This is a genomic window from Psychrobacter sp. 1U2 (assembly GCF_051847575.1).
Genome location: NZ_JBPYDC010000001.1, coordinates 230,685 through 284,788 on the forward strand (window position 1 = coordinate 230,685; position 54,104 = coordinate 284,788).

Annotated in this window: 49 protein-coding genes, 1 tRNA gene and 1 pseudogene (1 of these 51 only partly in view); 18 read left to right on the plus strand and 33 right to left on the minus strand. The window is 41.8% G+C overall.

Features of this window, described 5'->3' with window-relative positions; all coding sequences use genetic code 11:
• The 3 genes from guaB to cysS form a co-directional block, all read right to left on the minus strand.
• Positions 1–129, minus strand: the 5' portion of a protein-coding gene (gene guaB, locus ACS8FD_RS00950) for an IMP dehydrogenase (protein WP_439241291.1). The gene continues 1,341 nt to the left of window position 1, outside the view; only the first 129 of its 1,470 coding nucleotides appear in the window; its start codon is at positions 127–129; its stop codon lies beyond the left edge, outside the window.
• Between the two features lie 200 nt (positions 130–329).
• Positions 330–2,372 (minus strand): mechanosensitive ion channel family protein, encoded by a 2,043-nt coding sequence (locus ACS8FD_RS00955; RefSeq protein ID WP_439274015.1) that lies wholly within the window; start codon positions 2,370–2,372, stop codon positions 330–332.
• Positions 2,373–2,538: 166 nt separating this feature from the next.
• The gene (gene cysS, locus ACS8FD_RS00960) at positions 2,539–3,999 is read right to left on the minus strand and encodes a cysteine--tRNA ligase (RefSeq protein ID WP_439274016.1); all 1,461 of its coding nucleotides are present in this window, start codon (positions 3,997–3,999) and stop codon (positions 2,539–2,541) included.
• Positions 4,000–4,170: 171 nt separating this feature from the next.
• Here cysS and ACS8FD_RS00965 point away from each other — a divergent pair, with 171 nt between their 5' ends.
• The gene (locus ACS8FD_RS00965; RefSeq protein ID WP_439274017.1) at positions 4,171–4,800 is read left to right on the plus strand and encodes a cob(I)yrinic acid a,c-diamide adenosyltransferase; all 630 of its coding nucleotides are present in this window, start codon (positions 4,171–4,173) and stop codon (positions 4,798–4,800) included.
• 110 nt (positions 4,801–4,910) lie between these two features.
• Here ACS8FD_RS00965 and ACS8FD_RS00970 read toward each other — a convergent pair whose 3' ends face one another.
• The gene (locus tag ACS8FD_RS00970) at positions 4,911–5,873 is read right to left on the minus strand and encodes a hypothetical protein (RefSeq protein ID WP_439274018.1); all 963 of its coding nucleotides are present in this window, start codon (positions 5,871–5,873) and stop codon (positions 4,911–4,913) included.
• 443 nt (positions 5,874–6,316) lie between these two features.
• Here ACS8FD_RS00970 and ACS8FD_RS00975 point away from each other — a divergent pair, with 443 nt between their 5' ends.
• The 11 genes from ACS8FD_RS00975 (at position 6,317) to ACS8FD_RS01025 (ending at position 19,785) form a co-directional block, all read left to right on the plus strand.
• The gene (locus tag ACS8FD_RS00975) at positions 6,317–7,168 is read left to right on the plus strand and encodes a glycerophosphodiester phosphodiesterase (protein ID WP_439274019.1); all 852 of its coding nucleotides are present in this window, start codon (positions 6,317–6,319) and stop codon (positions 7,166–7,168) included.
• Positions 7,169–7,456: 288 nt separating this feature from the next.
• Positions 7,457–8,854 (plus strand): acyl-CoA desaturase, encoded by a 1,398-nt coding sequence (locus ACS8FD_RS00980; RefSeq protein WP_439274020.1) that lies wholly within the window; start codon positions 7,457–7,459, stop codon positions 8,852–8,854.
• Between the two features lie 218 nt (positions 8,855–9,072).
• Entirely contained in the window at positions 9,073–10,539 is a 1,467-nt protein-coding gene (locus ACS8FD_RS00985) for a protein adenylyltransferase SelO (protein WP_439274021.1), read from the plus strand.
• 385 nt (positions 10,540–10,924) lie between these two features.
• Positions 10,925–13,246: an NADP-dependent malic enzyme gene (locus tag ACS8FD_RS00990; RefSeq protein ID WP_439274022.1), complete on the plus strand. Its 2,322-nt coding sequence runs from the start codon at positions 10,925–10,927 to the stop codon at positions 13,244–13,246.
• A 124-nt stretch (positions 13,247–13,370) separates the two neighbouring features.
• Positions 13,371–14,558, plus strand: a complete 1,188-nt coding sequence (locus tag ACS8FD_RS00995) for a tRNA nucleotidyltransferase (protein ID WP_439274023.1) — start codon at positions 13,371–13,373, stop codon at positions 14,556–14,558.
• Positions 14,545–15,327, plus strand: coding sequence for a pteridine reductase (locus ACS8FD_RS01000; protein ID WP_439274024.1), 783 nt, complete (start codon positions 14,545–14,547; stop codon positions 15,325–15,327). Before ACS8FD_RS00995 ends, ACS8FD_RS01000 begins: the two co-directional genes overlap by 14 nt.
• Before the next feature lie 81 nt (positions 15,328–15,408).
• Positions 15,409–15,485: transfer RNA gene (locus tag ACS8FD_RS01005), tRNA-Ile, on the plus strand.
• Between the two features lie 149 nt (positions 15,486–15,634).
• Positions 15,635–16,822, plus strand: coding sequence for a tyrosine-type recombinase/integrase (locus ACS8FD_RS01010; protein WP_201592891.1), 1,188 nt, complete (start codon positions 15,635–15,637; stop codon positions 16,820–16,822).
• A 32-nt stretch (positions 16,823–16,854) separates the two neighbouring features.
• On the plus strand, positions 16,855–17,784 hold the full coding sequence (locus tag ACS8FD_RS01015) for a hypothetical protein (RefSeq protein WP_201592893.1): 930 nt from the start codon (positions 16,855–16,857) through the stop codon (positions 17,782–17,784).
• Between the two features lie 131 nt (positions 17,785–17,915).
• On the plus strand, positions 17,916–18,203 hold the full coding sequence (locus ACS8FD_RS01020) for a helix-turn-helix transcriptional regulator (RefSeq protein WP_227679641.1): 288 nt from the start codon (positions 17,916–17,918) through the stop codon (positions 18,201–18,203).
• Positions 18,193–19,785 (plus strand): DUF3987 domain-containing protein, encoded by a 1,593-nt coding sequence (locus ACS8FD_RS01025; protein ID WP_201592895.1) that lies wholly within the window; start codon positions 18,193–18,195, stop codon positions 19,783–19,785. The genes ACS8FD_RS01020 and ACS8FD_RS01025 overlap by 11 nt, the downstream gene beginning before the upstream one ends.
• A gap of 782 nt (positions 19,786–20,567) precedes the next feature.
• On the opposite strand, the gene ACS8FD_RS01030 is transcribed toward ACS8FD_RS01025, so the two are convergent.
• The 5 genes from ACS8FD_RS01030 to ACS8FD_RS01050 all read right to left on the minus strand — a co-directional run bounded on the left by ACS8FD_RS01030 (position 20,568) and on the right by ACS8FD_RS01050 (position 27,679).
• Positions 20,568–23,720: a tyrosine-type recombinase/integrase gene (locus tag ACS8FD_RS01030; protein WP_201592897.1), complete on the minus strand. Its 3,153-nt coding sequence runs from the start codon at positions 23,718–23,720 to the stop codon at positions 20,568–20,570.
• Entirely contained in the window at positions 23,713–26,025 is a 2,313-nt protein-coding gene (locus ACS8FD_RS01035; RefSeq protein WP_201592899.1) for a hypothetical protein, read from the minus strand. Before ACS8FD_RS01035 ends, ACS8FD_RS01030 begins: the two co-directional genes overlap by 8 nt.
• Positions 26,012–26,578, minus strand: coding sequence for a hypothetical protein (locus tag ACS8FD_RS01040; protein WP_201592901.1), 567 nt, complete (start codon positions 26,576–26,578; stop codon positions 26,012–26,014). The genes ACS8FD_RS01035 and ACS8FD_RS01040 overlap by 14 nt, the downstream gene beginning before the upstream one ends.
• A gap of 366 nt (positions 26,579–26,944) precedes the next feature.
• The gene (locus ACS8FD_RS01045) at positions 26,945–27,208 is read right to left on the minus strand and encodes a hypothetical protein (protein ID WP_439274025.1); all 264 of its coding nucleotides are present in this window, start codon (positions 27,206–27,208) and stop codon (positions 26,945–26,947) included.
• A 252-nt stretch (positions 27,209–27,460) separates the two neighbouring features.
• Positions 27,461–27,679 (minus strand): helix-turn-helix domain-containing protein, encoded by a 219-nt coding sequence (locus ACS8FD_RS01050; RefSeq protein WP_075101008.1) that lies wholly within the window; start codon positions 27,677–27,679, stop codon positions 27,461–27,463.
• 250 nt (positions 27,680–27,929) lie between these two features.
• Between ACS8FD_RS01050 and ACS8FD_RS01055 the strand changes: the two genes are divergently transcribed.
• A complete protein-coding gene (locus ACS8FD_RS01055) occupies positions 27,930–28,256 on the plus strand; it encodes a hypothetical protein (RefSeq protein ID WP_439274026.1) in 327 nt (108 codons plus the stop codon).
• 48 nt (positions 28,257–28,304) lie between these two features.
• Here ACS8FD_RS01055 and ACS8FD_RS01060 read toward each other — a convergent pair whose 3' ends face one another.
• The 5 genes from ACS8FD_RS01060 to ACS8FD_RS01080 all read right to left on the minus strand — a co-directional run bounded on the left by ACS8FD_RS01060 (position 28,305) and on the right by ACS8FD_RS01080 (position 32,096).
• Positions 28,305–28,934: a hypothetical protein gene (locus tag ACS8FD_RS01060; RefSeq protein WP_439274027.1), complete on the minus strand. Its 630-nt coding sequence runs from the start codon at positions 28,932–28,934 to the stop codon at positions 28,305–28,307.
• A 40-nt stretch (positions 28,935–28,974) separates the two neighbouring features.
• Positions 28,975–30,003 (minus strand): PD-(D/E)XK nuclease family protein, encoded by a 1,029-nt coding sequence (locus tag ACS8FD_RS01065; RefSeq protein ID WP_201539740.1) that lies wholly within the window; start codon positions 30,001–30,003, stop codon positions 28,975–28,977.
• Between the two features lie 67 nt (positions 30,004–30,070).
• The gene (locus ACS8FD_RS01070; RefSeq protein WP_201539741.1) at positions 30,071–31,159 is read right to left on the minus strand and encodes a helix-turn-helix transcriptional regulator; all 1,089 of its coding nucleotides are present in this window, start codon (positions 31,157–31,159) and stop codon (positions 30,071–30,073) included.
• Between the two features lie 67 nt (positions 31,160–31,226).
• Positions 31,227–31,844 carry a PP2C family protein-serine/threonine phosphatase gene (locus ACS8FD_RS01075; protein ID WP_227679697.1) on the minus strand — a complete coding sequence of 206 codons (618 nt, stop codon included), beginning with the start codon at positions 31,842–31,844 and terminating at the stop codon, positions 31,227–31,229.
• A 27-nt stretch (positions 31,845–31,871) separates the two neighbouring features.
• Positions 31,872–32,096 carry a hypothetical protein gene (locus tag ACS8FD_RS01080; RefSeq protein ID WP_227679696.1) on the minus strand — a complete coding sequence of 75 codons (225 nt, stop codon included), beginning with the start codon at positions 32,094–32,096 and terminating at the stop codon, positions 31,872–31,874.
• Positions 32,097–32,552: 456 nt separating this feature from the next.
• Between ACS8FD_RS01080 and ACS8FD_RS01085 the strand changes: the two genes are divergently transcribed.
• Positions 32,553–33,200 (plus strand): 3'-5' exonuclease, encoded by a 648-nt coding sequence (locus ACS8FD_RS01085; protein ID WP_439274028.1) that lies wholly within the window; start codon positions 32,553–32,555, stop codon positions 33,198–33,200.
• A gap of 317 nt (positions 33,201–33,517) precedes the next feature.
• Here the strand turns inward: ACS8FD_RS01085 and ACS8FD_RS01090 are convergent, their stop codons facing one another.
• The 13 genes from ACS8FD_RS01090 to ACS8FD_RS01150 form a co-directional block, all read right to left on the minus strand.
• Positions 33,518–35,002, minus strand: coding sequence for a leucine-rich repeat domain-containing protein (locus tag ACS8FD_RS01090; protein ID WP_201600860.1), 1,485 nt, complete (start codon positions 35,000–35,002; stop codon positions 33,518–33,520).
• Positions 35,003–35,128: 126 nt separating this feature from the next.
• Positions 35,129–35,551 carry an ion channel gene (locus tag ACS8FD_RS01095; RefSeq protein ID WP_201611663.1) on the minus strand — a complete coding sequence of 141 codons (423 nt, stop codon included), beginning with the start codon at positions 35,549–35,551 and terminating at the stop codon, positions 35,129–35,131.
• A 124-nt stretch (positions 35,552–35,675) separates the two neighbouring features.
• Positions 35,676–36,005 (minus strand): DUF6122 family protein, encoded by a 330-nt coding sequence (locus tag ACS8FD_RS01100; RefSeq protein WP_226945081.1) that lies wholly within the window; start codon positions 36,003–36,005, stop codon positions 35,676–35,678.
• A gap of 101 nt (positions 36,006–36,106) precedes the next feature.
• A complete protein-coding gene (locus ACS8FD_RS01105) occupies positions 36,107–37,396 on the minus strand; it encodes an ATP-grasp domain-containing protein (protein ID WP_439274030.1) in 1,290 nt (429 codons plus the stop codon).
• 90 nt (positions 37,397–37,486) lie between these two features.
• Entirely contained in the window at positions 37,487–38,353 is an 867-nt protein-coding gene (gene tatC / locus ACS8FD_RS01110) for a twin-arginine translocase subunit TatC (protein WP_160023470.1), read from the minus strand.
• Positions 38,350–38,736, minus strand: coding sequence for a Sec-independent protein translocase protein TatB (gene tatB, locus ACS8FD_RS01115; RefSeq protein WP_439261622.1), 387 nt, complete (start codon positions 38,734–38,736; stop codon positions 38,350–38,352). Before tatB ends, tatC begins: the two co-directional genes overlap by 4 nt.
• A 55-nt stretch (positions 38,737–38,791) precedes the next feature.
• Positions 38,792–39,076, minus strand: coding sequence for a Sec-independent protein translocase subunit TatA (gene tatA / locus ACS8FD_RS01120; RefSeq protein WP_011959992.1), 285 nt, complete (start codon positions 39,074–39,076; stop codon positions 38,792–38,794).
• A gap of 80 nt (positions 39,077–39,156) precedes the next feature.
• A complete protein-coding gene (locus ACS8FD_RS01125; RefSeq protein WP_439274031.1) occupies positions 39,157–41,766 on the minus strand; it encodes a copper-transporting P-type ATPase in 2,610 nt (869 codons plus the stop codon).
• 138 nt (positions 41,767–41,904) lie between these two features.
• Entirely contained in the window at positions 41,905–42,060 is a 156-nt protein-coding gene (locus ACS8FD_RS01130; RefSeq protein ID WP_156770962.1) for a hypothetical protein, read from the minus strand.
• A 98-nt stretch (positions 42,061–42,158) separates the two neighbouring features.
• Positions 42,159–42,437 (minus strand): DUF5676 family membrane protein, encoded by a 279-nt coding sequence (locus tag ACS8FD_RS01135; protein ID WP_223334650.1) that lies wholly within the window; start codon positions 42,435–42,437, stop codon positions 42,159–42,161.
• Positions 42,438–42,549: 112 nt separating this feature from the next.
• Positions 42,550–43,203 carry a methyltransferase family protein gene (locus ACS8FD_RS01140; protein WP_068037334.1) on the minus strand — a complete coding sequence of 218 codons (654 nt, stop codon included), beginning with the start codon at positions 43,201–43,203 and terminating at the stop codon, positions 42,550–42,552.
• Positions 43,204–43,332: 129 nt separating this feature from the next.
• Positions 43,333–44,676, minus strand: a complete 1,344-nt coding sequence (locus tag ACS8FD_RS01145; RefSeq protein ID WP_240991030.1) for an APC family permease — start codon at positions 44,674–44,676, stop codon at positions 43,333–43,335.
• Positions 44,677–44,821: 145 nt separating this feature from the next.
• Positions 44,822–45,298: a DUF305 domain-containing protein gene (locus tag ACS8FD_RS01150; protein WP_037059145.1), complete on the minus strand. Its 477-nt coding sequence runs from the start codon at positions 45,296–45,298 to the stop codon at positions 44,822–44,824.
• A 101-nt stretch (positions 45,299–45,399) separates the two neighbouring features.
• Here ACS8FD_RS01150 and ACS8FD_RS01155 point away from each other — a divergent pair, with 101 nt between their 5' ends.
• Positions 45,400–45,840, plus strand: coding sequence for a helix-turn-helix domain-containing protein (locus ACS8FD_RS01155; protein WP_439274032.1), 441 nt, complete (start codon positions 45,400–45,402; stop codon positions 45,838–45,840).
• 8 nt (positions 45,841–45,848) lie between these two features.
• A pseudogene (locus tag ACS8FD_RS01160) lies at positions 45,849–46,232 on the plus strand (transposase family protein); the annotation flags it as partial.
• 78 nt (positions 46,233–46,310) lie between these two features.
• On the opposite strand, the gene ACS8FD_RS01165 reads toward ACS8FD_RS01160, so the two are convergent.
• The 6 genes from ACS8FD_RS01165 to ACS8FD_RS01190 form a co-directional block, all read right to left on the minus strand.
• Positions 46,311–47,438, minus strand: coding sequence for a copper resistance protein B (locus ACS8FD_RS01165; RefSeq protein ID WP_058025616.1), 1,128 nt, complete (start codon positions 47,436–47,438; stop codon positions 46,311–46,313).
• A 25-nt stretch (positions 47,439–47,463) separates the two neighbouring features.
• On the minus strand, positions 47,464–49,161 hold the full coding sequence (locus tag ACS8FD_RS01170) for a copper resistance system multicopper oxidase (RefSeq protein WP_439260842.1): 1,698 nt from the start codon (positions 49,159–49,161) through the stop codon (positions 47,464–47,466).
• 67 nt (positions 49,162–49,228) lie between these two features.
• Positions 49,229–49,858, minus strand: coding sequence for a DUF411 domain-containing protein (locus tag ACS8FD_RS01175; RefSeq protein ID WP_025645678.1), 630 nt, complete (start codon positions 49,856–49,858; stop codon positions 49,229–49,231).
• Positions 49,859–49,997: 139 nt separating this feature from the next.
• A complete protein-coding gene (locus ACS8FD_RS01180) occupies positions 49,998–50,594 on the minus strand; it encodes a c-type cytochrome (protein WP_025645677.1) in 597 nt (198 codons plus the stop codon).
• Between the two features lie 61 nt (positions 50,595–50,655).
• Positions 50,656–50,934: a hypothetical protein gene (locus ACS8FD_RS01185; RefSeq protein WP_093068416.1), complete on the minus strand. Its 279-nt coding sequence runs from the start codon at positions 50,932–50,934 to the stop codon at positions 50,656–50,658.
• Between the two features lie 134 nt (positions 50,935–51,068).
• Positions 51,069–51,395: a hypothetical protein gene (locus ACS8FD_RS01190; protein ID WP_439274034.1), complete on the minus strand. Its 327-nt coding sequence runs from the start codon at positions 51,393–51,395 to the stop codon at positions 51,069–51,071.
• A 227-nt stretch (positions 51,396–51,622) separates the two neighbouring features.
• Between ACS8FD_RS01190 and ACS8FD_RS01195 the strand changes: the two genes are divergently transcribed.
• The gene (locus tag ACS8FD_RS01195; RefSeq protein WP_439274035.1) at positions 51,623–52,357 is read left to right on the plus strand and encodes a heavy metal response regulator transcription factor; all 735 of its coding nucleotides are present in this window, start codon (positions 51,623–51,625) and stop codon (positions 52,355–52,357) included.
• Complete coding sequence (locus tag ACS8FD_RS01200; RefSeq protein WP_025645671.1) at positions 52,347–53,900, plus strand: ATP-binding protein; 1,554 nt, start codon at positions 52,347–52,349, stop codon at positions 53,898–53,900. Before ACS8FD_RS01195 ends, ACS8FD_RS01200 begins: the two co-directional genes overlap by 11 nt.
• Positions 53,901–54,104 lie beyond the last annotated feature (204 nt).

The following is a 54,104-nucleotide window of genomic DNA, read 5'->3' on the forward strand; positions in this document are numbered from 1 at the left end:
GGGTAGATTCAAAGTGATGTTTCTGGTTAAGCGCGTAGAGAGATCGGCAGATTTTGGCAGGACTTCAGAATAGGCGGGTAACAATAACACGTCATCAAAAGTTAAGGCTTCATCGACAATACGTAACATACATACCCCTAATAGTGGCTATTTTGATGGGTGGGAGCTAGACTGCAAGATGATAAAGGCGTAAATATAACGCAGCAGCTATCTTGATGTCTTAGTTATCCCTTTAAAATAACGCCATATTATAGCAAATTCAACGCCTTCTCACATCCTATTTTTATCGCTAAGCCTCTTTAATTAGTCTCTTTAATTAGTATCCTTATTTAGTCCTCTTTAAACGTTATGCGTTCGGTTGGTAGATACGATTTTTGTTCCTCGTATAAATAAGCAAGCATAACTTCACGAACTTGACATTCAAGTATCCAAGCATTAAAGGGACTATCAGAAGCGAGCGCGCCGCGCAAGGTGATAGTATCTTCTGTTACCTCAGTGACAAATAACTCAGGTTCCGTTTCTCCATCCCACAGCTCCTGATCTTTGACGACTTCAATGAATTTTTTTCTGATTACCTCAACATCGACGCCATAATCAACATAGAGATAAACCGGTCTTGTCTGGTGGGACTGAGTGTGTGACCAGTTTTCGACAATCTCAGTGACAAAATGGCGCATCGGTATAATCAATCGACGCTCATCCCAAGTTTTGAGCACGGCATAGGTGTAACGCAAATCTTCAATAGTCGTCCAGTCGCCTTCTATCATTACAGTATCTGCGATTCGTACGGGCTGAGTGATAGCCACCTGCATGCCAGCGATAATATTACCTAAAGTAGGCTGGGCTGCCACCCCAATTACTACCCCAGCAATACCCGCCGACGTTAATAAAGTCTTTCCTAAGCCCTCGATATTAGTAAACTCACTGATGCCAATCCAAATACTGCCCAGAATCATGACAAAGATAAAGACACGTCTAAATATCGAGACATAAGTGAGGCGGATGCGGTATTTATCGAGCTGCTCTTCACCTAAACTATCGATTTGCAAGTCTTTATAACGATTCGCAAAAAAATGAATAATTCGAATCCCTAGCCATACCGTACTGATGACTAAAAACACCCAAATGATAGGCCGAGTCGCGGTTGCTACTGCATCAAGATAAGGAAAACCGCCAGAAGCTAAGGTATAGACCAAAGAGAAGCTAATAGTCAAGGTTAAAGGTACGGTCAGTTTACTGGCCATATCCTTAACACTGCGGCGCCCTACGCTCTCGCTTTTTTGCTCATCGCCTTTACTTGCCCCCATATTGATAAGCTTGCCAACGCCTGTACTCAGCAACCATCCCAGACCCATAGTCGCTAGGAAAAATAACAGCAGGGCGCAGTATTCCCAGATAGCGATACCGAAGAGGCGCGCGGTCAGTATTAACGGTAAGTAACGTTCAAACTTAGCAGGCTGATACTGCTCATACAGATTATCTATATTGCCAACAGTATGCGCTGAAAACACCCAAACCGGCTGCTGATCACCAACGCGTACACGCTCTATAGAAATCGGTACACGGCGCTCACGATAATCCATATAGCCCAAGCGGATCGAGCGACGCGGAATGCCGCGCACACTACTGCTGCTGCCTATCGTCGGCTCAATCAAGCCATCGGGACGATCCGGCATATCATTGAAGACATACAGCTCTTTTTTACGCAATAAATAATCTAGACGTTTTGCCAGCTCAACAGCGCGGTTAGGCTGTCGCTCACTATCAATTAGGTTCATATTGAGCGCGTAAGCGGCCAACCCGAATTGCTGTTTCATAATAGCGGATTGAAAAAACTCCATTGTCGCTAATGGACTCGATAAATGCGGTGGTTCAGACAAAGGCGGCAAGCCTTCATTAAGCTTATTAAGAGGATAATAGTTCGCGTTATAGTCGCCTGTAATCTCAGTATCACCTTGCAAATACCCAGCTTGCGGCACCGCTATCTTTTCTGAGGGATCGATGACCTTGCTAACTATTTCGGTAGGATTGATGTCTTCTAAATCGATACTGCTAATCTTATCTTCAGCGTAATCAACGATACTGTCAGGCTGAGTGGTAATCGATATCGGCGAGCTATCCGCCGTATTATCTTGGCTACTTTGACTGTTTTCTGCAGCATAAGTAGGTAGAGTAATAATTGATAGCACTGTCCAAGCTATCAGAGCATAAACTGTCATCATACTATGCGAGCGCATGAATGACATCGATTGCAAAGAGCGCGTAGCACCCCTCGTCTTAGCTACGCTACTGCATAGAGGATTATCGAGCAAAACCATATCGGCAATGTCAGTAACGCCCTTAGGTTTATCATGCTTGTTACTATGAGCCATTGTTTTGCAGCGCTTTGCACGACAGGATGTAAAAACCTGAGACTTAGTCATATTTATCGTTTTCTAGCAGAAGTATGCTGATAAATTAAAGCAGTCCATAAAATAAAGCCAGTATAGAACTGACTTTATTTGTTAGTATGCGTCTATGTTAGTGCTATTTTTAGCATTAAGCGCGGCGCCAAGTCGTGCCAGCGCTACTATCCTCAAGCTCAATGCCCGCCTCTTTTAGCTGCCCTCGAATCTCATCAGCCCGCGCATAGTCTTTGTTGGTTTTGGCGTCGCCACGCTCAATAATAAGCGCATCAATAGCTGCATCATTAAGCCCATACTCCGACTCTTCGCCAATAACCGCTTGCAAAAACTGCTTTGGCGGTTGCTGTAGGATATTTAATGATTTGGCAAGCGCTCGTAGCTGCTGGGCTGACTGCCAAGCCTTGTCCGTATCCTCCGCTTTGGCCGCTTTATTGACTTCGCTTGCTAGACCAAACAAGATACTAATAGCCGCTGAACTATTAAAATCATCGTTCATAGCGGCTATAAAGGCTTGACCTGCCGCGCTTTGATACACTTGATTGATAAGCTCATTATCCATCTCAAGGGTTTGATTTTGTTGTTGCTCAGCGATCCTAAGCGCATTGTACAATCTACTTAGGCTATTATGCGCCTCATCTAAGGCACTATCAGAGAAGTTGACTTGGCTACGGTAGTGGCTCGATAACAAGAAAAACCGCACGGTCTCAGGATGATATCTGTTAGTCACCTCACGTATGGTAAAAAAGTTGCCTAAAGACTTAGACATCTTTTCGCCATCGACATTGATAAAGCCGACATGCATCCAGTTGTTCGCGTACTCGCAGCCTGTCGCCGCCTCCGATTGCGCAATCTCATTTTCATGATGCGGAAACTGCAGATCGTGACCGCCGCCATGGATATCAAAGGTATTACCCAAGCATTTAGTCGACATGGCGGAGCATTCAATATGCCAACCTGGACGCCCTTGTCCCCAAGGAGAAGTCCACTGCGGCTCACCCGCTTTTGCCGCTTTCCATAAGACAAAGTCAAAAGGATTGCGCTTGATATTTTCAACTTCAACTCGAGAACCCGCTTGCATATCCTCCAGCTTTCGCTTAGAGAGCTTGCCATAATCGCTAAAGCTATCGACGGCATAATAGACATCGCCGTTATCGGCAGCATAGGCATAATCGCCTTCGATTAAAGTGGTGATCATTTGCTGCATCTCATCGATGTGATCTGTCGCGCGCGGCTCTGCATCCGGACTCAAGCAGCCAAGCGCGGCAGCATCTTCATGCATCGCTTTGGTAAAGCGCTCAGTCAAAGTACCGATATCCTCATTGTTTTCGATAGCCCGCGCAATAATTTTGTCATCGATATCAGTAATATTGCGCACATAATTGACGTCATACCCTAACTGGGTCAGCCAACGCACTACCATATCAAAAGCCACCATCACCCGCGCGTGTCCGATGTGACAGTAATCATAAACCGTCATGCCGCAGACGTACATTCCTAACTTGCCAGCCACTAAGGGCTGCAAGGACTGCTTGCGGGCCGTCAATGAGTCGTATACAACAAGCTGAGACTGCGCATCGGTAACTGAGGTAGTCATAACAAAATAGCCTTTTGATAAAATAAAGTGATATAAATCTTAACGCATTATCTTAGCGAAAATGGACATAAAATACTACAATGAGCGCTGGGCGCTGTTAAATAAAACCATTAAAGAAACAGACCTTTCAGCGCATCACGCATTTTAGATATAAAAGATAAGGAGTTATAAATGGGCAATCGTTTAAGTAAGATATACACCCGCACTGGCGATGATGGCACGACAGGCATGGCGGATGGTAGCCGCGTCAGCAAAGCCGATATGCTCTTCACGGTGATGGGTGATATCGATGAGCTCAACTCGCATGTTGGCTTAGTACGCGCCCAATTAACGCAAATGAACACGGTTGCTAATAGAGAGCCATCTAAGCATTTATCCCTCATAAATGAGTCAGACTTTGCGCACGCCTTAGTGATTATTCAGCATTTACTCTTCAACATTGGTGGTGAGCTTGCAATGCCAGAGTACGAGGGCGTGAACGAGACTCATATTGACTGGTTGGAGCAGCAGATAGATAGCATGAATACTAGTTTGCCACCGCTCAAAGACTTTATTTTGCCGACAGGATCGGTATTAGTCAGTCAATTGCACATAGCGCGAACCGTGTGCCGCCGCGCTGAGCGTCAGGCCGTGTTATTACAACAGCAGCGCCCGCAAGCTATCCGTAGTACCGCTGTCAGCTTGATCAATCGGTTATCTGATTGGTTATTTGTCGCGGCACGTTTTTGTACCGATCCTGCTCAAGTCTCTGAAGTCTTATGGGATAGTCAGGTTTTACAAAATCTCGATGGCGGTCAATAGCGCTGTTTAATCACGCCTAAAAAAGCGCCAATAGCTTAAATCTATCGGCGCTTTGTTTATTGATTATTGGCTAGGTCATGAACAACTTTTAGACATAGCCAAAATAAAGCTTAGTAAGTCGCACTATCATCTTCAACGATGACCATATCAATACTATTATCTTCAGGAGCTACCTTAGGGAGCGCGGGTTTTACCGGAGTTTTGTCATTAGTGATAGCCGCTGCGGTACTTTCTTCATTACCATTAGCATTGCTGCTTTGATTAATCGTTGGCGGTGCCGGTGGTGTTGGCGGAGTCGCTTGACGAATGGGCTCTACTGGCGTCACTGTTCTGGGCTGACGGATAGTTTGATTCTCTTCTCTGTTTGACGCAGCGGCTCTACGCTCAGTCGCCGCCTCTGCTCGGCGAATCGCTGCTTGCTCATCTAGCATGGTTTTGAGTGACGAGCCTGCCATAACATCAGCAACAATGCGGATCAAAGCAGGTTGGCCTGCGATACGTGCTTGCACTAGACCGTTTTGAGCGCCAATGACATAGCTAAAAGCATCATCTACAAGCATATTATTATTGATACGAATATTTTCGTTAGCCAAACGCGCTTGCAGGCTTGGTTTATTATTGGATGAATCTATTAAGCTTGCTTGGTACAAGTCCTCGCTAGGCAAGGTCATGCTGACGCTCGCCTGACAAGTGGTCATGCCGCTAGCATTGCTTTCTTGTAAAATAGCGGCGTTCTGTACGTCAATCTTGATATTGCCCACTTTAGTATCGAGCATGCTACTGCTAATGGCAACATCTGCATTGTTTGCATAGTTAGCCGCGAGCGTTTGCGTTTGTTGATCTAAAGTATTCTTTAACGCAGTTTTGAGGCGGTCTTGAACCATAGGGTCATCACACCTCATTGCGGGTGCAACATCAGCATCACCGGCGGCTTGCTGCTCAGCAGTGATGTCAGTAGTATCAACGCTGTCCTCATCGTCTGGGCGACTACAGCCAGCAACGGCTAATCCACACACCAAACCAATACCAGCAACCTGCTGCCATTTCATCCACTTATTTTTGACTACGCTCATACTCGTTTAGCTCCTGAGTTACTGACCTTTTTATAGCTGCCTTTGTGACTCTTTATCGTTTGTTACTCTTTATAGCCAATCACCTTATAGCCAATTATCCTTTGTAAATCAAGGGTGAACCATATTCATTATCTATAGCACTGTACAAGAGACGATTTGAAAATGGCTGTTTTAAAGAATAGCTACTTTAGAGAATGGCACTCAATTGAAAATGCAATCATTATACGGGGTTTGCCTAAGATGTTCAGCATCACAATTTCCAGATATACAAATAAAAGCCGCTATTAGCTGTAAAATCAGCGTTAGTTGCAAAAACACAACACAGAATGCCTGAATACGCCGTAGTCAATAATTAACCGTCAAAGTAAACGTTCTATCATAGAAGACAGCTTATGAGAGGTATAATAACCGGCTCTTATCATTCAACAGATTCATGCCTTATTATGATAAATTTCAAAAAAACGCAACTCCTTGGTCATCGCGGCGCCCGCGTGGAAGCACTAGAGAATACTTTATTCGGCTTTCAACACGCCAAGCGTTTGCTAGCAAAGGGCTTAGCAGGCGTCGAGCTCGATGTGCAACTTACCGCCGATGGTCATTTGATCGTTTTTCATGACGACACCCTGCAGCGTTTATGCGGCTTGCAAGCGAGGATTGACCAATTGAGTCTGCGCGAGATTCAACGTCATACCCAATCGGGCCACCACATCATTACGCTCGATATGTTAGCGCAGTCGTTACCGCTTTCGATGTCTGCTCCTTCATTTAAGCCTCAACGTCAAGCGCTTAATAGTCTGTTGGGCATAGATAACACCAGTACCGCTAAGGCTTATGAGGTGACAGAGTTAAAAAGTCAGGCTCATACTTTGAGCCAGTTTACTCATATCGAGCTTGAGATTAAGACTCACGAGCGCACTGATCACGCCAAACTTGTGCAAGCGTTATTGCGCTACTTAGTTAATAGCCCATTGTCGAGCCTGCCGCTTGTATTGACTAGTTTTGATAAAAAGCTGCTCGCCCAATTACAGCGACATCAGCAGCTATCATCGATACCTCGTGGATTATTAGTGCTCGAACCTAGTCTTATCTCATCGGCACCTAATACAGCGCTAAGATTGGGCTGTACACAACTGGGTTTTCATTATGCGTTGTTAAACGAGCAAATCATTGCTAACTGTCACCGCTATCAGTTACCGGTGAGCGCTTGGACTGTCAATGATATCGAGGCGATAAAGCAGCTAATAGAGTGGCAAGTCGATGTGATTATCACCGATATTCCTTCGCAATTATTATGACCCTAGCGTCGAGAGTTCTCGATTGATATTTTGCTAGAAACTATAGACTTTTCTTGAATAATAACAAGCTATATCAGCTCACTAAGCGCCATGCCTTACGTAACATATCTCCGCACAGTTTTACACTTTCGCTTAATTCCTGATAGTTAACATGGCTTTCATTATAAATATCCTATAACTCATACAAGTTATTGTTATTTAGCAATATTTTTCTAGTGTATATCTGTTCACTTTATGGATTATTTAAGGTAATATAGACGCTGAAATTAATACCGTTAGGGATATTACATGATTGCTAAAAAAGTAATAGGTTTACCACTTAAAGGCTTACGTCTTGCTATGAAGTCTAGTGATGCGCTTATACAAACTGCTGGCACTCAAGCGCTACGTGTTAAGACGTGGTTTGATAATAACAAAAGCAATACCGATGCAGCAGCAGATACTCAGTTTGCTGCCACGAGTGGCTACAAGAATGGGAATTCAGCAGTTAATTTTGAAGGTGTCGACCCTCTTGAACTTGAATTTCAAAAGTCGCCTATTAACTTAGTACCTGCGATTTTTCTGATAGCAACGCCTATTGCAGCCGCAGTTATCACCCCTTGGTATCTGCTAACGCATCAAGTCAGCGCACCAGTCTGGGGTGTCTTTGGCGCCTTTATGGTTTGGACAGGTATCAGTATCACTGCAGGCTATCATCGCTTGCTGTCGCATCGCGCCTACAAAGCGCATCCTTTGGTAAAAAACTTCTTACTATTAGGATCAACGCTTGCTGTGCAAGGTTCGGCCTTTGATTGGGTCTCAGGTCACCGCACCCATCATCGTCATGTCGATGATCGTATGGAAGATCCGTATTCAGCGCAGCGTGGGTTTTTCTTTAGCCATATTGGCTGGATGCTACGTAACTACCCTAGTGGCCGCTTTGACTACAAAAACATTCCTGATCTAACCAAAGATAAAGTGCTACAAATTCAGCATAAGTATTATGGTCTTTGGGTCTTAGCGACCAACGTCGCTATGGTTGCCGCTGTAGGTTGGTTGATCGGTGATGTTTGGGGTACGCTAGTGCTAGCAGGCTTACTACGTCTAGTGCTGACTCATCATTTTACTTTCTTTATCAACTCTTTGTGCCATATGTTTGGTACGCGCCCTTATACCGATACTAATAGTGCACGTGATAACGCAATCTTAGCTATCTTTACTTGGGGTGAGGGTTATCACAACTATCATCACTTCTTCCAATACGACTATCGCAATGGCGTGAAGTGGTGGCAGTACGATCCAACAAAATGGTTAATCTTAGGTTTATCTAAGCTTGGTTTGACTAGTGAGCTGCGTAGAGTGGATGACACCACGATTAAACATGCCGAAGTACAAATGCAGTTTAAGCGTGCGCAGCAGCAAATCGACAAAGCAACTTCTGACGGTATCGATATTCCACAAGCGATGCAAAATTTCCAAGATCGTATTAAGTTTGAATATGATGCGTTTAAACAAACCGTTGAAGAATGGCAAGCGCTAAAAGCCAAAGCAGTTGAGATGAAAAAGACGGATTTTGCTGATCGCTTGCATGAGGTTGATGATAAGCTTAAGCACGAATATATCAAAGTTGAGCAAAAAATCTTTGAGCACAATAACAATCTCAAAACCGCATTTCGCTCGATTGGCTTTGATAATAAAGCCGCTTAAGTTTAACTAAGCCAGTTTTTACTCTAGTTTTCGTCAATCAATAAGTTTCTCCTACCCTCTATCTGTGACAGATAGAGGGATTTTTTTGTCTGGAATTTTTCTGTATTTATAGCGTCTGCTGAATATAAATTACTACTAAGCAACAGAGCTTATCATTGCGATATGGTGGCTATGTTATAGTGGCTTTTTAAGAGATTTAATTATAATAGGAAGCCGTTATGCGCTACCAAAATAGCTATGCCAAATTAGACCCGCGTCTGTATCATAAGCAACCGCCAAGCGCTCTGAATAACCCGCGTGCCGGCCACTTCAACTCACAAGTCGCTGAGCAATTAGGCTGGTCAGCTGATAGCGAGCTGATGGAGCATTGGGTCGATATCGTCGGCGGACACTATGTGCCTGAGGGTTTTGAGCCGCTAGCGATGGCTTATGCCGGTCATCAATTTGGACAGTGGGCGGGACAATTGGGCGATGGACGCGGCCTACTGATGGCGCAAGTTTTGGATAATAATGACACTTTACAAGACCTGCATCTTAAGGGTATCGGCCTGACCCCTTACTCGCGAATGGGAGATGGCCGGGCGGTACTACGTAGTACTATCCGTGAGTACTTGTGTGGCCATGCTTTTGCCCAGCTAGGTATCCCCGCCTCCAATGCGCTTGGGTTTGTGGTCTCAGATACGCCCGTGCGCCGCGAAACAATGGAAGCAGGCGCCGCTTTGATGCGAGTAGCAGACAGTCATGTACGCCTCGGTCATGTCGAATGGATAGCGAGCTTTGCACCGGACTTACTCGGCGAGTTTACTGACTATATGATCGATACTTACTATCCAGAGTGCCGCGATACTGAGCAGCCGGTACTGGCATTTTTGAGCAATGTTGTCGAGCGTACAGCGCGTATGATTGCGGACTGGCAGCTGATCGGCTTTGCCCATGGGGTGATGAATACCGATAATTTATCAATTACCGGCAGCACCTTAGACTTTGGACCTTTTGGTTTTATGGAGCGCTTTAATCCGGCTTGGATTAACAACCACTCTGACCACACAGGACGTTACGCTTATCAAAATCAGCCCGCTATTGGCTATTGGAACCTTAACGTCTGGTTACCGCACTTTATGCGTCTTGAGAGCGTAACTCGTGAGACTTTAGCAGACTGCTTAGCGCCTTATGAGACTACCTTTATGCAGCATTATCAACAAGGGCTGTGTCGTAAGTTAGGACTTCCCCACGAGCAAGAGAGTTTACAGCTGGGGTTTGAGTGGATGAGTTTATTAGAAGATAACTTACTCGATTATACCAATAGCTTTCGAGCATTATTAGGCTTGGTTGCCCCTGATAAATACCCTCATGAAAAGCAATTGCTAGCGACTTTAAGCCATGAACTACCTCCAGAAGCGCTAGCAGTTTGGCAAGACTGGCGTCAGCGTTATCTAAACCGTCTTACTAACTTAGCTACCGATGAGGTAATCAATAGTTTGAAAAACAATAATCCAGTGTACGTGCTGCGTAACGAGATGGCACAGCGCGCCATTACTGCCGCCCAGCAAGGCCAGTTCGATGAAGTGGCTAGAGTTTATGACTTACTAAGCCGGCCTTTTGACGTACAAGATATCGCCACCGAGCTTGATACGACTCCCCCTGCCCCTAACGCGCCGCAGTTACCGATCAGCTGCTCTTCTTAGATGGCATGTTGCTTATGGCTTATCCATTTATGATTTGTCAATGCTGATGGATAATTCTAGGCAATTTTATGCTGAATAAATGACTGGTAACGTTATATTAATTTGCACATTTAGTAGCGGTTGACTAGGCAGTGAATTGACATTGATGCTAGAATAGTTATTTTTTTAGCGTATGGTCTTTAGCAGCCTAGCTAAACGCTGTGTGCTTCATAAAAATTTGGCTCTATGTTAGCCTTTATCTTTTATGGATAACGGCCTTCACAATATTAAGGCGCTGATGTTAGCCTTTTTTATGAGTCAGCTCGAAGCACCCTTTTTTATGATACCTCTGGATCTCCTATAGCACCTTTATTCTAACTATTTTATCCTAACTATGGCCATTATTATGAATGACGATACCTCTTTGAATACGGACAGCCCAGCTTCAGAAATAGAACAGTTTGAACAAGCGGCTCTTCATTACCATTCACATCCTCGTCCAGGTAAAATCTCAGTCACTCCTATCAAGCAGCTAGCCAACCAACGCGACTTAGCCCTTGCTTACTCACCGGGAGTTGCCGTACCTTGTCTTGAGATCGAAAAAGATCCAAAACTAGCGGCTAAATATACGGCTCGTAGCAATCTAGTTGGTGTCATCACTAATGGTACAGCAGTACTTGGCTTAGGTGATATCGGTCCTCTAGCCTCAAAGCCGGTTATGGAAGGTAAAGGCGTCCTATTCAAAAAATTCGCCGGTATTGATGTTTTCGATATTGAAATCGCCCAAAACGATCCTGACAAATTTATCGAAGCGGTAGCGTCTCTCGAGCCGACTTTTGGTGGTATCAACCTTGAAGATATCAAAGCACCAGAATGTTTCAAAATCGAGCGCGAACTGCGCGAGCGTATGAACATTCCCGTCTTTCATGATGATCAGCATGGTACTTCTATTATTGTTGCAGCCGCTCTACTTAACGCTCTGATCTTAATCGATAAAAAAATTGAAGAGATTAAGATTGTCTGTTCAGGTGCAGGCGCTGCAGCTATCTCTTGTTTAGATATTATCTGTGCTTTAGGCGTTAATAAAGACAATATCTTTGTCTCTGATTCACGCGGTATCCTGTCTACTAGCCGTAATAATCTTGACGAATCCAAGCAGCGCTATGCCCGCGATACAGAAGCGACGACGATTGAAGAGGTTATGGATGATGCCGATATGTTCTTGGGACTATCGATGCCTGGCATCTTAACTCCTGACATGGTCAAACGTATGGCAAAGGATCCTATCGTCTTTGCTCTTGCTAACCCAACGCCTGAGATTATGCCAGAATTGGCGCATTCCGTACGTCCAGACGTGATTATGGCGACCGGTCGCTCAGACTACCCTAACCAAGTCAATAATGCACTGTGCTTCCCTTATATCTTCCGAGGCGCCTTAGATGTTGGCGCAACCGCCGTTAACGAAGAGATGAAAATCGCTTGTGTTCGAGCTATTGCGGCTATGGCTCATGTTGAAGCCACTCCTGTAGGTAATGTCAAAACCACGGATAAGATGCGCCGTTTCGGTCGCGACTATTTGATCCCAGGTCCACTCGAGCCAAACTTAATCATTGAGATTGCCTCTGCTGTCGCGCAAGCGGCTATGGACTCAGGCGTCGCTAGCCTGCCTATTTTAGATATGAAAGCGTATCGCCAACAGTTATCTGAGTTTGTTTATAACTCCGCGTTTGTAATGAAGCCAATCTTTGCTCGCGCCAAATCAGATCCTAAGCGTATCGTTTACTGTGAAGGCGAAGATAATAACGTTCTATTAGCCGTGCAAGTTGTGGTCGATGAACAGTTGGCTCAGCCTATTTTGGTTGGTCGTCCGGCAGTGATCGAAGCCAATATTGAAAAACTTGGCTTACGTCTACAAAATGGCGTCAACATGACTATCGTCAATCAAGATGATGATCCACGCTATAAAGACTACTGGCAAGGCTACTACGAAAAGAACAAACGTAAAGGCGTTAGCATTGAGCTGGCTCGCCGTGATGTTCGTCGTAAGACCTCACTCATCGGCTCTTTATTGGTCGAAAATGGTGATGCCGAAGGCATGATCTGCGGTACGTTTAGCCATTATCAGCTGCATTTAGAATATGTACAAAACGTCATCGGTAAAAAACAAGGCGTTAGTGATTTTTATGCAATGAACGCGGTATTGATGCAAGATCGTAATATTTTTATTGCGGATACTTACGTCCATGAAGATCCTACTGCTGAACAATTGGCCGAGATGACGGTATTAGCTGCGGAACAGCTCGAGCGCTTCGGTATCACACCAAGAGTTGCTTTGGTTTCGCATTCTAACTTTGGTACCTCAAACCGCGCAAGCGCCGTGAAGATGCGCAAAGTCTATGAGTTACTGACCGAAATGAAGGTCAACTTCGACTTCGATGGTGAAATGCAAGGGGATGCCGCGCTTAATGAGAATATTCGTATAGAGGACTTCCCTTCTACCGAATTTAGAGGAGCGGCCAACCTGCTAATACTGCCAACGCTTGATGCAGCAAATATCGCCTTTAACCTGTTAAAAACCGCAACCAATAGCGCCTCAATTGGTCCTATCTTATTGGGTGCTAGCAAGCCGGTACATATCCTAACGCCATCAGCGACTGCTCGCCGTATTGTCAATATGACTGCGCTTGCCGTCACCGAAGCATTAGATTTAGAAGAAGAACAAAAGTAGTTCTGCAATTTTAGTAAGTACTAGCCCTTATTATCTAGTGATAAGTGCTATGCTATAATAAAATCAGCTAACGTCACGCGTTAGCTGGTTTTTTTTGCTCAAAATTTAGATTTTAGAGGTGATCATGCAAGTGTACTTAGTAGGCGGTGCGGTTCGCGATAGGCTGCTTGGTCGCCCTGTGACTGATAAAGACTTTGTGGTAGTAGGGAGCAGCGTCGAGCAAATGCTAGCGGCAGGTTTTCAACAAGTAGGCGCAGACTTCCCTGTATTCTTGCACCCAACCTCGCACGAAGAGTACGCTCTTGCCCGCACTGAGCGTAAGCAAGGACACGGTTATCAAGGCTTTAGTGTCCATGCCAGTCCTGACGTGACTTTATTCGATGACTTGCAGCGCCGCGACTTAACCATTAACGCTATGGCAATCGAGATGACCAGCTTAACCGATGATACACCTATCACTGGCGAAGTCATCGACTATCATGGCGGTCTAGAAGACATTGAACAAAAAACCTTGCGTCATGTCTCAAACGCTTTTAGCGAAGATCCGCTACGGGTGCTGCGAGTGGCGCGTTTTTACGGGCGTTATCATGACTTAGGGTTTAGTATCAGTAGTGATACCTTGCAATTAATGCGTAAGCTGGCCACTTCTGGCGAGCTTACGCATTTGAGTAGCGAGCGCGTTTGGCAAGAGTCTAGCCGCGCTACTATGCAAACCTCTCCTCATATTTATTGGCAGACGCTATTTGACATTGGTGCGCTTAATGATAATTTTGCAGCAATCGCGCAGGCATGGCAAAACACTACTATCAAAGAAACTGCACAAACGGCATTATACTTTGCCGGTCAAATGCAACTGAACCTCTCGCAGCGCTGGGCGCTACTTATGGCAAGTCTAGATGACTCCTTGTTTCATCTGAAAAATTATAAAGGCACAGCTTCTAAGAACATTAGTAATATAGGTCAGAGCTCTAAAGTGCCTAAAGCACATACCCAATTTGCTAGTCTTTTTGTTCAGCAGGCGCAGCAGCTAAATAATATAGAAGATCTAGACGCGGCACAAAAGCTCGATCTCATTCAAGCTTGTAGCGCGCACAAAGTCCCTGAGAAACTCTCGCAATTATTAGTCACCAGCCAAGTGCTACAGTTGGCCATTCATCACCGACAGATGATGCTAGCGCTGAGTAGTTTTCATGCTATTGATATTACTGATATTACAAGCGGGCTAAAAGGACCAGCTATTGGAGCGGCTCTGCGCGACGCTCGAATTCAGCACCTGCAAACTCAAAATGAGCAAGCTTATGACAGATCATAACACTGCCCCCGTTATACTCGTCACTGGCAGCGCTAAGCGTATTGGTGCGGCTATTGTTAAAGCTGCCCATTGTCAGAACTACCGTGTCATCATTCACTGCCATAATAGCCAGTCTGAGGCTCAAAAACTCAGCGACGAGCTCAATCAGCTACGCCCGCATAGCGCCAAAGTACTACTGGCAGACTTATCAGTGATTAATACTAAAGACCGCTTAGACGCATTTGTCAAAGCTATCATCACCTCATTTGGTCAGCTCGATGTATTAATACACAATGCTTCTCGCTTTTATCCTACCCCTATAAATAGTATTGATAATGAGCAATGGGATGAGCTGTTTTTAACTAATGCTAAAGCGCCTTTGATGCTCAGCCAAGCACTACTGCCCTACTTGCAAGCTCAGCAAGGCTGCATCATTAGCCTACTCGATATTCACGCGCACGATAAACCATTTAAGGGTTATAGTATCTATAACATGGCAAAAGCGGCCCAGCGGATGATGGTACAGTCTCTGGCAGTAGAGCTTGCGCCTGTTGTACGAGTCAATGGTGTGGCACCAGGAGTCAATATTTTACCTGAGACCAATAGCGATCAAGCGCTCGATCCGGGGCTGCAGAATAGTATCGTTGACTCCATACCTCTACAGCGAATCGGTAAACCCGAAGACATCGCTCATAGCGTGCTCTATTTAATACAAGCCAGCTATGTCACCGGACAGATTATCGACGTCGATGGCGGTCGTAGTCTCACTTTAGCAGGTGGAAAGTATTAAAATTTAGTAAATAATCCTGATTCTGCTTATCTTTTACTTGAAAAATTAGAGAAATCAGGTATCATTGTGCGTCTAACGTTAGGGCCCATAGCTCAGTTGGTTAGAGCAGAGGACTCATAATCCTTTGGTCGTAGGTTCAAGTCCTACTGGGCCCACCACATATTAAATCAGGCTTGTTCGCAGCGATGCGGCAGGCCTTTTTTTATGAGGTTTTGTGAGTTTTACGAATATCTTGGTATGTGGCGAACAGTATAGAATATTGGTATATTTGTTGGTATAGATTATACCAACTCGGAGATATACCAACATGCCATTAACTCATACTATTATCAACAAACTAACCCCAAGTGAAAAATGCACCCCTAGCCGCCCTGATAAGCATAGTGATGGCGATGGCCTTCAATTATGGGTAAGACATACAGGGAATAAAGTTTGGATCAGTGCTTACCGCTGGCAAGGTAAACAACAGTCACTCACTTTGGGCAAGTATCCAGTAATAACCTTACAGCAAGCACGCCAGCGCAACCTAGAAATAAAGCAGCTTATTAATGAAGGTATCAACCCAAAAGAGAGAAAAAAGGAGAAGCTTGCCGAACAAGACGGGTCAAAGCTTTTTGATACCATAGCACAAGCGTGGTATGCAGACCGTAAAACCTTTTTAGCGCCAAGTACGTTTAGTCGCAACTATTCAGCCTACATACGCGACGTTAAACCAGTTATCGGCCATAAGCTTATCGACGATATTACATCACCTGATATTTTAACGATTGGTAAAAATGTCGAGCAACGCGGGGCTAATGAAATGGCGCGGCGCATAATGGCTGAAGTTGGACAAATATTTAAGCATGCTATTCGTATAGGTGTGGCTACCTCAAACCCTGCAGCAGATTTATCAGCGGCAATCAAACCGCATAAAACTAAAAACCACAGCCGCATTACCTCAAAAGAGCTGCCAAAACTTTTGCAAGATATCAATAACTACACTGGCCATATAACCGTTAAATTAGGTCTACAGTTTTTATGCTACACATTCGTACGTACTAATGAGCTCAGGTTCATGGAATGGTCAGAAATTGATTGGAACGATAAAATTTGGCGTATCCCATCAGATAAGATGAAGATGGATAGACCACATATAGTCCCACTTGCGCCACAAGTCATAAATATATTAGAGCAAATTAAAGAGCTAAACTTCTCAGAACAGTATGTATTCTATAACCCATCTACTCGCAAACCGTACAGCCAAAACGCCTTCATTAATGCTTTATATCAAATGGGCTATAAATATAAAATGACGGGGCATGGTTTTCGGGGTCTAGCGAGTACTACCTTGCATGAACAAGGCTTTAGGCATGAAGCTATAGAATTACAACTGGCTCATGAACAAGAAAACAAAATTAGTAAAGCATATAACGGTGCTCAGCATTTAGACTATCGCAAAGATATGATGAATGAATGGGCGAGTTTTATTGAAAAAATTAAAACAAACTATTAACTAAACATATCAATCTAACTAAAGGTAGTAAAATGTTTGATAACTCTAGAGAATATTATAATTTAGAAGAAGTTAAAGAAGGCTTATCTGCAATTTTCAGTGAGCCTGTCACCCCTTCTATGCTTTATGATTATATTCGTATAAATAAACTAATTCCTTATGTCCTGTATTCAGGAGTAGTTTACGCAGCTGAACATCGAACTGTATTTTCTGCCAAAAAACCTACTGAAGTTGGTTTAATCAATATGTCAGTTTCTTGTACAGCTATCTTTAAAGCTTCAATTGATAATATAGAGCTATTGTCTCACAGTATTGTACCGAGGATAGGATACAGTAGTCTTCTATATACTTTGGAAGATCTTTTAACATACAAAGATGACAAAATGCAGGAACTCATAGACCTAGAGCCTATTGGTTATCGCTTATTTAGTTTAGATAGTGAAATAAATGAAAACAGTAAGTATGAATTAAAATGTGAACTGAAATTCAAATCACGTGATTTGATTCAATTTGCTAATCAGGTACGTGAAAAATTAGAGTTTCACAATATAATGGTAGAACTGAATGAGAAAAAAGAGATTATAAAGAAACTAGAATCTGAAAATAAATCGTTGAAATTAGACTTAAACAAATATAGCTCAGATAAAAATACTAAACAACTGCATTCAATTGAAAAGAGAAATTTGATAAACAGTTTGTTTAGAGGGGTAGGCATAGCTGTAGCAGATTATATATGGAAAATGGATGATAAAGAAAAAGTTATGAAAAAACGCATGGTTCAAGAAGTTCAATCTATTCTATATAACATACAGAGTCCTATGTTACCTGAAGAGTTTGAGGTATCTAAAAACTCTACGATAGACGGATGGTTAAAAGATATTGTTCCTAGCTATGCTAATCCGAATGGTAGACCTAAAAATGAAGACCAAGAGGAACAACCTACTCTTTACATGAAAAAATAAACCCCTAACTCGTAAATTATTCCCGATAACCCCCCTTATCATAGTGATTTGGGGGTTTTTTGTTTTTAGACAGAACTATATTATTCGATACATACCGCAGCATGTCGCTGTGGTATGTATGGAGAAATAAAATGAACGATAAATACAATGATAATGGCTGCAATTCGTCATTAAAAAATGAAATGATTAGGATGTTACCTACTCAAGGCATGTCGCGAGCAAAAGATATTTTACCTTATCTTCCATTCTCGAGAACCACATTGCATGAATGGAGTCGTGATGGTAGGTTTCCTACCTGTATCAAACTCTCACCTTCCATGGCAGTGTGGCGCAATTCAGATGTTATAGAATGGCTCGAGAGTCATGATAGGCCGCTGATTATCTCTAAACAAGCAGGAGGAGAAACTGATGAAAGTTAAAAATAAAAACGCTCATGTTGGTAGCATGAGCGTTACTGATCACGAAAAAGCTACATGTGACTGTAAATTTAATAGAGATCTTTTGAATGTTAATATTAACATGAAAAGCGCTTCTTTGTTACAACATAACATTAATATGTTGGAAATTGATAAATGGCCAGATCCTGAACCACTAGCCAACGACTCTAGCAAGCCTACGTCTTACCCAATCAACGCATTCACAGGCTCATTGCGGCATACCATTGAGGCAATAGCCTATTATGCGCAGGTGCCACTTGCAATGGCTGGTCAGTGTGTATTAGGCGCGTTATCACATATAGGCCAGCAGTTTATTGACGCACCTTTTGGAAATAGTTATAAGCCAGCGAGTTTGATACTAATAACAGAAGGTGAAAGTGGCGCTGGCAAGACTGAGACCATGAAGTTAACACATTTGAAAATTGATGAGTATGAGCAACGACAATATGAACAATATATTGATGCATTAGTATTATGGGAAGCTAAAAAGGAAGTCTTAAATGGCAAGGAATTAAAAGAGTTTCTTGAATCAATACCTAAGCCATATAACCCTGAAATGGTATTCAAAGATATCACAATGGAGGCCTTACTAGATAAGTATGTAAATCGAGAAATTATTGTTGCAACGTGGGCAAGTGATGATGCAGCACAATTTTTCAATGGTCCTTCAATGACTAGTAAGACAGCTGGTAATAGCTTGACTGGAATTACTGACTTATATAGTAGCGGTATGGTCAATCGATCACGGTCACAAAAGACTGCTTTTGCTAACCCACGTACAAAAGCATATGGCGCACGTTTAACCTTGATGTTAATGGCACAGCATGTCATTTTAGAACCAGCATTAAGCGATCCGTTAATGAATGGTCAAGGGCTTTTAGCCCGTGCTTTGATTGCTTGTCCTGAAGATCTGCGAGGATATAGAACATGGAATGACCCAAAGCGTAGAAGTGATAGCTCAGACGACAACCCTTACTTAATAGAATATTGGTCACGCTGTCAAGTTTTACTTGCTACTTTGCCCGCCGATGGGCCAACCGACGTCGCAGACAAATCTGAACGCATCAAAATACAATGGGCAGATGTCACAGCTCAACAGACTTTTGATGACCATATGCAAGCAATAGAAGATCGTCAGAAGCTAGGTGGTATATTTGCCACATTAAAAGCGTATGCATCACGCATGGCAGAAAATGCGAGCCGTATAGCTTCATTGATTGCATTCTTTGAAGGACGTAGGACAATCAATAGTGATGATATTAAACGTGCTTTTATGTTAGTTGAATATTCTACAGCTGAACGCTTACGCTATTTTGATAGCTCGCCTACAGGTGAGCAAAACGATAGTGAGAAGTTAAGCAACTGGCTTGTGAGTAAGGCCAAGAATAAGAATCCTACTATTTTAAATCGTACTGATGCTTTCAACGGAGCACCTATGCCAATGCGCAAAAATAATAAATTGTTGCAAATTGAGTTGGATAACTTAGAAAGTAAAGGGCATATAATACAGTCAACCGATGGCAGAAAAAAAATTATTGAGATCAATCCAAAATTGTACGCATAATACTTAAACCTTTAAATATACTTTTAAATTGCTCCTAGCTTTATAGCTAGGGGCTTTTTTGTTAGTATCCAACACCTAAGCGTACTTTAGTTACATCAAATCAGTGTAGAAGTGCAATACCTAGGCAGTTTAAGACAGCTTAAGCACATTCTGTTATCAAATCAACCCTTTACTATCAAAATGCTATAGCTTGTTTAGGCAGAAAAGGCACACTCTTAGTCATATATAAATATTTATCGCATCTGTTATGGCAGATATATGGATGCCGTTTATTTATTATTAATAAGCGATAGTAAAGATAGCCTAGATTAACACACCAAGTGCAACGCTAAATAATATTATAGAACACCTGGTTTGGCGTTCTAAACCCTAAACGCTTTCTTGGTCGGTTGTTTATTCTATCCTCAATAGCCTGTACTTCATCATCAGATACCTGTCTAAAGTCACACCCTTTAGGCAGGTACTCTCTAATCAAGCCATTGGTATTTTCGTTTGTTCCTCGTTACCATGAGGCATAAGCATCAGCAAAGTAGAATCTACTGTAAAGACGTTCAATATGGTGTTCTTTTATATCAATTATGGCTTCATCTAATGGCAGCATACTTTTTGAAACACCACCTAATTTTTATACATAAATAAGGTTAAATACATTTCAATAAGTGTGCCTCTATTCCTTTTATTGCCCTCATTCCTTGATATCAGAGCTGTCTCATTGTTAACGACAGATGCCTAAATGTGCCTAATCTGCCTAAAAAAATGAGTAAAAAATAGATTTGTTAACTTTAATCGATCGGTATTAGTATCATCAATAAATATCCAAGATACTTCAGCATCCCCGACGAAGCATAATAATCATCTGTCATAGCCATGTTTTTATCAGATAGCCTGTGCTTCTTCTGTACCACTCTCACCTCATAGCCATGAAAACTCTCACGAGCACCGACACGTATTGAGCTATCGAGCTCGAGCTCCTTTTTAACATTACGCACTGCTTGCTCGCTATGTGCCCTAATCTGCCAATAACTGGCATCGATAAGTTGACAACCTACTGTCACGAACTGCTGTAGCATTTTAAGCTGCGTCTCTTTAATCCCAAAATGAATTGATGAAGTATTTAAGTTTTGCTTATCTTTAAATACATCTACGAGCGATTTCAGTCTAGCAGGCTCATCAATTGACATCTGATAAGCACGATCAATTGCTTTAACTAAAACTTCCTGGTTTTTATGTCCCGTCGGCGCTCTTAGCAATAACCTATCATCGGTAAAAATTTGATTGGTACTGTTGTAAATCTTTATAGCCTCATTAACAACGATGCCATGCCGAAGTGCGACCTCTGCCAACTGCCCTGCTCGTTTATCGACGCTTATTTTTTGTAGCTCTTCTAACAGCACAATGACATCATAAATTTTAGGATGAATAAATATAGAAAGCTGAGTATCTACTGCGTCATTTTGCGTGTTTTGCTGGCAAGCTGTATTAGCTGATGGGTTGTTATAAGAAAATAGAGACTTTTTGCTTGCAACCCTGCCAATTAAATAGCCACGCATCTTATCAAGATAAACCTGTTTAGTACTGGCATTATATGCCCTGCCGTCTTGCCTATTTACTGTCTGGTAACCAATGCTAGTTACCATCTCAAATACGGTTATAGGCATAAAAAGTTTGGCTTGACTCATTTTCCAGCCAGCCAGCAAATGAGCGCTATGAATGTAGTGCTCAAACGTAGTATCTGGCGTTAGATGTCCAGCAAGGCTAGCCAGCCCAAACCACATTCCCTTTTCTTTATTATTAGCAAGCACGGCGCTAGCGATAGCCTCGCTATGATCTCTATCATAATCTGTCATCACCTGAGCAAGTGGCGAGTCATTTAATACCAGCGCCAGTTGGCTAATCGATGTATGCCGAAAGCTATGGAAGGTGAAATTATGGGTAAACAGCAATCTATCCCATATTATTTTCATCATATTACTGAAAAATACAGATGGTAGTGGTTGATCGCCTGACCCTTGTGAAAATAAATAGCGGCGCTTTAACCTTTTTTGTTGATAATAGAGTGCGATGAACGGTTGCAACTCATCAATCTTGAAAAGCTTGTCTATCGGTATCACTCGTTTGGCACTGCTGCTTTTAAGCCTACGATAGCGGTTGGGTTTGAGGATTATTTTTGGCGCTTCAATCACTTGGCCATTGATAAACCCTATATCTGTAATGTCGTTAACCTTAGTACCAATGATTTCATTGATACGCATACCAGTGCGATAAGCAAGTGCTAGAACCACAAAGCACAATTGCTTTTGCTCAAAATTTAAATTTGATGACTGCACATACTCTTTCATCGCATGATACACACGCGGTGACACCATCTCAGCTTTTACTGCCTGCCGATTATTGCCCCATGGAAAATACACATAAGGCGCATCAAAGTTTATACATTGATGACCATGAAATGCACGCAGACGCCCATAAGTAAATTTCTGGCTGTCTTTTAGGCGGTCAAGATGAGATAGCTGTTGACCAGTAGCATTGTTATCATTATCTATACCACTAGACGTATCATCAAACTCTGTTGACTTGCACAGTACAGACAATTTGCGACCATCTTTTGCCTTACTCTGAATAATCTGCTCGTATATCTCTTCAAAATCCTCACTTTCCCACTGATCAACGTCCTCATCCATCGTTAGCATCAACCAGTCGCGACCAATGCAGCCGATATATTTACTGATGGTATTGAGCCGAATGCTATGATCATCCAGTAATGATAACGCCCAGCTAAGCAAGCGTTGCGCATTAGGCTGGCTAGCGTCTGTCATTAATATTGTGATAGTAGAAATAGCAGCGTTTCTAGTTAATTTGAGTGCATTTTGCAACTCTTTGATCAGATTTTTGCTAAAGCTTGGGTAAGCTGTAGCATCTCTCTTACATTGTGATGCTCCTACCGTCTGATAACTGGCATCAAACAGTTCAGACCACTCGAGTGGCTCAGGACTTGGCTTGATGAGCTCTCGGTTATAATTTATGAGCTTATCCGTAGACAAACCTGTGGTTTTAATATTACCTTGCTTCACCACGGAGAGCGCACCATCAATCAGGCTACCTTCTAGCTGTCGCCAGTGGTAGTTGGCATATTTGATGAGCATTGAGTGCTGCGGGCGATCAATATCTTTATTGGTGAGTTGAAGCGTTTTTGAGATATTTTTGATTATGATATTAAATGGCTTGATCTTGGCAGTGTTTAACTCTTTATCCTGTAGAGCGTATAAAAAACACAAGCTCATATCATCGGGAATATAATCGACGAAACGCTTTAGACTTTCACTCTCATCAGCCGCGCAGCCATAATTATCATCAGGTACGCTAAGCGGTATTATAGCTAAATGCTCTACCCTGCTTTTTTCATCAGTCGCTGCCATGTCAATCTGATAAATCTGACGTTCATCAAATAGCCAATCATAGAGCGCTTTTAACACCTCAATGTCGTTGATACCGCTATACATGATGCTGCAATATAGTAATCCCTCAACCAAGTCATTCACTGAAAAACACCGTTTTCGTTGCCAAACCTCCATCATTATCGCGCTACTGTCTGCTACAGCGCGTCCATGCACAAACCAGTCATAGTTAATGGTCAAGCGCTCACGAGTCGCCAGTATCGGTACCACAGGCTCGTTAAGGTATATCTGGTGAGCTTCATTATAATCACGAACAAACTCTAAAAACCCGCGCCGCGCCAATTGGAAGTTTTGAGCGGTATCAAAACTCTCCTCTAGTAACTGGTTAATCGCTTCGTAATGATGCTGAAGCTCACAAGGCGATTGCATAGGATATTGATTGATATATTCTTTAATTAAGGCTTTAGCATCATGCTTGATACTATTTTTAGCTTCTTCTCTATTCAGCTGTCGCAGTTTATGGGCGCTAATATTATCCATATAGGCGAACCTCAATTTGTTTTAAGTGAAGGTCTGTAGCAATCGCATCTAAATGGGGACTGAGCTGGTGCAGCTGATTGATAAAGCTTGATGACATTGGATGCATAAATTCTTGATTAGGATGCTCATGACCGTAAAGCGCGCAAATCAGATAGTCAGGCACACGCCCTGTGAGCATGGATCTCAGCTGATGACGTAGCCAATTATCCTGATGACTAAAAAAGTCCTGCAACTGATAGCGGACTCGGCTTGGCGTAATACTGGCAAAGCCTTTTGGATTTTTTTGGTAAATTTGAATGAGGGGTTGTTCTGATTGCAAGATGGCATTAATGGGATAAGGCGCTGCTGGACATAATGAATTATAGATGGCAGCAAATTGCTTAATATAAATAATGTAGTTTTGAATAGCCGTTATCAAAAAATTGCTAAGAGGAATGAGCCTACCATCAGACTGCGCATGACGCTCTTCTTTGTCAGATACCCATAGCATGCGCCGCTGAAGGTCAAACTGGTGTAGCAAGCCTGGTGCATGCTTGACTGGGCGAATACCGGTTTGGATCATGACAATATGCCACAACCAAATACTATAGCTATTAAACTGCGCAATATAGCGATCCATGTGGGATTTTAGTTTCCCGTTAAAGCTCTCGGCACTGACAGCCAATTGATTAAAGAACTGCTGGCACATTGTGGTCTTTAGTGCCATATCACTACCAATGTGGCTTCTATGACCGTTCATCGGTACGCTACACTCATCTATTAAAAGTGCTTTTTGCTCATCATTACAGTATTCAGTTATTAGCTCTACTGCTTTTATATAAGTTTGCTCTAGCTCTACCGTTTTAGTACTAAGGTAATACAGCGCAGAGCTATGCCGTACATCAACACCTGTGATCAGGTCAGCATATAATGGCTTATTAAGCTCGTTTTTGATCAATACAAACAGGCCTGCTTCAATATATTGGGAACTCAGTGCTGGCAGGTTAAGCAGATCTTTAGCATAAGAGATAGCGTCTTTAACAGTATCGGATGAAACGGTAATTTTATCCTCAAGCATAATTTGTAAAGCTTCAGGAATTGCACGATAAAAGGTACTGCCATAGCTTTGTCTGTGGGCAAGCAGATGACTTCGAGTATTGGTCGTCACATCAATCGTGATGGCAATGCTACTAACTTTACGGACACGGTCATATACCAAATACTGCCGTTGACTGTGACTGCATTGCCAATCAGCAATGATGCTATCAATACTAAGACCGCTTAACAGTGATAGTATTAAAACGACATACCCAGTGCCTCCCTCTTTATCAACACTCATAAAGCGTTGCCAAAGCGTGGCAAATAGCATCTGATATCCGGTAATACTTAGCTGACGATGATTGGTTGGGAAATGAAATTGATTACGGCGGGCATGTTGATGGTTGTTCTTTAATCGCCATTGCTGCAGCTCAGAGGATTTAGCAATTTGTGTGGCTGGCTTAAAGTCATTGTCTAGCAAGGGTACTTCGTCGTCATCAGCAATATTTTCAGCGATTGCCACGTTACTGTACTTTTTTGATTGTTTCGTACCAAACACTATTCTTTGTAGCGGCTCACCATTGATATGCGCCACTGTCTTGGTGACTGTTTGAGCCAACTTTACGCGTTTAGTATTTTCAGTATAGGTTTTACCAATAAAAGCCTTATTATCAATCGCTACCTCATAAGCCAACCTAATTTGACCTATTTTACTACCAAGATATTGGTTGGCTGTTTCACCTGTTGCCTCTTCCTGTCTGACTCTTGCCTCATACTGTTTGATGTGACTCAAACATGAGGATAAGCCATCGCACTGATCGTGAATACTGATTAACTGGTCGAGAATGCCACGTTGTGGATCAGAACGCCTTAGCGCCATACGAACACGCACACCAAGCTTATCTATTTTGGCAAAGTGTTTGTTGTGGCGTACTGTGATCATAAATATCACTTTTAAGTAGCCGCTCATAAATCGCCAAACATTATTATTTATATCAACTTCGCCATATGTCTGATAAAAGACTATTAGCATATAGCTGACTGCCCACTCTACTGTTTTACCTTGCCGAATGATTTGTTTAATCACATCTTCACAGTCTATATCAGTAAAGCCTTTAAGATTGTCATAGGGTGTCGAAAACACTAAACCAATATCATCATCTGGCACCAAACTAATCACATCAATCACAAGCTGAGACATTTGTATGTGATATGGTGAATCTATTGGGATAAGCTTGTCCAACACTCGCCTGTCGGTCACATCATGAAGTAATTTAGTGTGACCCATAAGATGTGTCCATCCAATTCAGGTTTTTGGGTAGCCCCAGTATCGCCTCATCATTGGCTACCTTACACTGCTGATACTCATAAGCACTTTGGCTGATACCAGCGAACTGACAATAACTGGCGACCGTTAATCGGTGCACGCCCATTAGCTCACAGATAAGCTGCTTTGGCGAATTCTGATATATCGCTTTAAACAGCATGGGATGATCCACACCATTAAACCTAGATAAACTAAGCACCTCACACCATGCTAGCCGTTTAATGTCATGACTGCTCTCAGGTGCAATTAAGCATGGCTGTCGATATCTAGTCTCAAGCTTCATAACTTCATCAATACGCGCAAAGGTATTAAAAAACTGATAGCTATCTTCTACAGCACACAATCGTAGTGGTTGACGATAATAGTCATCTAAACTTGCCAGCTGTGGTCGCAGTAGAGGTAATCGATGCTGCTGCCAAACCATAAAGGCAGATTTTGCATCAGGATGAACCCGTAGATTTTGTGAGGTAAGCACTACCAACTTTTGGGTCGCTTTAAGGCTTTTATTTTTCATTATAGAACGCCATAACAATCACTATATTATTAATGATACGTTATAACATAACAATTATCAACTAGCTGATTTTATTAAAATAATTAATTATTAAGCCAATAGACAATAAGAACAAAAAGCTCTTAGGAAGTGAGGCTAAATGTCACTTCCTAAAGGCTTAGAATGGGAATATTTCAACTAAATCGAAGTATAAAAATTAACTTTTACTCATGCAAAATAAGTATTCTTGATAATACGATCCTTACTTCTCAGGTAGCAATATCATAGTTTTTCAGGGTATAGCATTATCAACGATAAGCATTGCAAATATTAGAGCGATGGACTGCCTTATGTATAAAAGACGCACTAGGCTTTTGCTGGCATGTCTTAGCAAGCTCTTACTGCTTTTAGGAGTATCAGGTGGCTTGATTGATATCGGGGTTTGAAGAACTGATAATTGTCTTTATCAAGCACACATAACCGTAATACTGGTCGATAATAATCATCTAAGCCTGCCAGCTGTGGTCGGCTCAGAGGCAGCCTATGCTGCTGCCAAACAATAAAAGCACTTCTAGCATTAGGATGAACGGTTAGATTTTTCGAGCTCAGTATTAACAGCTTTTGAGTTGAGCGAAGGGTCTTATTTTTCACGATAAACTGCTCTAAAAATTATTGTTTTATTAATGATACGTTATAACATAACATTATTCAAGCTTATGATTTAATTATATTTATTAAAAATATATTCGCTGCGAATAAGTACAAGGACATTAGAAAAGCCCTCAAAAATAATAGCTAAACCATTATCTATGAGAGCTATGAATACTTCTGATCGGATAGTAATATCGTTATTTTCCAGAGTTTAAAGTGAACGTACGCGTTCAGCTACATTATTTATAAAACCTAATTTTTACTGTCTTCATCAGGTACGTATTTTAATATCTCACATGGTGTCACCTCTAGTACTTCACACAATTTGCTTAGCGTATCGAACTCTATACGAGTCGTCTCATCGTTATAAATTCTATGAAGTGTCGATTTACTAATATCCGTCATCCTTACTAAATCGGCAACTCGAAGTCGTCTTTCTGCTAAAAGCACAGGGAGATTACAAGAAATCACAATAAAATCCTTATTGGTAAGTAAAAAATACTTGCCAGTGACTACTTTTCTGCTAGAATAATACTCGTTGGCAATAACTAAGTTTCCGTCAAAAACTATTTTATGCTGACTAACGCTTTATTATGTCATATACCTATCTTGCTGCTCAATAGCTGGCTAATGATGATAGGTGCGACTGGTTCAATAGATATCATTACTATAAAAAGGTAATGCTAGCCGTAGGTATCAGATCATTAAAAAGGAGTACGTTGTGGGCATCAGCATTGAATGGAGCATGACACAAAACGCTTGGGACAAACGGGTCTGTGAGGATTATTGGGCCTATAATCATAAAATCAGCTATGTGGATTATATTAGTTTACTTTGTCAAAAATATAGCATTAGTACCCATACGTTATTTGAAACCGTAAGCCAATGCTACGCTTGCTTAGATGATGTGTGCTGCGAATATTGCGGAAACGCCTGTCCTATTGAAGTACCTGCCGATATTGCTTATATGCGGGCAAAAGAGAGTTGGTTTTGCGCAGTATGTGAGCATGCTATGTGGCGCGGAGACTCTATTAGCAAATATAACTAGCTTCAATTGATAGTAGCAGCCAAAGCCATATGTTTATTACATGTGGCTTTACTTTTCTTCAGCATAAACCGCCTTTAAACGAAAACAATTAGGCTCATCAGTCATACTTGAGCTGAGATAAGTAAATGCATTATCATTAGACAACAACCCCTCAATAGCATCTGATATATAAGCAAAGGCTTCCAGTGGCAGACTTTGCACGCTCTGCGTCCCAATAAGTACCCCTTTAGTATTACGAGCGTTAGTAAGTAGACCAATCATCTTATATGTAGCTGTTTTTATCATATGGAATTCAGACTCACCTGTAGCACTGGCTTGAACAAACTGAAACGAATAACCACACTCAAACAAGCTTATAACGTCTGCTACATCTATACCGATGATAGTACTTGCAGACTTTGCATCTAGCAGTGCAATGACATCATTTACTTCATCAGGCTGACATCTAACAATCCCCTCTATAATATCTAAGCGTTCATACTTATGGTCATCTGTTTGTAAGCCTACTAAAATATCAGCCCCTGCTTTCCCTTTTAGCTCTAGCAGTGCCTGCACATCCCAACCATCACTAATGATAAAACAAGCAATAATCGCTGGCGGAAAATAGTCTATGTTTGGTCGGTATAAGGCTGCACAAGATAAATCATTTATTTGCGATTTGTCGAGCTGATATTTCATGATTAGACCTTCTGTTACTCTAGGTGTTATGACATTACAATTACCAATCGTTTTTATTTTTATACTGATTTACTACATGATTAATGAATTTTTGCACTTCATCCATTAGCTTATCAACTTGCCGTAGATCTATTGAGTTTTCACTCTCAAAGATATCTGTGTCTAGTATAGCAAAGGTCATATGCCGACCTGAACCAAAGCGCTTTGGCTTAGTCACTTTTAAATCAAAATCAGCAGCTTCTGTCTTAAACAATTTATAAAGCTCATTCCTAACCTTGCTACGACTTTCTTTATTAGGAACAGATACTTTAAAGCAGATTTTCTCTTGCTCGATTTGTAAATAAATATCTATATTATTTTCTACTTTATGACCCAATCCCCAAAAGCCCATAAAGCCGCCCGAAGGATTAGCGACATAACCCCAGTTACCTTCTCCTAGGTAAGACTGTAAATATTGAAAAAAGCCAATCCAAGTCCGTTTTTTCCACTCGTTAACAGGTTTTGATTTAAAGCTTTGCACTGCTTCTTCAATAGACTGCAGATGGTTAAGATAATCGCTATATATATCACTCTCTTGCAGTGCCGCATTTTGTTCACTATTAAAGAGGTCTAATAAATCTCGTCTAGTTACTGGATAGAAGCCGTCCTTTAGCACAGCTTTGTAGTTGCTTTGATCATGCGTTTGTAAATAAATAGGAATAATTTTATCTTCTGTAAAGGTTTGAGCGTGTCCATTAAGCATAAAATGCTTGTATCGAACCAACTGATCGGAGTGCTGCAAACTGCCTACTTTATCTTCGATTAATACACAGTAAGTGTCGTTTATGATACAAAGGACATCAATGTTATTCACTTGACGCTTCACTACTATTTTATCAATACGACTCGGTAGCGAGTTACCCGCTTTTTTAAAGAATAACGCCAATACACTGGTTGCTATCTTATTGAGCGCTTTATGTTTATCGCTTCCTGTCTGATAGTCTTGGTCTGCCCACGACAGAAGCCAACAGATAAAAGCGTCTTGTGATAACTCAGAGGTGGCAAATTTAAATAAGTTAGGTGTGGTCATTCTAGCTCCTTGATGACATTTAAAAAATGTATTTGTCTTTTATTACTTTAGTAAAATTCTTGATCAACTATTTTGTATATAATTTTATCCCGCTTTCTAAGCGCTCTAAAATAGCCGCTTTTAACTCTACCGGTTCAATCACTACTGCTAACTGCGACATACTGACCAGCCAATCTTGCAAGCGCTGCGTATTGGCAACTGTTGCACGCACCTCGTTCCAAGTGTCATCGATAACCGTAATCGTTTGAGTAGATGATAACGGCCGCTCATAGAGATGCTGGCAGGCATATTTTTGCACCTTTAGAACCAGTCCGATTTTTAAACCATTATTCAACTCAAGCTTTCCTAGCTTACGTAGATTCTCAAGAGTGAAAGCATTGCGCTCTACCCAGTCCGGTACCGACTGCTCTGTTACTTCAGCTGCTTCAATACGATTAACCGCAAAATTACGATGTGCCATTAATAAGACATTATCATCGATATGATCATTCGTTGGATTAAACCCAGTAAGATAGATCATGTTGTCGATAAAAATAAGTCCTCTAGGGTAGATCACTCTGACGGTAGGATTGTTACGCCATTTGTTTTGATAGCTGATTTGAAGCTGCTTGTTGTGTAATAGTGCCTGATGGATGCTAGTCAGCACGCCGCTATCAAGCTTTGGTGCTTGTACGATACTAGACAGGGTAATAAGATAATCTTGCCACTGTCCTAGCTTGCTTTGATTGAAGCTGTGTCTATCTTGGCGACCTAATTGGGTCAACTTTTCACTAATGCTTTGTTTAAAAGGTGCTGGCAAGTAGTTCGCCGTATAGTTAGCGAGCATCTGCCAAAAAAATACCGTTTGCTCATTAATGACATCGATACTAAAACTTGGCTCAATATAAAACCGTGCCGTTTGTCCGCTGATATTCTGTCCCCAAGCTGGCAGACGCATTAAAGCGTCACTGTGAAAGACGTCATTGAATATTTGATTGAGACTTGTTAGGTCGTTCTCTAAATTTTTACGCTCGTTTGCGTAATGGTCAAGGTTATCACCATAAACGTTCATTAGCTCTGTGAGTGATATTGCCTTGTCTTTATGACGTGGCAAGCGCTGATAGAGCGCAAACAAACGGGTGGATTTGTTGTAGGTTGCGATTGGGTGTGTAGGCATGTTGGCTGCTCTATAGGCTATCGAATCTATCAAACTGTCATTTTAAAAGTGAACTATCGTAAAAAGGTTAATCAAACCGTACCACAATAGCTGTGCCATTATCATAAGCATTGCCATCCGAGTCGTATACTTGCTGCATAAGCTTCTGTAGCCATCCTTGTAAATCCGTTTGATTATCGATAAGTGACCACTCGTAGCACGATACTAAATCATGAATACCGTCAGTACAAATGACAAGGCTATCGCCTGCTTGCACTGTGATTGTTCGCTTATCACTTTTTGGTGGCTCGCTGCTTGGGTCATCACTATCTACTGCTAATGCAAAGCACTCGGTAATGCTATATAAGCTGCCCGCCATACCTGTGCGATTGTACTCGCTAGGCTGAGCTTCTCGACCTTCGTTATGTGCCTGTTCATCTACCAACTCATTAAGCAGATTATGATCACGAGTTAAGCACTGCCATTCATTCATATCTTTGCTAAGCAAATATACACGGCTATCGCCGACATGAGTTATATCTATATTTATCGACTTATCATCGTTTAGCGTGCCGGTGATCATCGCGAGAGTTGCTGCGGCACCATAACGTTTTTTTGGGTGTTTGGTTTGACTCAGTTGCGTATAGATATGATCTGAGGTGATAGCACTAGTACTCTCTTGATTGCTATCCCATAGCTTTTTAATTGCTTTGACAACTGCCTTTGAGCAGTGCTATGACTGGTTAGAGCTAGCAACGCCATCCGATACCGCAAGACAAAATGGCGCTTGCACTGATGTCACTGGCATTACTCCTAAGTCCTCTTGATACCAGTGATCTAAGAAGAAAAATGCGTCTTGCTGTAGGCCGTTGCTGGTATTACCTTGAAAAGTAATGGCGCAGGCGTGAGCTATTGTTTCAGCAAGAGGTTCATACTCATAACTCGAAGTCGCTGTCATATTCATTCGCTTATTATTTATTATCATTAAGACAAGTATAGTAGACTGCCTAGTGATTTTTTTTCTAGGTTATATACTATAATAAATCTCCCAGACTATCTAAAAACAATAGTTAGCTTTGATTATTGTTAGGTTTAAGGGTATATCGCTAGAAAAGATAAATGAACTTATATACCATGGTCTAACCTTTCATTCCTATCTATAAGCCATCGACATGATAGATCTACCATACAAACAGTAAAATATTTACTTTTGCTGATTATTACAGATTATATATAACGTACTTCTCAGGTGACGATATCAGCGTTTTTTAGGGTACGTCATTATCAGTTTCAATAGGACAGAGAGTCGATTTTTTAATACACCCTGGTACTAAAAATTGATAATAAGCACCGTCTTGTATAGCTTAGCGAATTGTTTAGCTTTCAAAGAAATACCCAGGTAGCTTGGGCAATATTGGGGTTTGATATCATTAATGGCAAGGTGACTGTGTTACAAGCGCCAAGAGCGAAGCGCTTTAATCCCCTAAAAGAAATCAGCTTAGGTTCTATGGCGATATCACACATTTGTGATGAGGATGTGGCGGATGAACCACCTCATACAAACTTCAGACTACCTAGTAGTGTTAAGTATTTAATTGGCCACAATATTGATTTTGACATGGCCGTTCTCAAAAATGCTGGCGTGACCCATGAGCCTAAGTTAATTTGTACCAATGCGATGGCTAACTTTCTCCTTCCTACGCTTGAGAGCCATAAGCTAGTATCCCTTCTCTATCACTTCCACCGTGATATAGCGCGCGCTCAAGCAAAGAACGCGCATGCTGCCATTGCTGACATCTACTTCACTGAGCTAGTGCTTGGTAGTCTGATTGATATGGCTAACAGTCAAGGTCATGAGATAAGTGATGTGGAGAACTTATATGAGTTTAGTCAAATGGCACGTATACCCACACACTTAAGTTTTGGTAAGCATAAGGGTGAGGCTATTGCAGATTTAGCTGCGAGCTCTGAAGGTACTGGCTATATTAAATGGCTGCTCAAACAGGACAGTGTTGACCCTTATTTAGCTCAAGCATGCCAGCAAGCATTAGAGTCGGTATAAATATACTGATGTAGTCAGTTTGAGCTATGCTGAAAATTGAGATCGATACTAGAAATAGTTAACGCTAAAGTAGGTCAAGTTCTTATTGAAACTATAACTTATTAGGTGGTAAGTCCCTCAAAATTATGGTGTTTAAAATATCATCAATATCTGCATATACCATAGAAAAATCTTGCTCTGACAAGTCGGAAAAGCTCTATATGCTATTCTCTATACAGTGTAAAGGGCTGGAGTACGAAATTCACTTTTCTTGGGTGACGCTATTAATATCGGGGTTTGAAGTTTGCTAAGAGTATGATGTGAATATCGCACAACCGCTAAGAGTATGATTGTTTATCCCAACCGTAGACTGTATCAATAGAACGTAAATAACATTTCACCCTCGGAGAAAGCCTATCAAGAGGATTACCAGTAAGATTGATACATCTCAAACTATTCAGCTGTGTAAAATTATCTGGCAGGTTTCTAAGATTACAATAAACAAGCTCAAGCTTAACAAGATTATTAAGCTCACCAATACTATTAGGTAGCTTGCCCAATTTACAATAACTGATAAAAAACTCAGTCAGACTCTTAAGTTGCCCTATGATTTCAGGCAGCTCTTTGAGGCTACAATGGTTAATATAAAGCTTCTCTAGATTAGTAAGTTGACCTACGCTATCAGGTAGCTTGTCAAACTTGCCATGACTAATAAAAAGCTCAGTTAAGCTAATAAGCTGCCCTATGCTATCAGGTAGGACTTCAAGCTTAGAGTGATTAAAATTGAGCTTAGTTAAGTTAACGAGCTGTCCGATGCTATCAGGCAATACTTTAAGTTTACAGTTGATAATATTAAGCTCAGCAAGGTTAATGAGGTGTCCAAAGCTATCGGGTAGCTCCGTTAGTTCAAGGTGAAGCAGGTCAAGGTGAGTTAAGCTCAAAAGCTGGCCTATGCTATCAGGTAGCTCTTCAAGCTCACAATGAGTAATAAAAAGCTCTGTAAGACTGCTCAGTTGTCCAACGCTGGCGGGCAACTCTTTAATACGACAACGATTAATATAAAGCTTGTTGAGGTTGGTAAGCTGTCCAATACTACTAGGTAGGTCTTTGAGATCACAGTTAATAAGATCAAGGTCATTTAAATTTTTGAGTTGCCCTATGCTGTCAGGCAAGTGCTTGAGCGGGCAATAACTAATAAAAAGCTTAGCGAGGTTAATAAGCTGCCCTATGCTGTCAGGCAGTTCTTCAATCTCACAGTGAACTATATCAAGTACCGTAAGCTTAGTAAGCTGTCCAATGCTGTCAGGTAAACATTGAATCTGACAGCGACCAATGAACATCTTAGTAAGGTTATGAAGTTGTCCAATACTATCAGGTAGCGCTTCGAGTTCACTTTGATCAATAAAGAGTTCAGTAAGATAACTCAGTTGCCCGATGCTCTCAGGTAATGCGACAAGTTTAGAGTGACTAATAGACAGTTTGGTTAGATTAGTGAGCTTACCGATATTGGGCAGTAAATGACTTGAACATATGCCACTGATAGTTATATCTACTAGATTTGTAAGGTTGGTAAGCTCATCGGGTAGATAGGCTATTCTATAGACGTCTTTTGAGTGTTGCTCATCATGTTCAGGCTCTAAGATCTCTAGCTTTTTTAGGGCTAACAGTGATTCTTTATTACGAGGAATTTCAGAATGCTTGAGCTCAAACTCATCTGCCCACGCCCATATTTTCTCAATCCAGTTGTCATTAGTATTTAATGTTTTATTAGAAGTATCAGACTGATGAATGTCCTGATGGTAGTTATTATTGTTTGGATTCATAGCTTTATTCCTTATAACAACTTGAACTATTTTTCTTATGCCAGAATAACGTTAGTATCCTGACATAGGTTTATGCAGCCCTATGCTACACATAGTCGAGATAGTCTTTAGCTAAATAGTCTTTAGCTAATTTGCAAGGGGTTTTTTACCATTCATGATCTGCAGCACAAAGGTTCCGGACATTGTAATCAGTAGGAAACCATGGAAGGCCTCCATCGCGGTCATAAATCGAAGATGTCCGTTAGGCATGAGGTCACCTCGCCCAAGCGTTGTGTAGTTAACTAGCGAGAAGTAAAAGTAGTCCATAAAGGTAAGGGAGGCACTGCCGTTGGATGAGGACGAGACGAGGTCACCAACCTGAAAGTTATGCACAGCAACCCAAAAGCCAGTCGCATAAAGCAGTGCCTCAAGGATATGAGCCAGCACGATTGAGGCAACTGCGACCCCAAGGCAGTGTCCCGGATGGCGCGACGGCGTCACAAACTGTGACGAGAATTTTAATACGCCATAATGTATTGCTGTGCAGACAGCGATTAGAATCGCTGCCATTATAATTGCCAGAATCACTTTTTATCCTTTTTGAGGAAGGAACGACATTAAAGGAAGATTACCCTATTTATTTTAACTAATCCTGTATAATTTTTTCACTATAGCTAACGACTACGCATAAGCACTAGAGTCTATTCAGATAGGTCATTACGCAGTCATTTGAATCAGTCAGCATATGTAGTAACAATCCTAGACCAATTATTCTATAGGGCTTTGGTAGAAATAGCATAGCCGCATAAACTGCCATTGCATAGTAAGTATGTAATGGATGAAAATTAATACTACAGCGATCAGGTAAGAAAACAGGTGTTGCTAGCAAGTGATCTAAATCTACCAGCATGGTTGCTAAAAGAATCAAATATACTCGTTTGTAATCATCACGAAAAAAAGTATAGGCAATAATCAACGGCATGCCAAAATGCAGGAAGTAGTGGATAACGGTTTGGATCATCATCTTTCCAATTCAGCATGATGTTTTATTGATAAGTTGGTATGCAGAATAATTAAACTAGTAAACGTTACTTAAGAAGCCAAAGCTACATGTTCATGCTATGTTCAGACTTGAAAAACAGGCGCAAAGCCACCCCCTGGTGTGCGAAAGTTAGTCGCTTGGCCTTGATAGATACGCCCAGCAGTTAGTAGCAGCTGTCCTGCATAGGTATAAAGACGTATATCTACCTTTCTAGTCGTCACCACATCATCAATCTTTATTGATCGCTCTGTAGCAGGGATAAAGGTCTGCGCAATATAGCTTTCATCTAAAATAGTCTCGAATACGCGGCGGGTAATCTTGCTGCCACGGTAAACGCCCTTACTACCATAACCAGCTACTGGCTTAAAAAACAATTGTCTCCGAGTACGCCATAATTCTGCTGCATCCTCTTTTGTAACCATTCTGGTAGTTGGTACTGACTTTTTTAGATATTCTGCATCATCATCACCTAGTCCCCACGACTGCAAAGTTTGCGTATCGGATAGTAAAGTCAGGTTGCGCTTATTAGCGAATATAGCATGGGCATGCGGATTGGGGGTTACTACTACCGCACCCTCTAAATAGGCACTTTTAAGCACGGCGTGGTTGGGGTTTTCAAAGGCGAAATCGACTAACCGATTATAGATCATATCAATGGGCTTGCTATGAGCTGTCAGTACACCATCAGCATAGTTAAGCTCAGACGGATCGAGTATAACGGTATCAATGCCTTTAGCTTGAAGTAGTTGGCAGGCCAGCTGAAACTCCAAATACATGAACTGGCTTTTGGGCTCATTATCCACAATAGCAATGCGATTGGGCATGCTAGTTGCCGATTGTCGCTGCCATTCTTGTATGAACATATTAGCGACCGCTTCTTCAAACCCATCAAGCATTTTAGTAGTAGCAACACTTTGCTCTGAGGGGCGACAGCAGTGTTTTTGTGCGCGGGCAAGTGCTACGTTTAAAAATGCGCCTCCAGCATTGGTATTGACCTCGATGAGCTGAGGTCCATCGCTACCCAAGTGAAAGTCATAACCCATGAGGGCCCCTATTGGGCCTGGGTCGAAAGCAGCTATTTCTGGTGCCCACGACAGCACTTGCTCTTGATACAATGGCAGTTCGGCAGCTGACTCGATAGCCCTGACGATTCGCTCCATCGCCTCTATCTCTGTTTTGGGAACGAACACGGGTGTTGCTGAAAAAAGCTTATTAAGCTCGTTCGCTCCTACTGGATTGTTTCTAGTTTCTACCAATTGATCTTGAAGGCTTGTATTAAGCGCTTTACGATCAAGGGTAATGCAGTAGCACTCTTGGTTAAGTCGATTTGCAAGACCGTCATTTTTTTCGTTGTTATTAGTTGGGTGTTCCATTTAGAGTCCGTCGCTAAGTAGAGTACTCACGCTGACATACTCTAGTAAAAAGTAAAAAGTAAAAAAGGTTCTTGGCGTATTTAAGTAGTGCTAGCTACTTTCTAATGTTTCATTCCCTGAGACTAAATCATTATTTCGTTCATTTTTAATTAATATCTTTGCTAAGAGTAAACCCAGCTCAAATAATAGCCACATAGGAATCGCGAGCAATAGCATTGACACCCCATCGGGCGGTGTGACTACCGCTGACACAGCAAAACAACCGACGATGATATATCGGCGCTTACTCTCTAGACTCTGAGTGGATATGATACCGACCATTATCAATAATAAAGTAACCACTGGAATCTCAAAAGTGAGTCCAAATACCATAAATAACTTTAGCGCAAAGTTTAAATAACTGTCGATATCGGTCATAGGTATAACGTTTTGCGGAGCGAATAAAATAAAGAACTTCAATACGCCTTTGAGTACCACAAAGTAGGCAAAAGCGACACCAGAATAAAATAGGAATATCGAAGATATCAGCACTGGAATAGTGATTTTTTTCTCTTTTTTATATAATCCAGGCGCTATAAATGACCAAATTTGATACAGAATATACGGCATCACTACAAAGGCAGCAACGAAAATCGTCAAGCGAATAGGTGCCATAAAGTTTGACGTTATATCAGTGGCAATCATGGTCGAATTGATGGGTAACTGCGCCACTAATGGGTCTGATAAAAGATTGTAGAGCTCACGCGAAAACCCTACCAATGCTAAGAAGACGATCAAAACGGCTACGCATATTTTGATGAGATGCTTGCGTAATTCAATCAAATGCTCAGTAATAGGCATGTCGCTAAGCACATTCAGCACATTATCAGTCTCAACATTATGGGTAGCATCTGACGCCTTAGCATCTGTATTTGCTAACTTTCTTTGGCGACTTTTTTGGCGCTTAAATAAGCTCATTTATCCCCCTTCTCTATAGCTGAAGAAGAGGTAGTATTCTGTTGATGGTCTTTATCATAAGGGGTGATTGACTGATGTGAAGCGTCTAGGCTTTGGTTCTGTGACTGCTCAAACTTTTGCATACTGCCACGCATTTCTGCTAATTCGCGCTTCATATCCGACTCGGTCTGACGAATCTTTGCCAGCTCATCTTGCATCTGTTTTCGTGTCTCAGCTAGATCAAGCTCAGCTTCTATTTCAGATTGTAGAGTGGATACTGTACGGCGCAGTTTGGCATACCATTGCCCAGCGGTACGTGCGGCTTGCGGCAGTTTTTCTGGGCCCAATACGATTAAAGCAATGACGCCAAACAAGAGTAATTCGGAAAACCCAATATCAAACATAACAGTCACATATATTAATAGACTACTTAGTGCCGCTATTTATAAGCGGCGCGCTTCATACTTTAGGCTGGTCATCAGTGGAAATAGGGCTGATTTCCATATCATCAGCCTGATTACCTACACGCGTATTTAAATCATTACTTGCAGCTGGCGTACTATTTTCATGGCTAAGCACATGATTTTTGCGAGCATTCTCAGGTTCTTCATCTTTGACCGCTTCTTTAAAACCCTTCACCGCACCGCCTAAATCTTTACCTGCATTTTTAAGCTTGGCAGTACCAAATACGACCACCACTACGACCAATAAAATCAGCCAATGTGTAATAGAAAAGCTGCCCATAACGGTATCCTTATATTTTGTGATCTTGTTTAGACCAGTATGTGTCAGTGTGCTTTAGAACACTTTTTACCGTACCAGAATTATAGTTTCAAACGGCGCAATCGCAGCGCGTTAGCAATCACCGAGAATGACGACAAGCTCATCGCTGCCGCTGCTATCATCGGACTGAGCAGAAGCCCAAATATGGGATAGAGCACACCTGCGGCAATAGGAACACCAAGTGCATTGTAGATAAAGGCAAAAAACAGATTCTGTCTGATATTGCGCATGGTGGCGTGGCTAAGCTTATAAGCTTTGGCAATGCCCATTAAATCACCTTTTAGCAGGGTAATGCCCGCACTCTCCATCGCCACATCGGTACCGGTTCCCATAGCGATACCAACATTAGCTTGCGCTAGCGCTGGTGCGTCGTTGATACCATCACCCGCCATAGCGACCAATTTACCGCTGTCTTGCATTTCTTTGACGATACGGTTTTTATCCTCTGGTGAGACATCCGCATGAACTTCATCAATACCTAGTTTATTGGCGACTGCCTGCGCGGTTTTTTCGTTGTCACCGGTTAGCATCACAACTTTTAAACCTGCGTCATGAAGCAGTGAAATAGCCTCTTTAGTGCTTGGTTTAATAGGGTCAGCAACTGAAATAATACCAGCAGCTTTACCGTCTATAGCCACAAACATTACCGTTTCACCGTCTTTTCTACGGACATCAGCTTTAGTGGACAGCTCATTATCAAAACTATTTAGGCTTTCCATAAGCTTAGAGTTACCAATAGCGACTTTCTTACCATCGACCACGGCTTGTACGCCTTCGCCAGTAGTCGAATTAAAGTCAGTAGCTTTAGGAATAATGAGTGATCTTTCTTGAGCTGCTCTAACGATAGCTTCTGCTAAAGGATGCTCGCTAGCGCTTTCTACTGAGGCTACCAATGCGAGGAACTCGTCTTCATCTTGACCTACCTGCGCATCAATTGCGGTAAGCTCGGGCTTACCAGCGGTCAGTGTTCCGGTCTTGTCGACGACAATGGTATCGACTTTTTCCATACTCTCTAACGCTTCAGCATTTTTGATGAGGACGCCGTTTTGCGCGCCTTTGCCGGTACCAACCATAATGGACATCGGCGTCGCTAGACCAAGGGCGCAAGGACAAGCAATAATCAGTACCGCAATCGCGTTAACCAAAGCATAGGCCATAGCGGGCTCAGGGCCGAATATCGCCCAGACAATAAAGGTTATGATAGAGCTGACAATAACAATAGGTACGAACCAACCCGCCACTTGATCTACCAAGCGCTGGATAGGCGCGCGGCTACGCTGGGCTTCAGCAACCATTTGTACAATTTTAGATAATACTGAATCTGCTCCAACATTGACCGCTTCGACTAATAGCGTTCCGGTGCCATTTACCGTACCACCAGTCACTGTATCTCCTGCTACTTTTGATACAGGGATTGGCTCACCCGTCACCATTGATTCATCAACACTACTATTACCATCGATCACTGTACCATCTACGGGTAGTTTCTCACCTGGTTTAACCCGTAGCTTATCGCCAGTGACGACCTCATCAAGCGAGACTTCGACTTCTTCACCGTTTTCATCGACACGTCTTGCGGTTGGTGGTGCGAGCTCAAGCAAAGCTCTAATCGCACCTGAAGTTTGGCTTCTGGCTTTGAGCTCTAATACTTGACCCAGTAGCACCAAGGTTACAATGACCGCTGCTGCTTCATAGTAGACTCCGACTTGACCAGAGGCATCTCTGAAACTGTCTGGGAAAATATCGGGAAAAAAGGTCGCGACAATACTAAAAATATAAGCAGCGCCTACGCCTATCGCAATCAAAGTAAACATATTTAGATTGCGGCTTTTTATAGACTGCCAGCCACGAACGAAAAACGGGGCGGCGCCCCAAAGCACTACAGGGGTCGCGAGCACTAACTCAGCCCATTGTAAAACCTGTGAAGGTATACCATACTGACTAAAGTCAACTCCAAACATACCGCTCATCACATATATTAATAGCGGTACAGTCAACACGGTACATATCCAAAAACGACGAGTCATGTCGTCAAGCTCTGAGGTGTCCTCTTCACCGATAGTAAGCGTTTCGGGCTCAAGCGCCATACCACATATCGGACAACCGCTATTTCTAACGTCTCTCACTTCAGGATGCATAGGACAGGTATATACCGTGCCATCGTAATCAGCAGGTACTTTATCGTATTTACCGCCTTTAACAGATTTTACTCCGCTACTATCAGTATCCTTTCCATGACAGCTAGCGTGACTATCATCTTTAGCAACTTCGTCTTCAGGTTTAAGAAACATGCCACATATTGGGCAGTCACTTTTTTCAACATCTCTTACTTCTGGATGCATAGGACAAATATAAATCGTGCCGTTATAATTTTCCGGTATCTTGTCGTACTTATTGCCTTCGACAGACTTTACCTCATTACTATTATTAGCATCCGCTCCATGACAATGCGCATGACTATCTTCATGGTTGTTGGATTCAGCAACCTCGTCTTCAGGTTTAAGAAACATGCCACATATCGGACAATCGCTCTTTTCAGTATCTCTAACCTCAGGATGCATCGGGCAGATATAAACCGTACCACTATAATTTTCTGGTACTTTATCGTACTGACCACCTTTGATAGATTTTTCATCGGCAATATGTTTCATAAAACCACTCCTTGAAGACAATAAATATTTATAATAAGTACAACTCTTAAAGCACTATCATCAATCCTCGATTGCTATTCATCTAATCATTAATCTAAAAACCTCTAAAAAATAATTTCTATACTTTTCAATTGGAATTTAGTTTTTATCACGCAAATACTTGAGCAGTGCCATGATTGTTAGTACTAGTACTGCGAAAAATAGTAGGGTGAATAACAAACAGATAAGCATCATAACCCAGCCCATGCCATACATCATTGAGCCGTTCATCATGCCATGCATTGACCCATTCATTATGATTTCTCCTCAGTCTAAACTGTGATCACTCCAACTCTTCAATTAATTTTTACTCGAACCGAAGAGGTTTACTGACTGTTAATATATCAATATCTTTAGCGCACTTTGGCGAACCAACGATATAGTGGCACGAACAAGATGGCGAAATACCAACCGTAAAGATATGATTCGACAAACCCAATTAGAAAACCTGTCCACGTCAACCACTCAAAGCCAGGTAGTAGAGGTGCCCAAGCTTCGTGCATCGCTATCTGCTCGGGTGCAAGTAAGCCAAAGCCTATGCATAACAGGTAACTAATGAGTAGAAACAACGATACACTGTTGCCAACAGGGGCAATCCTTAAAGTACTTGTTGTTAAGTTTGATTTGACCATCTTAGTAATCCTCACTATTGTATGATGTGGTTCAAGCTCAAGATAACCAATCGTATCTAACCATGCTAACTCTAAGGATTTGTATGAATTAAAGCTTTATCCTGTATTGATATTACTTTTTAACTCGTGCGGCGGCGGCAAGTTGACGCCATTGACCCCATTGAGGAATAAACATTGGCACTTGCTGTTTGTAAGCAAGGTAGTCTTTACCAAACTCTTCAAACATATGCCGTTCCTCACGTCGAGCTAACCATGTGTATACAAGCACAATCACTGGAAACAGACCGATTGAAAACAGAGTTGGCCAATGCACCACACCCTCACCGAACAGTGCAATAAACAACCCGGTGTACTGAGGATGACGTACGTAGGCATAGAGTCCATCAGTTACTAAACGATTTTCCCCTCGTGCTTTGTGGACTTGGCGCCAACCTTGAGCAAAAAGACCGACTCCTAAAAATGCAATAGCATAGCCGAGTAGCATTGAGATCATCATGCCTGTCTCACCTAAACCAACAAGGGTCGACCATAAGCTAGCGCTGACATATTGGCTGTCCAAACCAAAAAACCGTACTAATAAATATATAGTGAGCGGAAAGCCATACATTTCTGCGTAAAGTGCAATAATGAAAGCCTGAACTACACCAGCACCCGCCCATTCACGCCAGTTCTTTGGTGCGAAATAACGGTAAAAGAACCAAGAAATCAGAACAATAACAATTAGTGCGAGACCCCAAGTTCCAGCGTGATTAAATGACTCATTCATAGCTTACTTTCCCTGTTGTCTTTATGAATATCGTATTGCATGAAATCAATTCTTGAAGATAGTAAGCAGACGCTTAAATCTATGCAATTTTTAACCAAACAATTTTCTGTAAACTCTTTGATGTTACTGTCAATGATGGTCTGCAAGCGTATCTTTTTCGATAGCTTTTTTCCTCGCTGAAGATTTCAGGTAAACCTGCTCAGCCACAGCAATCACTACAATAGTGACGACTGCTACGCCAAGTACGAATGGATCTGAGTTTAGTTTAATCCAGACAAAACCGCCGAGAACCAACAGGTCAAGAAGTATGGCCACTATAGGCACCCACATCACCGCCTTTATATCCTGACGAAGGTATCGCAAAACACCCCAATGAATGGCGATATCCATAATTAGATAGAAAACAATGCCAAGCGCTGCAATTCGTGATAAGTCAAATAACGTCGTAAAAGCTAAACCCAACACCACAGTATAGACCAACGTATGTTTTTGAACGCTTCCCGGCATTCCCAAATGACGATGAGGCACCAGCTTCATCTCAGTCAACATAGCAAGCATACGAGAGACTGCGAAGATGCTAGCAAGGAGGCCGCCAGCGGTAGCTACCATTGCGATTGCAACTGTGAACCATAGACCATAGTCGCCAAGTGCTGGGCGTGCGGCGGCAGCCAAGGAGTAATCTTTAGTTTCGATGATTTCGGCAAGAGATAGATTACTAGACACCGCGAAACCGACTAGAGTGTAAATAACTACGCATATTGCGATTGATATTACAATGGCACGGCCGACGTTGCGATGAGGATTTTTTACTTCCGAGCCACTGTTGGTAATCGTGGTAAAGCCTTTAAATGCCAGTATGCCTAGCGCCGTTGCGCCAAGAAAGTCACCAATAGTATTAGTGTCATCTAATGTAGAAGAATCAACTGCAAAGCTATCAGCTAGCCAGATACCAACCAACCCGAATATAAGAATACCGACAATTTTTATAATACCGATAACCGATGCAACCCCCTGAATCCAACGATTACCAAGTAAATTGATAAAGAACGCAGCAAGAATAAGCGCGGCGCCAAGGATGGATACCATGCGACCGCTGTCATCGCCACCGAATAACTGCATAGTGTATGACCCGAACGTCCGGGCCAAAAAGCTCTGCGCTATAACCATGGAGAAATACATCAGCAGGGCATTAAATCCAGTCGGTAAACGATCTCCGTATGCCTGATGCAGGTACATTGCAACACCGCCAGCCGACGGGTAAGCGTTAGAGATTTTGATATAAGAATAGGCACTAAAAGAAACAACGATTGCGGCGGCTAGAAAAGCAAGTGGGAAAAGCGAACCCGTCATCTGAGCCATCTGACCGGTCAGAGCGAAAATACCAGCACCGATCATGACACCGGTACCTAGCATAACTGTTCCTGATAATGTCAAACTATCCTTCTGATAGCGAGTCGTTCTATCTTGCTTCATACTTATTCGACCTTAATCTATTTCTTCGTAGAACTTCAGTTTTACAGGTTATTTTTGAAGTAAGGAGTAGGTATAGTTAGAATTAAAAGACGCGATATAGTAAATAGTTTTTAAAGAAGAGCTTACTTATTGGTATCATAATATATTATTCCAACTCATCAATAAGTGCTTGCATCTCACCGATTTCACGCTTTTGTGCTTCGATAATGTCATCAGCAAGCTGACGTACACGTGGATCTTCGATATCAGCACGCGAACTGGTCAAAATAGCAATCGAGTGATGCGGTATCATCGCCTGCATCCAATCCACTTGATCGACCGTTTGTTGTGATCTAACGCCCCATAAACCAAAGGCAAATAGCACGACACTAATCCCATAAACCATTAGATTGACCTTAGTCTTTTTATACATATTGGTCATAAAGGCGAGCATAATAATAGCCATCATAGCGCCCATATATAACGCCATATAAGCTCTGGTTTCGCTAAAATAAACGTGATCCCATTGATAAGTATTAAAATACATCATGATAAACATCACGACTGTCGATGTTAAAATCATGATTGTGAACTTTACATAAGGGTTCATTTGCTTCTGTTTATTATCCATATGGTTATTCATATTCTTGTCCTTAATTTAGTAAAAAGGCACCTAAATAGACCTCTTGCAAAAGTAATTATAAGACACAACGTATATTATTGAACTCTACTTACTTAATAGATATGCCAAACATAGATAAGCTACTCAAACAAAGTGACGCTGGTTTTAAACGCTACACTGGCATTCATAAAGCCACCTTTTATAACATGCTTGAGGCCATGCAAGAGCATGAAGCATCTAAGACCAAATCAGGTAGACCAAGCGTGCTTAGTATTGAGGCTCAAATATTACTGGCCCTGACTTATTGGCGTGAATACCGCACGCTTTATCATATCAGTATGGACTTTGGTATTCATGAGTCTTCTGCTAGCCGTATCATTCGTAAAGTAGAAGACGTACTTATCGATTCAGGTAAGTTTGAATTGCCCAAAAAGCTGCCTAGTCGTGTCGATGAGAACATCAATTGGTCAGTCGTCATTGTCGATGCCACCGAAACCCCTATTGAGCGTCCAAAAAAAACCAAAGAGACTACTACAGCGGTAAGAAAAAACAACACACCTTAAAAGCGCAGGTTATCGTTCATTGGCAAACTGGTTTGATACTCGATGTGCAAACCTGTAAAGGGTCAATCCACGATTTTAAGCTGTATAAAGATACTTGTCCTGATTGGTTGCCTGAGAATACTAACTATCTAGCAGACAGTGGTTATCAGGGTATAGCAAATCTACATAAGCAAACTTTCACACCATTTAAGAAACCTCGTGGTGGTCAGTTATTGGAGATATGCAAACAGGCCAATCACTATCTGGCAAAGTTCCGTATTGTGGTTGAGCACAAAATAGGCTTAATCAAGTTGTTTAAAATCGTGGCTCATAAATATCGCAACCGTCGTCAGCGCTACGATCTTAGAATGAAGCTATTTGCTGGTATCATTAATTCCGAGCTTAAACTATGACTTTTGCAAGAGGTCTAATAAAGAGGTGCCTTTTTTTAGAGCTAGTGTTATAAACTGTTGTTACTTACATGGTTAACACTAGAACCAAAATTTCACACCAGCTGTAACGCTACTAGAATCAACAGCTTCGTCTTCTTGACGTCGCAAATCTCTTGCGTTGCCTAAAGCGGTCTCATAGCTGATACCCACATAAGGCGCGAGCTGACGACTTAACATCTCGTAAGTAAGCCTAACGTCAGCCCCAAACTCATTAAAGCCTTTAGTAATATGGTTATCTGTATCATCTTTGCTAAATGCCGTCAGCTCTACTTCTGGAATCACTACCCAATGTTGATCTAAGCGCCACTCATACTCCGCACCTAGATCTAGACGAACTTGCCCATCAGTATATAAATAAGCTCTAGCATCGGTTTCGATGAAGTAAGGTGCAGTGCCTGCAATACCAGCCATCACGGCAGATTTATCATTTTCGGTATCATAAGCAACACCGGCTTCCCCATTCCAAAAAATACTAAGTGGCTTCCAGTAAGATAGTGAGGTTAAGCTATCAATTTCTTTATCATCTTTAGTTTGGATACTACCTTCGCTACGTAGCGTTACGCGGTTGCTGTCTGTACCGTACCACGTATCAAACTCATAATTGATTTGATCATCGTCAAATTGATAGCCCAAATCGTCTACTGATACGCCCCATAACGGTAAGCTACCCATCATCACAGGCTTACCAAAGCGACCATAGGGAACACCGTTCGAGTAGTCAGGGCTTCGAGCATCGGCTGGTGCTTCGCCACCTTGCATTCCTGACATGTCCATACTGCCATGATCCATGCCCGACATATCCATGCCACTATGATCCATACCTGACATATCGCCCGACATATCCATGCCACTATGATCCATATCTGACATGTCACCTGACATATCCATACCACTGTGATCCATATCCGACATATCGCCTGACATATCCATACCACTATGATCCATATCCGACATATCGCCTGACATATCCATGCCACTATGGTCCATATCTGACATATTGCCCGACATATCCATGCTGCTGTGATCCATATCTGACATATCCATACCAGACATGTCCATACTGCCATGATCCATGTTCGACATCTCAGCAGCGTTTGCTAAAGGTGACATTAGTAGCATCAAAGATGACATGCCAATAAACGGTAGACCTACTTTATATATTTTCATAATAAGGCTCATATTCGAAGGTTTATTAAACAACGGCAACTTCTCTAAACATCCCTGCTTCCATGTGATAGAGCAAGTGGCAATGCCATGCCCATCTGCCAGCTTCTCCGGTGACATCAAAGCTTATCTTTTGTGCAGGCTGTACCATTATCGTATGCTTACGTACTTGAAACTCACCTGAAGGCATCCGCAGATCGCTCCACATACCATGCAAATGCATGGGATGATTCATCATGGTGTCATTGACTAAGGTAATACGTACGCGCTCGTTGGGCTTAATATTGACCGGTGCGGCATCTTTGAACATAACCCCGTCTAGAGCCCAAATATAGCGCTCCATGTTTCCCGTCAGATGTATTTCAATCTCTCTGGTGGGTTTGCGCTGCTCTGCCATTATCTCATCGCCGACAGAGCGCAACTGACTATAATTCAAAACCTTTCTATCAATGTTACGTAGATTAATACCAGGGTCATCAAGGTTCATACGCGGACTATCAACGCGCATATCGGACTTAAAGTCATATTCTGTTTTGGCATGTTTAGCGTTATAGCCATTCGATCCCATGGCGCCCATCATGTCGGCCATCGTCAGCCATTCGATTTTGTCCATAGCAGGTATCGCAGGACGAGCACCTTTTTTGGTAGCAAGCGTTGTCGCAACATAGCCTGACCGATCTATGTTTTGAGCAAATATGGTATGCGCGTCTTTAGTGGGCGTCACGATGACATCATAAGTCTCGGCCACCCCAATACGGAAATCATCGATATCGACGGGACTGACATCAATCCCATCCGTCGCGACGACTTTCATTTTTAGGCCGGGGATGCGTACATCAAATATCGTCTGCGCTGAACCATTAATAAAACGTAGTTTGACAGGCTGTCCAGCCTTGACAAGTTGCGTCCAGTTAGCCGCTGTGGTTTTACCATTCATCAGATAGGTAAAGGTTTTTTCACCAGACAGATCAGTAAAGTCTGTCGGCATCATCCGCATCTGATTCCACATTTTGCGCTTATCAAAAGCAGCTTTTAGATCTGTTGCGGCAATATCGGACAGTAGCTTTTTAAAATCTGGTAAATGATAATTATCAAAGTCTGCGCGTTGCTTTAATAGTTTAACCAAGTTGTGCGGGTCACGGTGCGTCCAATCACTGAGCAAAATGACATGGTCTTCCTCGATAGGATAGCGTTCGCGCCCTTTAGGTTCAATCACAATAGCCCCGCGCATACCGGTCTGCTCTTGGAAGCCAGTATGCGAGTGATACCAATAAGTGCCTGACTGTGTCAGTTTAAATTTGTACGTGAAGGTGCTACCCGCAGGAATACCATCAAAGCTGATACCCGGTACGCCATCCATCTCAAACGGCACTAAGAGGCCATGCCAGTGAATAGAGGTCGACTCATTCAGCTGATTATGGACTCGAATGGTGACCGTATCGCCTTCTTGCATCTTAAGCGTTGGCGCAGGCAGTGAGTCATTTATCAGCGTTGCCATGCTTGACTTGCCGTTGACCGTTATCATCTTCTCACTGACATAAAGATCAAATTCATTACCCGTTAGTATAGGTACAATGTGATCGGCTCTATCACTATTGACTACGACATTTTGGCTTTTAGTTAAAGCACTATTAGCCATCGTCGGTAGTGTGGATAGCATCGACGCGCCGAGCAAGGTGGATGACCCTGTCAAAAAACGCCTGCGGTTAAATCTGTTTTTATTCATAATATTGACCTAAGTTAATCCATGAAATGAGAGTTGAACTTATATATCTGATAACTTATTAATAGAACTACATCTGCTGCGCTGGCGACTCAATAGCCGCATACACTTGAGTGCTGCCATCCTTGTTCAATTGCATGACTTTATAGGGCATAAATTTATCTTGATATTCCATGCCCGGACTACCAACTGGCATACTCGGTACCGCAAGACCGATGGAATCAGTTGGCGGATTGGCTAGAAACTGTGCCATGTATTTGGCAGGAACGTGACCTTCAAAAACATAACCATTAGTAGTGACGGTGGTATGACAAGAGCGCATTTGCTGCGGGACACCGTAACGCTCTTTAAATAAAGATAAATCTGTAACGTCTTGCGCAGTTGCGCTTAGACCATGACCTTCGGCATAGCCTACCCATTCTTTGCAGCAGCCACAATTAGCATCTTTGTAAACTGTAGCCGAGACGTTTTGTAGAATTGTCGACCCAGTACCTGAATTAGCACTGACAGACATCATTTGCGGTTGTGGTTGCTCTATTTGAGCACTTTTGGTGGCAAGCGTTGGCTCAGTTTGAGTAGAATTTGAAACACTAGTATCGGGCTGACTACAAGCCATTACTGTTGACGTTGCTACTAGTAAAAGAGCAGAAGCTGATACCTTTTTATGTCCATTGCCCATTATATTTATATAGCGTCTCATAACTTACTCCTAAGCGTCTGCTTATCTGTTGAACCTTCTAAAGATTTATACCCTATAACTAAGTGTAGTATAGGCAAAGTTTAAATCCCAAAAGGCAGCACTATTTAGCACTGCGCTTTTATAAAGGAATATGGAAGAATTAATGCTGCATTCCAGCTCCACCTTCTGACATATCCATCATGTCGCTATTCAGTGACATATCCATCATGTCATCATCCAGTCTAGTGGTTAGCATGGTATACTGATTCTCATTTAACTCAGGTAGTGATCTAATAAAAGCGACCATTGCCCACATTCTATCGTCGTCATGAGAAGCACCCCATGCTGGCATGCCTGATGCCATAATACCGTGCTTAATCGCCCAAAAACTTTGCTGAGCTCCTGCATCCGTTTTATAACGATCAACTACTTGCGCATTAGTGAAATTAGGTGGCTTAGGGTATAGGCTCTCACTAAAATCAGTGCTCTCTACCCCAGGAGACAAATGGCAGCCTGCGCACATATCTTTGTAATCGGCACCGCCTGAGCTAATCATCTCTACTTTTTCTAAATCTGGAACAATAATGTCCTTGCTAGCGTAGGCTATTGAACGGGTGCGAGCCGTCTCCAAGAAATTATAAACCAATGGACTATGTCCTTGATCAGCGCCAATATTAATGACACCACTCATAACCACAGTAAAGACACCAACAATAGCGACCACGACAGTGAAAAGTACTCCTAGTAAAAACTTCATATGTTTTCCTAAAAATTTATTTCCGTTAAGTGTTGACTGCTATTTAACAGAGCTAAAATTTTTAAGATTTACTGTCGTTAGTAACGCAGTGTTTTTGGTACATTTGCTTCATTTTACCCATGTTAGCCATCATCGCTTTCATGGCAGGATCGCTCATGTCCATCTTGCTATGATCCATTTTTCCCATCATATCCATATGCTTTTGCATTTTTTCACAGTTCATTTGATCTTTTTCAGCATGCATTTTAGGATCATGTGCTAGAGCTGAGGTTGAAACGACTAGAGCGACGGCAGTGGCTACGATTGCTTTAGGTAAAGACTTTGATTTAAAGAGTGACATGGTTAATCCTTAATTGATTTAGTTGAGGGTACATAAAGCTTTAGGATATTAATTCAGTCTAAAGCATAACTTATTGATTCTGACAGAGAGATGACAGCAAGATGACAATATTGTCATCTTGCTACTTTTATATTTTAATGCTGCACGTATTCATTTAGTATGGCATCAGCATTTCTATCACGATCGCTACCATATTTTTTTATAAAATACTTTTCAGACTGCAGATGTTGATCTTGATGCTGAACTTGGCAAGCGACTCGTGCATCAACATAGCTTTTCATTTGAGCATCAGACATCTGCGCGTTATTGTGATCTAGATTTCTGGCAAACGTAGTTAAGTTATCGCAATTATCGATAGTTGAAGTGCTTAGATTGGTAGTATGCGCATTAGCTGCTGATATACCGATAAGCATCGAAGCGGATAGCAGCACCACTTTTTTGAATGAACGATAGCTTTTCATATAACATCCTTAATAAATTATTAAATATTGAAACTAATTACCTGTAGTAATAATTCATAGTAGCTACTCGTATCAAGAATGAGCCGCTATGTACTATAGGTATAGATTAACAAACGAAGACTGACCATTTGATGACGAGCGCATGACATCTTTGTCAGATACCAGTCCGTTTTGTCATTTATATTGATTTGGGTATTATAAAATCATAATTATATTGAAGGATTACTATGAAAGTACTACTAGTAGAAGATGAATTAAAACTCGGCGAATATGTAAAAAAAGGCTTAAGTGAAGCAGGCTTCATTGTTGATCATCAGCTGACAGGTTTAGATGGCTACCATGCTATGATGACTGAAGAGTTTAGCGTGATACTCATGGATGTTATGCTGCCTGATGTTAGCGGTTTTGAGCTAGTACGTAATTACCGAGCGGCTGGCAAGCATACGCCAGTGTTATTTCTAACCGCAAAAGATGATTTAGATGACAAAATCAAGGGGATTGAGATTGGCGGTGATGATTATCTGACCAAACCTTTTGCCTTTGCAGAGTTAATAGTCAGGATAAAAAGCTTATTACGACGCGCCAATCAAGCCGACTATAAAAGTACGCTCATGCAAATAGCGGATCTCAAAATGGACATTGCCAAGCGCACTGTACATAGAGGAGACACGCCCATTAAACTAACCGCAAAAGAGTTCTCCCTATTACAGTTTCTATTAGAGCGCCGCGGTGAAGTATTACCACGCTCAATCATTGCTTCACAAGTATGGGATATGAACTTTGATAACGATACTAATGTGATTGATGTGGCAATAAGACGTCTGCGTATAAAAATAGACGATGAGTTTGATACCAAGCTAATTCATACTGTGCGTGGCATGGGCTACCGATTAGATGCTGTCAACGTTTCAGCTAGTAATAAAGCTGCCAGCGAAACGGAAGATAGCCAATATGATAAATAGATTGGACAATCGACGCTTACCCTTACTATGGCGAACTGTGTTTTTATTGACGATATTTGTCGTTTTATCGCAGTTGATAGTCTATATCTGGGTACAGCACTCTGTTAAAGGCCATTTTGAGCAAATGGATGCTGAAATCATTACCCACGCAGCCTTTAATCTACGTAAGCGCGTAACAGAGGCGGATAACCAAATAGCCTCTCAGACACTACCTAAGCCTCAAAGTCCATCAAACACTCAACAACCGCTAAGCTCGAAAGCTTCTTCAAATCTACTTCCTACAATAGCCACAGAAAATGATGATCACCTGCATTCATCAGCGCTAGATTACGATCTAAAAACTATCATTGCTGATAAAGAGGGGCGATTGCTATCTAGTACTCCCAAAAACTTTGCTAATGAATTAAGTGCCGACTTTAACCTATTATCATTACAGCAAAATCATGATGACAGACAGTTTGTAATAAATATTAAAGACAGACGTTATCGAGCTATGGTTATTGGAGACGATGACATGCTTGCCCTTATCGCCTTACCCATTGACGTGCATCATCAGTATTTATTACAGTTTAACCGTCAACTTAGTCTGATCCTATTTGCCATCACACTACTGTTGGTTTCAATAGCAGCCTTAAGCGTGTATTGGGGTTTTGCCCCTTTATCCACTATCGTGCAAAGGATGAAAGGTATTCATCCTGAAAGATTGAGCGAAAGAGTAATAGTTAGTGATATGCCATTAGAGCTAAGACCTTTAGCAGAATCCTATAACTCGATGATGGCTAAGCTTGAAAGCAATTTTGAGTCGTTGTCGCGATTTTCAGACAATATCGCGCATGAGCTACGCACGCCAATAGCGACGCTAATTACGCAAACGCAAGTCATGTTAAATAAGCCTAGAGAGGAAGAGGAATATGTCGAACAATTACATCAGCAACATGACACCTTAGAGCAATTATCGGCGATGATTAACAACATGCTACTGCTAGCAAAAACCCAAAAAGGACTGAGTGATTCGCAAGTGACTACTGTAGATACTGAGGTCCTAATCAATAAGCTGTTAGATTACTTTGAAATGATTGCCGAGGATCGTAAAATAACTTTTGTAAAATTAGGAGATTTTAAGGCAGTATTAGGCGATGAAGGTTTATTACAAAGGCTATTTGCTAATCTGCTATCAAACGCGATCTACTACGCCGCTAGTAATAGCGTCGTCACAATATCAGCCACTGTCAACACTCCAAATACTTCCGTTAATAATTATAAGATGCTTGAAGACGATCAAAGTAACACTCAAACCGCGAAGCAATCTTGGCTAGAGATAACTTTTACTAACCTTCTAGAAAAACCTCTAAACCAAAGCGAAGCAGATCGATTGTTTGAGCGCTTTTATCGTCATGATAAAACTAGCCAGCACCATTCAGGATCAGGTTTGGGTTTATCTATCGTTCAGGCTATTGCTAATGCTCATAAAGGGACGGTCAATATCACTAACAAAGATGAGTATTGTTTTGAAGTTACTGTAGGATTATTGATTGCTAAGTAGCATACACCTCAATATCCTAGTGTTCAAAATATTAATAATATGTAGACCTACTATAGGTCTATTTTATTTTGATAAGTCGAAAGGCTCTGAATGCTATTATTCATATAGTGTATAAGGCTAGATTATGATGAGCTATGCTGAAGAAACCGTACACCTAAACTTGGTAAACTAACGACTCGATGAGGAGTTTACCATGACTAAGAA

What these genes read in the sequence shown, in the direction of transcription:
- ACS8FD_RS00955 (WP_439274015.1), bottom strand. Translation starts at nt 2,372, where the DNA reads ATGGCTCATAGTAACAAGCATGATAAACCTAAGGGCGTTACTGACATT.
- cysS (WP_439274016.1), bottom strand. Translation starts at nt 3,999, where the DNA reads ATGACTACCTCAGTTACCGATGCGCAGTCTCAGCTTGTTGTATACGAC.
- ACS8FD_RS00965 (WP_439274017.1), top strand. Translation starts at nt 4,171, where the DNA reads ATGGGCAATCGTTTAAGTAAGATATACACCCGCACTGGCGATGATGGC.
- ACS8FD_RS00970 (WP_439274018.1), bottom strand. Translation starts at nt 5,873, where the DNA reads ATGAGCGTAGTCAAAAATAAGTGGATGAAATGGCAGCAGGTTGCTGGT.
- ACS8FD_RS00975 (WP_439274019.1), top strand. Translation starts at nt 6,317, where the DNA reads ATGATAAATTTCAAAAAAACGCAACTCCTTGGTCATCGCGGCGCCCGC.
- ACS8FD_RS00980 (WP_439274020.1), top strand. Translation starts at nt 7,457, where the DNA reads ATGATTGCTAAAAAAGTAATAGGTTTACCACTTAAAGGCTTACGTCTT.
- ACS8FD_RS00985 (WP_439274021.1), top strand. Translation starts at nt 9,073, where the DNA reads ATGCGCTACCAAAATAGCTATGCCAAATTAGACCCGCGTCTGTATCAT.
- ACS8FD_RS00990 (WP_439274022.1), top strand. Translation starts at nt 10,925, where the DNA reads ATGAATGACGATACCTCTTTGAATACGGACAGCCCAGCTTCAGAAATA.
- ACS8FD_RS00995 (WP_439274023.1), top strand. Translation starts at nt 13,371, where the DNA reads ATGCAAGTGTACTTAGTAGGCGGTGCGGTTCGCGATAGGCTGCTTGGT.
- ACS8FD_RS01000 (WP_439274024.1), top strand. Translation starts at nt 14,545, where the DNA reads ATGACAGATCATAACACTGCCCCCGTTATACTCGTCACTGGCAGCGCT.
- ACS8FD_RS01010 (WP_201592891.1), top strand. Translation starts at nt 15,635, where the DNA reads ATGCCATTAACTCATACTATTATCAACAAACTAACCCCAAGTGAAAAA.
- ACS8FD_RS01015 (WP_201592893.1), top strand. Translation starts at nt 16,855, where the DNA reads ATGTTTGATAACTCTAGAGAATATTATAATTTAGAAGAAGTTAAAGAA.
- ACS8FD_RS01020 (WP_227679641.1), top strand. Translation starts at nt 17,916, where the DNA reads ATGAACGATAAATACAATGATAATGGCTGCAATTCGTCATTAAAAAAT.
- ACS8FD_RS01025 (WP_201592895.1), top strand. Translation starts at nt 18,193, where the DNA reads ATGAAAGTTAAAAATAAAAACGCTCATGTTGGTAGCATGAGCGTTACT.
- ACS8FD_RS01030 (WP_201592897.1), bottom strand. Translation starts at nt 23,720, where the DNA reads ATGGATAATATTAGCGCCCATAAACTGCGACAGCTGAATAGAGAAGAA.
- ACS8FD_RS01035 (WP_201592899.1), bottom strand. Translation starts at nt 26,025, where the DNA reads ATGGGTCACACTAAATTACTTCATGATGTGACCGACAGGCGAGTGTTG.
- ACS8FD_RS01040 (WP_201592901.1), bottom strand. Translation starts at nt 26,578, where the DNA reads ATGAAAAATAAAAGCCTTAAAGCGACCCAAAAGTTGGTAGTGCTTACC.
- ACS8FD_RS01060 (WP_439274027.1), bottom strand. Translation starts at nt 28,934, where the DNA reads ATGAAATATCAGCTCGACAAATCGCAAATAAATGATTTATCTTGTGCA.
- ACS8FD_RS01065 (WP_201539740.1), bottom strand. Translation starts at nt 30,003, where the DNA reads ATGACCACACCTAACTTATTTAAATTTGCCACCTCTGAGTTATCACAA.
- ACS8FD_RS01070 (WP_201539741.1), bottom strand. Translation starts at nt 31,159, where the DNA reads ATGCCTACACACCCAATCGCAACCTACAACAAATCCACCCGTTTGTTT.
- ACS8FD_RS01080 (WP_227679696.1), bottom strand. Translation starts at nt 32,096, where the DNA reads ATGACAGCGACTTCGAGTTATGAGTATGAACCTCTTGCTGAAACAATA.
- ACS8FD_RS01090 (WP_201600860.1), bottom strand. Translation starts at nt 35,002, where the DNA reads ATGAATCCAAACAATAATAACTACCATCAGGACATTCATCAGTCTGAT.
- ACS8FD_RS01095 (WP_201611663.1), bottom strand. Translation starts at nt 35,551, where the DNA reads ATGGCAGCGATTCTAATCGCTGTCTGCACAGCAATACATTATGGCGTA.
- ACS8FD_RS01100 (WP_226945081.1), bottom strand. Translation starts at nt 36,005, where the DNA reads ATGATGATCCAAACCGTTATCCACTACTTCCTGCATTTTGGCATGCCG.
- ACS8FD_RS01105 (WP_439274030.1), bottom strand. Translation starts at nt 37,396, where the DNA reads ATGGAACACCCAACTAATAACAACGAAAAAAATGACGGTCTTGCAAAT.
- tatC (WP_160023470.1), bottom strand. Translation starts at nt 38,353, where the DNA reads ATGAGCTTATTTAAGCGCCAAAAAAGTCGCCAAAGAAAGTTAGCAAAT.
- tatB (WP_439261622.1), bottom strand. Translation starts at nt 38,736, where the DNA reads ATGTTTGATATTGGGTTTTCCGAATTACTCTTGTTTGGCGTCATTGCT.
- tatA (WP_011959992.1), bottom strand. Translation starts at nt 39,076, where the DNA reads ATGGGCAGCTTTTCTATTACACATTGGCTGATTTTATTGGTCGTAGTG.
- ACS8FD_RS01125 (WP_439274031.1), bottom strand. Translation starts at nt 41,766, where the DNA reads ATGAAACATATTGCCGATGAAAAATCTATCAAAGGTGGTCAGTACGAT.
- ACS8FD_RS01130 (WP_156770962.1), bottom strand. Translation starts at nt 42,060, where the DNA reads ATGAATGGGTCAATGCATGGCATGATGAACGGCTCAATGATGTATGGC.
- ACS8FD_RS01135 (WP_223334650.1), bottom strand. Translation starts at nt 42,437, where the DNA reads ATGGTCAAATCAAACTTAACAACAAGTACTTTAAGGATTGCCCCTGTT.
- ACS8FD_RS01140 (WP_068037334.1), bottom strand. Translation starts at nt 43,203, where the DNA reads ATGAATGAGTCATTTAATCACGCTGGAACTTGGGGTCTCGCACTAATT.
- ACS8FD_RS01145 (WP_240991030.1), bottom strand. Translation starts at nt 44,676, where the DNA reads ATGAAGCAAGATAGAACGACTCGCTATCAGAAGGATAGTTTGACATTA.
- ACS8FD_RS01150 (WP_037059145.1), bottom strand. Translation starts at nt 45,298, where the DNA reads ATGAATAACCATATGGATAATAAACAGAAGCAAATGAACCCTTATGTA.
- ACS8FD_RS01155 (WP_439274032.1), top strand. Translation starts at nt 45,400, where the DNA reads ATGCCAAACATAGATAAGCTACTCAAACAAAGTGACGCTGGTTTTAAA.
- ACS8FD_RS01165 (WP_058025616.1), bottom strand. Translation starts at nt 47,438, where the DNA reads ATGAAAATATATAAAGTAGGTCTACCGTTTATTGGCATGTCATCTTTG.
- ACS8FD_RS01170 (WP_439260842.1), bottom strand. Translation starts at nt 49,161, where the DNA reads ATGAATAAAAACAGATTTAACCGCAGGCGTTTTTTGACAGGGTCATCC.
- ACS8FD_RS01175 (WP_025645678.1), bottom strand. Translation starts at nt 49,858, where the DNA reads ATGAGACGCTATATAAATATAATGGGCAATGGACATAAAAAGGTATCA.
- ACS8FD_RS01180 (WP_025645677.1), bottom strand. Translation starts at nt 50,594, where the DNA reads ATGAAGTTTTTACTAGGAGTACTTTTCACTGTCGTGGTCGCTATTGTT.
- ACS8FD_RS01185 (WP_093068416.1), bottom strand. Translation starts at nt 50,934, where the DNA reads ATGTCACTCTTTAAATCAAAGTCTTTACCTAAAGCAATCGTAGCCACT.
- ACS8FD_RS01190 (WP_439274034.1), bottom strand. Translation starts at nt 51,395, where the DNA reads ATGAAAAGCTATCGTTCATTCAAAAAAGTGGTGCTGCTATCCGCTTCG.
- ACS8FD_RS01195 (WP_439274035.1), top strand. Translation starts at nt 51,623, where the DNA reads ATGAAAGTACTACTAGTAGAAGATGAATTAAAACTCGGCGAATATGTA.
- ACS8FD_RS01200 (WP_025645671.1), top strand. Translation starts at nt 52,347, where the DNA reads ATGATAAATAGATTGGACAATCGACGCTTACCCTTACTATGGCGAACT.